The sequence below is a fragment of the Vibrio sp. T20 genome (genome assembly GCF_007858795.1).
In the GTDB taxonomy this organism is placed as follows: domain Bacteria; phylum Pseudomonadota; class Gammaproteobacteria; order Enterobacterales; family Vibrionaceae; genus Vibrio; species Vibrio satsumensis.
Window position 1 is genome coordinate 1 of sequence record NZ_VFEB01000093.1, and the last position, 57671, is coordinate 57671.

At 43.1% G+C, this 57671-nt stretch carries 54 protein-coding genes, 2 tRNA genes and 2 pseudogenes; 25 read left to right on the plus strand and 33 right to left on the minus strand.

Annotation, left to right across the window (positions count from 1 at the left end):
- Positions 1-407 (plus strand): annotated as a pseudogene (locus FTW16_RS11620) (hypothetical protein); the annotation flags it as partial.
- Positions 408-451: 44 nt separating this feature from the next.
- Here the strand turns inward: FTW16_RS11620 and FTW16_RS11625 are convergent.
- A complete protein-coding gene (locus tag FTW16_RS11625; RefSeq protein WP_146491193.1) occupies positions 452-1087 on the minus strand; it encodes an inovirus Gp2 family protein in 636 nt (211 codons plus the stop codon).
- Between the two features lie 1227 nt (positions 1088-2314).
- Between FTW16_RS11625 and FTW16_RS11630 the strand changes: the two genes are divergently transcribed.
- Positions 2315-3211, plus strand: a complete 897-nt coding sequence (locus FTW16_RS11630) for a hypothetical protein (protein WP_146491194.1) — start codon at positions 2315-2317, stop codon at positions 3209-3211.
- A gap of 41 nt (positions 3212-3252) precedes the next feature.
- On the opposite strand, the gene FTW16_RS11635 is transcribed toward FTW16_RS11630, so the two are convergent.
- A complete protein-coding gene (locus FTW16_RS11635) occupies positions 3253-4179 on the minus strand; it encodes a LysR substrate-binding domain-containing protein (protein WP_065584204.1) in 927 nt (308 codons plus the stop codon).
- A gap of 112 nt (positions 4180-4291) precedes the next feature.
- Here FTW16_RS11635 and FTW16_RS11640 point away from each other — a divergent pair, with 112 nt between their 5' ends.
- Genes FTW16_RS11640 through FTW16_RS11670 form a run of 7 tightly spaced genes read left to right on the plus strand, consistent with a single transcriptional unit; the run spans position 4292 to position 10352 of the window.
- Complete coding sequence (locus FTW16_RS11640; RefSeq protein ID WP_146491195.1) at positions 4292-4780, plus strand: TRAP transporter small permease; 489 nt, start codon at positions 4292-4294, stop codon at positions 4778-4780.
- The gene (locus tag FTW16_RS11645; RefSeq protein WP_017065559.1) at positions 4777-6075 is read left to right on the plus strand and encodes a TRAP transporter large permease; all 1299 of its coding nucleotides are present in this window, start codon (positions 4777-4779) and stop codon (positions 6073-6075) included. Before FTW16_RS11640 ends, FTW16_RS11645 begins: the two co-directional genes overlap by 4 nt.
- 13 nt (positions 6076-6088) lie before the next feature.
- Positions 6089-7114 carry a TRAP transporter substrate-binding protein DctP gene (gene dctP / locus FTW16_RS11650; protein WP_054541262.1) on the plus strand — a complete coding sequence of 342 codons (1026 nt, stop codon included), beginning with the start codon at positions 6089-6091 and terminating at the stop codon, positions 7112-7114.
- A gap of 57 nt (positions 7115-7171) precedes the next feature.
- The gene (locus FTW16_RS11655) at positions 7172-8269 is read left to right on the plus strand and encodes an NAD(P)/FAD-dependent oxidoreductase (protein ID WP_065584205.1); all 1098 of its coding nucleotides are present in this window, start codon (positions 7172-7174) and stop codon (positions 8267-8269) included.
- Complete coding sequence (locus tag FTW16_RS11660; RefSeq protein ID WP_113795645.1) at positions 8253-8549, plus strand: (2Fe-2S)-binding protein; 297 nt, start codon at positions 8253-8255, stop codon at positions 8547-8549. The genes FTW16_RS11655 and FTW16_RS11660 overlap by 17 nt, the downstream gene beginning before the upstream one ends.
- Positions 8550-8560: 11 nt before the next feature.
- On the plus strand, positions 8561-10021 hold the full coding sequence (locus FTW16_RS11665; protein WP_146491196.1) for an NAD(P)/FAD-dependent oxidoreductase: 1461 nt from the start codon (positions 8561-8563) through the stop codon (positions 10019-10021).
- Positions 9993-10352: a RidA family protein gene (locus tag FTW16_RS11670; RefSeq protein WP_146491197.1), complete on the plus strand. Its 360-nt coding sequence runs from the start codon at positions 9993-9995 to the stop codon at positions 10350-10352. Before FTW16_RS11665 ends, FTW16_RS11670 begins: the two co-directional genes overlap by 29 nt.
- 108 nt (positions 10353-10460) lie before the next feature.
- Here the strand turns inward: FTW16_RS11670 and FTW16_RS11675 are convergent, their stop codons facing one another.
- The 5 genes from FTW16_RS11675 to FTW16_RS11695 all read right to left on the minus strand — a co-directional run bounded on the left by FTW16_RS11675 (position 10461) and on the right by FTW16_RS11695 (position 16618).
- The gene (locus FTW16_RS11675; protein WP_146491198.1) at positions 10461-12095 is read right to left on the minus strand and encodes an FGGY-family carbohydrate kinase; all 1635 of its coding nucleotides are present in this window, start codon (positions 12093-12095) and stop codon (positions 10461-10463) included.
- A gap of 11 nt (positions 12096-12106) precedes the next feature.
- Complete coding sequence (locus FTW16_RS11680) at positions 12107-13066, minus strand: ABC transporter permease (protein ID WP_132970281.1); 960 nt, start codon at positions 13064-13066, stop codon at positions 12107-12109.
- Positions 13066-14064, minus strand: coding sequence for an ABC transporter permease (locus tag FTW16_RS11685; RefSeq protein WP_146491199.1), 999 nt, complete (start codon positions 14062-14064; stop codon positions 13066-13068). The genes FTW16_RS11680 and FTW16_RS11685 overlap by 1 nt, the downstream gene beginning before the upstream one ends.
- Positions 14057-15550, minus strand: coding sequence for a sugar ABC transporter ATP-binding protein (locus tag FTW16_RS11690; protein ID WP_146491200.1), 1494 nt, complete (start codon positions 15548-15550; stop codon positions 14057-14059). The genes FTW16_RS11685 and FTW16_RS11690 overlap by 8 nt, the downstream gene beginning before the upstream one ends.
- Positions 15551-15643: 93 nt before the next feature.
- Positions 15644-16618: an autoinducer 2 ABC transporter substrate-binding protein gene (locus tag FTW16_RS11695; protein WP_102300090.1), complete on the minus strand. Its 975-nt coding sequence runs from the start codon at positions 16616-16618 to the stop codon at positions 15644-15646.
- A 725-nt stretch (positions 16619-17343) separates the two neighbouring features.
- Here FTW16_RS11695 and FTW16_RS11700 point away from each other — a divergent pair.
- From FTW16_RS11700 to FTW16_RS11710, 3 genes are all read left to right on the plus strand, one after another.
- Positions 17344-18279: a LysR family transcriptional regulator gene (locus tag FTW16_RS11700; RefSeq protein WP_123301319.1), complete on the plus strand. Its 936-nt coding sequence runs from the start codon at positions 17344-17346 to the stop codon at positions 18277-18279.
- Between the two features lie 192 nt (positions 18280-18471).
- Entirely contained in the window at positions 18472-19581 is a 1110-nt protein-coding gene (locus tag FTW16_RS11705) for an NAD/NADP octopine/nopaline dehydrogenase family protein (RefSeq protein ID WP_132941366.1), read from the plus strand.
- 73 nt (positions 19582-19654) lie between these two features.
- On the plus strand, positions 19655-21061 hold the full coding sequence (locus tag FTW16_RS11710; protein WP_048611918.1) for a YfcC family protein: 1407 nt from the start codon (positions 19655-19657) through the stop codon (positions 21059-21061).
- Positions 21062-21492: 431 nt separating this feature from the next.
- Here the strand turns inward: FTW16_RS11710 and FTW16_RS11715 are convergent, their stop codons facing one another.
- The 4 genes from FTW16_RS11715 to FTW16_RS11730 all read right to left on the minus strand — a co-directional run bounded on the left by FTW16_RS11715 (position 21493) and on the right by FTW16_RS11730 (position 23975).
- On the minus strand, positions 21493-22734 hold the full coding sequence (locus tag FTW16_RS11715) for an integrase domain-containing protein (protein ID WP_123301321.1): 1242 nt from the start codon (positions 22732-22734) through the stop codon (positions 21493-21495).
- A gap of 186 nt (positions 22735-22920) precedes the next feature.
- Positions 22921-22997 (minus strand) — tRNA-Val (locus FTW16_RS11720).
- A 70-nt stretch (positions 22998-23067) separates the two neighbouring features.
- Positions 23068-23144, minus strand: a tRNA-Val gene (locus FTW16_RS11725).
- A 168-nt stretch (positions 23145-23312) separates the two neighbouring features.
- On the minus strand, positions 23313-23975 hold the full coding sequence (locus tag FTW16_RS11730; RefSeq protein WP_048658548.1) for a DUF2726 domain-containing protein: 663 nt from the start codon (positions 23973-23975) through the stop codon (positions 23313-23315).
- A 273-nt stretch (positions 23976-24248) separates the two neighbouring features.
- Here FTW16_RS11730 and FTW16_RS11735 point away from each other — a divergent pair, with 273 nt between their 5' ends.
- Positions 24249-24434, plus strand: a complete 186-nt coding sequence (locus tag FTW16_RS11735) for a hypothetical protein (RefSeq protein WP_048658547.1) — start codon at positions 24249-24251, stop codon at positions 24432-24434.
- A 129-nt stretch (positions 24435-24563) separates the two neighbouring features.
- Here the strand turns inward: FTW16_RS11735 and FTW16_RS11740 are convergent, their stop codons facing one another.
- Positions 24564-26522, minus strand: a complete 1959-nt coding sequence (locus FTW16_RS11740) for a GGDEF domain-containing protein (RefSeq protein WP_146491201.1) — start codon at positions 26520-26522, stop codon at positions 24564-24566.
- A gap of 258 nt (positions 26523-26780) precedes the next feature.
- Here FTW16_RS11740 and FTW16_RS11745 point away from each other — a divergent pair, with 258 nt between their 5' ends.
- A complete protein-coding gene (locus tag FTW16_RS11745; protein ID WP_146491202.1) occupies positions 26781-27887 on the plus strand; it encodes a M20/M25/M40 family metallo-hydrolase in 1107 nt (368 codons plus the stop codon).
- 105 nt (positions 27888-27992) lie between these two features.
- On the opposite strand, the gene FTW16_RS11750 is transcribed toward FTW16_RS11745, so the two are convergent.
- Both FTW16_RS11750 and FTW16_RS11755 read right to left on the minus strand, forming a co-directional pair.
- Positions 27993-28415: a DUF3859 domain-containing protein gene (locus FTW16_RS11750; RefSeq protein ID WP_048611912.1), complete on the minus strand. Its 423-nt coding sequence runs from the start codon at positions 28413-28415 to the stop codon at positions 27993-27995.
- Between the two features lie 121 nt (positions 28416-28536).
- Positions 28537-28905 (minus strand): ATP-binding protein, encoded by a 369-nt coding sequence (locus tag FTW16_RS11755; RefSeq protein ID WP_146491203.1) that lies wholly within the window; start codon positions 28903-28905, stop codon positions 28537-28539.
- Between the two features lie 275 nt (positions 28906-29180).
- On the opposite strand from FTW16_RS11755, the gene metA reads away from it, so the two are divergent.
- A complete protein-coding gene (metA, locus tag FTW16_RS11760; RefSeq protein WP_060981869.1) occupies positions 29181-30122 on the plus strand; it encodes a homoserine O-succinyltransferase in 942 nt (313 codons plus the stop codon).
- Between the two features lie 168 nt (positions 30123-30290).
- The gene (gene pilW / locus FTW16_RS11765) at positions 30291-31058 is read left to right on the plus strand and encodes a type IV pilus biogenesis/stability protein PilW (protein ID WP_146491204.1); all 768 of its coding nucleotides are present in this window, start codon (positions 30291-30293) and stop codon (positions 31056-31058) included.
- Between the two features lie 89 nt (positions 31059-31147).
- Here pilW and rlmF read toward each other — a convergent pair whose 3' ends face one another.
- Both rlmF and FTW16_RS11775 read right to left on the minus strand, forming a co-directional pair.
- Positions 31148-32449 (minus strand): 23S rRNA (adenine(1618)-N(6))-methyltransferase RlmF, encoded by a 1302-nt coding sequence (gene rlmF, locus FTW16_RS11770; RefSeq protein ID WP_146491205.1) that lies wholly within the window; start codon positions 32447-32449, stop codon positions 31148-31150.
- A gap of 4 nt (positions 32450-32453) precedes the next feature.
- Entirely contained in the window at positions 32454-32951 is a 498-nt protein-coding gene (locus tag FTW16_RS11775) for a YgjP-like metallopeptidase domain-containing protein (protein WP_004734935.1), read from the minus strand.
- A 153-nt stretch (positions 32952-33104) separates the two neighbouring features.
- On the opposite strand from FTW16_RS11775, the gene FTW16_RS11780 reads away from it, so the two are divergent.
- A complete protein-coding gene (locus FTW16_RS11780; RefSeq protein WP_016786183.1) occupies positions 33105-33341 on the plus strand; it encodes a glutaredoxin family protein in 237 nt (78 codons plus the stop codon).
- 89 nt (positions 33342-33430) lie between these two features.
- Here the strand turns inward: FTW16_RS11780 and FTW16_RS11785 are convergent, their stop codons facing one another.
- Complete coding sequence (locus FTW16_RS11785) at positions 33431-34303, minus strand: LysR family transcriptional regulator (protein ID WP_146491206.1); 873 nt, start codon at positions 34301-34303, stop codon at positions 33431-33433.
- 110 nt (positions 34304-34413) lie between these two features.
- On the opposite strand from FTW16_RS11785, the gene FTW16_RS11790 reads away from it, so the two are divergent.
- Together FTW16_RS11790 and FTW16_RS11795 are read left to right on the plus strand one after the other, a co-directional pair.
- Positions 34414-35613: an MFS transporter gene (locus tag FTW16_RS11790; protein ID WP_146491207.1), complete on the plus strand. Its 1200-nt coding sequence runs from the start codon at positions 34414-34416 to the stop codon at positions 35611-35613.
- An 85-nt stretch (positions 35614-35698) separates the two neighbouring features.
- Positions 35699-36265: a DUF1415 domain-containing protein gene (locus tag FTW16_RS11795; RefSeq protein WP_146491208.1), complete on the plus strand. Its 567-nt coding sequence runs from the start codon at positions 35699-35701 to the stop codon at positions 36263-36265.
- Between the two features lie 16 nt (positions 36266-36281).
- On the opposite strand, the gene FTW16_RS11800 is transcribed toward FTW16_RS11795, so the two are convergent.
- Positions 36282-37352, minus strand: a complete 1071-nt coding sequence (locus tag FTW16_RS11800) for a diguanylate cyclase (protein WP_146491209.1) — start codon at positions 37350-37352, stop codon at positions 36282-36284.
- Positions 37353-37565: 213 nt separating this feature from the next.
- Here FTW16_RS11800 and FTW16_RS11805 point away from each other — a divergent pair, with 213 nt between their 5' ends.
- Complete coding sequence (locus tag FTW16_RS11805) at positions 37566-38141, plus strand: nucleoside triphosphate pyrophosphohydrolase family protein (RefSeq protein WP_017059167.1); 576 nt, start codon at positions 37566-37568, stop codon at positions 38139-38141.
- A 135-nt stretch (positions 38142-38276) separates the two neighbouring features.
- Here the strand turns inward: FTW16_RS11805 and FTW16_RS11810 are convergent, their stop codons facing one another.
- The 5 genes from FTW16_RS11810 to gntH form a co-directional block, all read right to left on the minus strand.
- Positions 38277-38765, minus strand: coding sequence for a GNAT family N-acetyltransferase (locus tag FTW16_RS11810; RefSeq protein ID WP_146491210.1), 489 nt, complete (start codon positions 38763-38765; stop codon positions 38277-38279).
- A 310-nt stretch (positions 38766-39075) separates the two neighbouring features.
- On the minus strand, positions 39076-39255 hold the full coding sequence (locus FTW16_RS11815; RefSeq protein ID WP_017095358.1) for a hypothetical protein: 180 nt from the start codon (positions 39253-39255) through the stop codon (positions 39076-39078).
- A 170-nt stretch (positions 39256-39425) separates the two neighbouring features.
- A complete protein-coding gene (locus FTW16_RS11820) occupies positions 39426-39935 on the minus strand; it encodes a hypothetical protein (RefSeq protein ID WP_019824100.1) in 510 nt (169 codons plus the stop codon).
- A 178-nt stretch (positions 39936-40113) separates the two neighbouring features.
- Complete coding sequence (locus tag FTW16_RS11825; RefSeq protein WP_146491211.1) at positions 40114-40629, minus strand: hypothetical protein; 516 nt, start codon at positions 40627-40629, stop codon at positions 40114-40116.
- A gap of 123 nt (positions 40630-40752) precedes the next feature.
- Positions 40753-42378 carry a guanitoxin biosynthesis MBL fold metallo-hydrolase GntH gene (gene gntH / locus FTW16_RS11830; RefSeq protein ID WP_146491212.1) on the minus strand — a complete coding sequence of 542 codons (1626 nt, stop codon included), beginning with the start codon at positions 42376-42378 and terminating at the stop codon, positions 40753-40755.
- Positions 42379-42571: 193 nt separating this feature from the next.
- On the opposite strand from gntH, the gene FTW16_RS11835 reads away from it, so the two are divergent.
- From FTW16_RS11835 to FTW16_RS24745, 3 genes and pseudogenes are all read left to right on the plus strand, one after another.
- Complete coding sequence (locus tag FTW16_RS11835; protein ID WP_017070907.1) at positions 42572-43411, plus strand: LysR family transcriptional regulator; 840 nt, start codon at positions 42572-42574, stop codon at positions 43409-43411.
- 98 nt (positions 43412-43509) lie between these two features.
- A complete protein-coding gene (locus FTW16_RS11840; protein WP_146491213.1) occupies positions 43510-44229 on the plus strand; it encodes a hypothetical protein in 720 nt (239 codons plus the stop codon).
- A 59-nt stretch (positions 44230-44288) separates the two neighbouring features.
- Positions 44289-44522: pseudogene (locus FTW16_RS24745) on the plus strand (hypothetical protein).
- A gap of 257 nt (positions 44523-44779) precedes the next feature.
- Here the strand turns inward: FTW16_RS24745 and FTW16_RS11850 are convergent.
- The 10 genes from FTW16_RS11850 to cobT all read right to left on the minus strand — a co-directional run bounded on the left by FTW16_RS11850 (position 44780) and on the right by cobT (position 55267).
- Positions 44780-46228 (minus strand): lytic polysaccharide monooxygenase, encoded by a 1449-nt coding sequence (locus tag FTW16_RS11850; protein WP_146491320.1) that lies wholly within the window; start codon positions 46226-46228, stop codon positions 44780-44782.
- Positions 46229-46603: 375 nt separating this feature from the next.
- Positions 46604-46963 (minus strand): DUF6559 family protein, encoded by a 360-nt coding sequence (locus FTW16_RS11855; protein WP_019824088.1) that lies wholly within the window; start codon positions 46961-46963, stop codon positions 46604-46606.
- Positions 46964-47055: 92 nt separating this feature from the next.
- Entirely contained in the window at positions 47056-47814 is a 759-nt protein-coding gene (gene btuD / locus FTW16_RS11860) for a vitamin B12 ABC transporter ATP-binding protein BtuD (protein WP_146491214.1), read from the minus strand.
- The gene (btuC, locus tag FTW16_RS11865; protein ID WP_019824084.1) at positions 47801-48796 is read right to left on the minus strand and encodes a vitamin B12 ABC transporter permease BtuC; all 996 of its coding nucleotides are present in this window, start codon (positions 48794-48796) and stop codon (positions 47801-47803) included. The genes btuD and btuC overlap by 14 nt, the downstream gene beginning before the upstream one ends.
- Before the next feature lie 135 nt (positions 48797-48931).
- Positions 48932-49960 carry a succinylglutamate desuccinylase gene (locus tag FTW16_RS11870; RefSeq protein WP_146491215.1) on the minus strand — a complete coding sequence of 343 codons (1029 nt, stop codon included), beginning with the start codon at positions 49958-49960 and terminating at the stop codon, positions 48932-48934.
- 278 nt (positions 49961-50238) lie between these two features.
- Positions 50239-52035 carry a M3 family oligoendopeptidase gene (locus FTW16_RS11875; protein ID WP_146491216.1) on the minus strand — a complete coding sequence of 599 codons (1797 nt, stop codon included), beginning with the start codon at positions 52033-52035 and terminating at the stop codon, positions 50239-50241.
- Positions 52036-52175: 140 nt separating this feature from the next.
- Entirely contained in the window at positions 52176-52793 is a 618-nt protein-coding gene (locus FTW16_RS11880; RefSeq protein WP_146491217.1) for a histidine phosphatase family protein, read from the minus strand.
- A 9-nt stretch (positions 52794-52802) separates the two neighbouring features.
- Positions 52803-53405, minus strand: coding sequence for a bifunctional adenosylcobinamide kinase/adenosylcobinamide-phosphate guanylyltransferase (gene cobU, locus FTW16_RS11885; RefSeq protein WP_146491218.1), 603 nt, complete (start codon positions 53403-53405; stop codon positions 52803-52805).
- Positions 53406-53414: 9 nt separating this feature from the next.
- Positions 53415-54221 carry an adenosylcobinamide-GDP ribazoletransferase gene (locus FTW16_RS11890; RefSeq protein WP_146491219.1) on the minus strand — a complete coding sequence of 269 codons (807 nt, stop codon included), beginning with the start codon at positions 54219-54221 and terminating at the stop codon, positions 53415-53417.
- The gene (gene cobT / locus FTW16_RS11895) at positions 54221-55267 is read right to left on the minus strand and encodes a nicotinate-nucleotide--dimethylbenzimidazole phosphoribosyltransferase (RefSeq protein ID WP_146491220.1); all 1047 of its coding nucleotides are present in this window, start codon (positions 55265-55267) and stop codon (positions 54221-54223) included. Before cobT ends, FTW16_RS11890 begins: the two co-directional genes overlap by 1 nt.
- Before the next feature lie 933 nt (positions 55268-56200).
- Between cobT and FTW16_RS11900 the strand changes: the two genes are divergently transcribed.
- On the plus strand, positions 56201-56686 hold the full coding sequence (locus FTW16_RS11900) for a Tfp pilus assembly protein FimT/FimU (RefSeq protein WP_146491221.1): 486 nt from the start codon (positions 56201-56203) through the stop codon (positions 56684-56686).
- A 227-nt stretch (positions 56687-56913) separates the two neighbouring features.
- A complete protein-coding gene (locus FTW16_RS11905) occupies positions 56914-57609 on the plus strand; it encodes an NAD-dependent epimerase/dehydratase family protein (protein ID WP_146491222.1) in 696 nt (231 codons plus the stop codon).
- The last annotated feature ends 62 nt before the right edge of the window (positions 57610-57671 follow it).

Consider the following 57671-nt stretch of genomic DNA (forward strand, 5'->3'; position numbering starts at 1 on the left):
TGCATTCAGATTGCTCTGTGTATCAGTTCGATGACATAACCAAAACCATCACACAACTCGAACCCTCTAAAGCGCATAGTGGCCACGTAGCCAATGCAGGCCAAACCTCACTGTACTGCATGTACTCAAGTGCCGATGATAATAGTGCACTGCCTAGCTTCATGCGTTTTGATATCAGTAAGGCTGAACTTAACCAACCCGCTACAACGACAACCGATGCTTCTAGTGGTACTAAACTCGATGCCAATGAACGAATGGCCGTTGTCAGCGACAACGAGCTGATGTTTTATCAATATCCAAGTGGGACCTTTACCGAGTACTACATCAACTTTGACGCTGGTACTACAATGGAAAAAGAAGTGAGTTCAATAACGGCTATTAAGATGCAAACCGTCACTCAAAATTAATTGTTTAGAAGGATTAATGAGGGCGATGTTCTGCCCTCTTTTTTTTAAATTCGCGAGCACCCAAAACTTCGTGATCTATCGCCGTAGTGCTTGGTCTCGACCTTAGCTAAGTAGCTGACTCGTTTAAACAAGCTATCCACCTGTTGGTCGAATTTACCTGAGTTTTTATCTAACCAATAGGTAGGGCTGTCTGGGAAATGGACTAAGGTATCACCTTCATTGGCTTTGATATCTAACGCTCGACACCACGCCTTCTTTATCATGTCTGATAAATTGCCTTTTTGATCAAACCTTCCAAGAGAATGGTACACGTCTTTGTTCAATAACAAGACAAGGTGGTAATGGTGACTCAATGACGTGCTTCTTTCTTTACACCAAGCATATCGAACCTTACAACTACGAGCAGTCTGACCTCTCCTTTTTTTTCGACTGAGATCAGCTTGAATCTGAGCATCCAGCGAAGCAATAAAGTTCTTGATGACTCCAGTGTCATCGAACAATAAAGACTTAGCTAAACGTAGGTCTACTCTAATGGCTGTCGTACGAGGGTGTTGTGTGACGGCTTTATCAATCGTGTCATACAGCTTATCAAGGTAGCTTAGAACTAAACCACCTTTTGGCTTTAAGATTGGCAATCCATTGAATGTATCATTGGTCGTTGTTTTAAGTTTTTTCATCATTATACCTTTGGGGTGAGTGTCTCTGGTATAGGATGATTGGGAGTGGTTATTTAATGAGGTGAGTATGTTTGTTGAATTGTGTTTGGTAAGGGTAAGTTGATGAATGGTATATATGTAATATTACCATACCGCAATAACGAGATATTAACAGGCCCCGGTCGAACCATTCCATTCTGGTTTTAACCCAAAACAGATGATGTCAACGTTACAGCTCGATCAATTCCGGGTAATAAACTCGAAATTCCAGCATTTGAAGTTACTCTGAAATTAAGTACCAAATGGTCATGTATTAACCTTCACCAAAATAGATATAGGCATGTTCCTTTATAAATATATTCTCACAATCCAAATCAAGTAAACGTCCGCTTCGAAGAGTTGGACTATCATGAAATTTAGAGCTGATGATACTTAGGTCATAAAGGTGTCATCAAAAAAAATAGCACTGAAATCCAACAGGAAGATGACATAGCCGTGATAGTATGATTTTTTCCAATATATATATTATTCGATATCTTACCTTCATTTATCACCTCTTACTTTACGCCTTAAATTCGATTATATGTGAGCATCCAAAGAAGCAAAAAACCTTTTAAAAACTTTTTCTTTCTCCGGACATTTTTGTTGGATTTCGCAAATCAACACTTATAGCCATAAGGATTTCAATGACCTCTATTCGCATGATCCACAGTTATCAGATATACGCAGTAAGTCATCAACAGCAAGCTCATACTTATGGGTTAACATATTCACCAGTGAGCATGTCTTCATAAGATTACTTGATAATTCGTACTCTTCATTTATATATAATCCTTTCGTCTGATATGGAATATGAGAATAATGTAATTAGTTAGTCTAACTTAGAATTACTTATCAACGATTGATAGCACAGCTTAAATGATAAAAATACTATATTACTATAACAAAAAGAGTGATTTAAACTGATGTGTTTCTTATTACATATATCAAACGATTGACTAAAAACGACATTAGGTACTCTTAAAACCTCACACTCTAAACGCTCATACATAGATCCAAGTTAATCAAACTCCGAAGTTATACAGAGTAACGGAAATGGTTCAAAGCCTTAAAAACCAATAGAAGATAGAGATTTGCTTCCAAATTTTAGGTAAATAGTCAGAAAATCGTCAAAATTCTTAATAAAAATCACATCAAAAAACCACCTAAAACCTACTATGGACAATCATAAAAACTACTAAGTAGGTTAGTATGTCAGCATATAGCACGCACTCATTTGAGAAAAAGTTAACTCAGTATTTGAAGGGTAAGGATTTGACATCCCTCAAAGTTATTGTTTCATCGGTTAGGAAAGAAAATAGACTTAATATTAGCAATGGAGATATCGAACGAAATAAAAAAGGGTTGGAAGAATTTATATCGAGAAGGTTTTTATCTGATAAAGGCCTTCTTTATTCAACTTATGAGGTTGCCATTGAATACTTTGATGAAATATTAAAAAACAGTTTCAGTGATAATGACTTTTCATTTTTAGATTCAAACGATCAGTCAATATTAATGTGCGTATACAGCCACTTAATAAATGACACTACATTAAATTTTAACTACGGGCTAAGACCAATCACTTCAACATCCGAAATAAAAGACCAAGTGATCTATTATTTCATTGAAAGCACAGAAAGTATGACCAATAAAAAGAAGTATTTGGAAATGCTTCATTCGCACTATATTCAATCAACTAAGATATTTAATTTCAAATGGCTCGATGCCAAAGATATGGAACAAGCCTCTTGGTCTATTAAATACCTAACCGATAGCATATTTATAAGTAAGGCCTTAAATGAAATACCTGATATTGTATTTCAAAAAAATGAATTCACAATCACTATTCCTGGTTTATTTCATTCAATTTATGGTATAGATGCAGAAAAAACATTGTTTTTTATTAAAATGAAAAAAGCCTGGGATCAGGTTAAATATAGAAAGAAAATAAAATCAAAAAATAAGACCACTTTAAATCTCGTGATTAGCCAGGAGTCTAAAGAGAATTTAAAATCAATATCTGAATTTTATGAGCTGAACTTAAATGAAACATTTGAACGCATTATTTCAGAAGAGGCTAGAATGATAAAAGACATACCCACCTAAATAAGCATCCAGTATATCTATGGTCGTAAACAGATATCTCCCTAGAAATCATTTATATCAGACACAAATGCATCTACTGCTTGTCGGATATTTAAAGCAAAGACCTCAGCAAGCTTTGACATTGGTTTGTGAGCAGGTGTCAGTATTGCGTGATCATAAGCTATAGCTGGAGCAAAGGGGCGAAATACAACGTTCCCTTGATTTCCTTTATATAGTTTGTAACTAGCTGCACTGATGGGGTCACAGATACAAGCACATAGCTGTTGTTCGACAAACTCAAAACCAGAGATGTAGTTCTGTAGCTCAAATCTAGGTCGATAAGTGACGTTATGTTCTTCAAATAACAGTCTTGTGTGTTCACTTGCTGAATGACGGGTAAACAGCGCTGCTAGTGGAACATTATCTAAGTCTTTTGGAGTAATGAGCGGTTTACTCGCTAAAGGGTGATCCTTGTGTAATGCACACACTCCCTCAAGCTGTATAGGTTCTACATGAAATGAATCTCTGTCCTTAGGTAGCTCTGAATAACCTATATCGTACTGCTGAGATGCAATCCAGTCTTGAACAATAGTAGAACTTCGCATCATCATGGATACTTCTACTTCAGGTCTGTCCTTTACATATTCGGCAATAACGTGCGGCATAAAAAATAATGCTGCAGCAGGCATACAAGCAATACGTAACTTCCCTCTAGTGAGGTTTTTCACTTCTGCCATTAACTGCGTTGAACGCGTTAAACGCTCTAAAATCGCATCAGTTTCTTCTAGCAAAAAATATGCTTCAGGGTTGGGGATTAAACGCCCCTTTTGTCGTTCAAAAAGTGTCAACCCTAGCTCCTTCTCAAGACCTACGATCATAGAGCTCACTGCAGGTTGAGTTCGGCATAAAGTTTTTGCAGCCACAGTCACCGATCCCGAACGCATTACAGCACGGAACGTTTCTAATTGTTTTATCGAAAGATTGCTCATAACACCCTATAAGTAAAATTTATGACTTTAGAGTAATTTTAAATTTGTTTTTATTGATTGTCACCAATAAAATAACCAAATAATTACAAATACAACAATAAGGAAACATACAGTGGAGCAAAAATTTCGATACTTGCTCACGGCCTTAATTGCATCAGTAGCTCTAATGCAATTTGTTCAGGTCGTGACACGATATATTTTTGAGGTCCCAATTATGGGACTCGAAGAATCAATGGTCATTCCTACAATCTGGCTATATATGCTTGGGGCAGTTAATGCTTCAAGAGAAAACTCTCAGATACGAGCAAATGTCTTAGAAATTTTCATCAAAAGTGAACGCGGGCACACAATTTTGGCACTAGTAGGCGAAATTATAAGTTTTATTATTTCGAGCTGGCTTACTTACTGGGCATGGGATTATGTCAAGTACGCTTGGCGCGTATGGAAAGAAAGCCCCACTCTCTATATCCCTACTTTTTATCATGAATGTTCCGTATTCATCGGACTTCTTCTGATCACACTTTTTATTGCCATACATATCGTAAAGCTGGTTAACCAACTTAGAACTCCATCGTCTTTCGTAAATAAGGTGAAACAATGATTGAAGTCGCTCTATTAGCCGTCTCAGTTTTAGTCATACTACTGACTCTCGGCGTTCCCCTTCCATTTTGTTTCGGCGGTGCACTGATGGTCATGAGTTTTGCCGGTGACATGTCGATGAAAGGCAACATGATGTGGGGCGCTGGGCAATTAATGAACCCCGTTTTGCTGGCTATTCCCCTATTTGTATTGGCAGGAACCATAATGAGTAGAAGTGGAATCGCTGCTAGTCTATTAGGTTTTGTGAACGTATTTGTCGGTCATATACGCGGTGGTCTAGGTATCGTAGCTTCTGTTAGTTGCGCGATTATCGGTGCCATTTCTGGAAGCGGATTAACTGGTATTGCGGCTATCGGGCCACTTCTTATCCCCGAGATGGAAAAACGAGGCTACCCGCGAGCTTATGCAACAGCACTCATTGCTAACTCGTCAATATTAGGTCTACTCATTCCGCCAAGCGTGACAATGATTGTTTATGGTTGGGTTACTGATACATCAATTCTGGCTTGTTTCCTCGCGACACTTGGTCCTGGATTGTTGGTTACGTTCAACTTTGCCGCAATCAATATGTTTATGGCTCGTAAGTTCCCACTTGTTTTAGATGACAAGCTGAGCTTACCAGAGATGTTTAAGAAAGCTTCTAGCCAAACATTTAACGCGGTGCCTGCTTTATTGATGCCAGTAATTATCCTTGGTGGTATTTATGGCGGCATTATGACTCCAACAGAAGCTGCGGCAGTTGCTGTTATCTATGCTGTTCCAGTCGGCTTTATGATCTATAAAGGATTGAGTTGGAAGACATTATTAGAATCCGGGAAAGAGTCTGCAACAGCGGTTGGATCTATCATGTTTATGATTTTATTCAGTCTAATTCTTAGCCAAATGTTTGTTGTAGAAGGAATCCCCCAACAATTAGTTGAAGCTATCTTCAATATTACTGATGACAAATTTTTATTACTAATTTTTATTAATCTGTTGTTGTTTGTCGTTGGTATGGTCGTGAACGATTTGACTGCAATCATTCTTATAGCGCCTTTGCTTTTGCCACTAATGACGGCAATTGGCATCAGCCCAATTCAATTTGCTGCAATCATGGGAGTCAATACCGCGATGGGCGGAGTGACCCCACCATATGCGTCAATCCTATACCTTGGTGCTCGCATTGGTAACGTAAAATTCTCTGAAGTTGTTGGGCCGGCAATGCTACTCATTTTATTTGGGTATCTACCTGTCGTAATTCTTACGTCTTTTTGGTCAGAATTATCTCTGTACCTCCCTACTATGTTTGGTTATTAAAAGGAAATTAACAATGTTAAAAACAAGTAAGTTAAAACCATTAAAAACAATAAAAAATGTCACTATGTTGGCATCACTTATGGCCGCCGCCCTAAGTACTTTCCCTGCACATGCTACAACGCTAAAAATCAGTCATGTACGCCCACAAGGTACCGTAGTTGATAATGACATCAAGCAGTTAAGCAACGATCTAAAAGCCTCGACAGATGGCGACCTTAAACTAAGAGTCTATGCTGCTAACGCTTTAGGTGATTACACGTTAGTACAGGAACGAATTTCAATTGGTGCAATTGATATGGCATTGCAACCAGCCTCCACATCTACCGACCGTAGAATGCAAATTGGTTTATTACCTTTCTTAGCAAACGATTGGCAAGAAGCTCAAAATATCTACGGTTCGAATGCACCAGTACGCGAAGCAATGGAAGAGCTATTTGCTAAACAAGATATAACATTGCTCGCAGCCTACCCTGTTTACTTTGGAGGAATTTCGTTAAACCGTAATGCAGTTGGTGCTGGTGATCCCGATATAACCAAAGGTATTAAGCTTCGTGTACCACCGATCAAGAGTTTCCAGTTATTAGCAGATAACGTCGGCTATATTGGTTCACCCCTGCCTTTTTCAGAAGCTTTTACGGCAGTACAAACTGGTGTAGTTGATGGTGTTATTGGTTCTGGAGCTGAAGGCTATTACGCTTCATTCCGTGATGTAACAAAAACCTATATTCCTCTCAATACCCACTTCGAAATCTGGTACCTGATGATCAATTCTGAGCGCTTAGAAGATCTCGATGAAGCAGAGAGAGCAGCTCTCAAAACAGCCGCAGCTCAATTTGAAAACCGTCGTTGGGGCGCTGCACAACTAGACCAGAAAGCCAATGAACAAAAACTGGTAGAAGCTGGTGCAACAATCATAGAAATGACTCCAAGTCAGTTGAGCAAAACAGCTAACAAAGTACGCGCTACAGTATGGCCTCAAATTATTGACGATATCGGTTCTGATTGGAGCCAGCCAATCTTAGACAAAGCGCTTAATTAAGAAACACCAACCAAAGGGGGCACCCCTGCCCCCTCAACGAAAGCATAAGAGAATGTTATGAAACCGGAATATATTGTTGTCGGTGGCGGAATTGTGGGTTGCGCACTAGCTTATGGCCTTCTTAAAGCGGGTCATCAGGTAACAGTACTGGATGGCGGCGACCTCGATCATCGTGCATCTCGTGGCAATTTTGGCTTGGTTTGGTTGTCGAGTAAAGGGCTCGACGCACCTCACTATGCAGCATGGACTCGCCGATCTGTAAAGTTATGGAAAGAGCTCGCAGAAGAATTAGAAAACGTTACCGGACATAGGCTTAACCTAGTGCAAGAAGGGGGATACGATTTCCACTTCTGTGAAGAAGAATTAATGGCTAAAGCTAAGCAGTATGAGCACCTACGTAAGCAATTGAATAGCGACCATCCATATGAAATTTGGGATCGCAAACGCCTAATACAGGAGGAGCCCGAAATTGGCCCTGACGTCGTCGGTGCAATTTACGGAGCAGAAGATGGTCATGTCAATCCATTGAAGTTACTCAATGCGTATACTGCAGCGATCCGAAAGCTCGGTGCTAATTTAATTACTGGAACGAATGTGTCTGATATTAACCAAGATAAGTCGGGAACGTTTCAAGTCACATTAGAAGATGGGAGGATTTATTCTAGCGACAAAGTTGTTTTGTCTGCAGGTTTAGGAGCAGCTCAATTAGGCCCAAAACTCAACTTCAAAGCATTAGTCTCTCCTCAAAAAGGACAAGTTTTAATCACTGAAAAGCTCCCCAAAAAGATGAAGCGCCCCTCCGGTATTATTCGCCAGGTAGATGAAGGTGGTATCCAGATAGGAGACTCTAAGGAAAATGCTGGATTTGACAACAATGACACCATCGAAACTACAGCTGCTATAGCTGAGCGAGCGATTGCTGTTTATCCATTTTTAGAGCACACCAGGCTAATTCGAAGTTGGGGTGCGACTCGGATCGTTTCACCTGATGGCCTACCAATATATCAACAATCAAAAACACATCCAGGAGCTTACCTAGTGAGTTGCCACAGCGGTATTACACTAGCCGCAGTCCATAGTTATTTGTTACCGCATTGGCTTGAGCAATCTACTAACGCACCAGATTTGGAGGTATTCAGTGAAGACAGATTCTAGATTCCAACGACTTGCCTCGGATAAAGAGAAAGCATCAATTCAGTTTGAATGGGAAGGTCAATATTACATGGCGTATGACGGAGATACCATAGCTGCAGCATTGCTAGCAGCAACGGTAGATCATACTCGTACAACGCCTCAATCCGGCTCACCAAGAGCACCGTTTTGTATGATGGGTAGTTGCTTTGAGTGCCGCGTTGAAGTCGATGGAGAACCTAACGTTCAAGCTTGCATGAATTTGATTAAAGACGGCATGAAAATTCGCCGACAAACAATGTAATAGGAGGTTTCATGCTGGAACAATCAAACATGAATTTTGATGTGTGTGTGATCGGAGCTGGGCCTGCAGGAATGGCTGCGGCAGTTCAATGCGCTATTGCGGGAGCAAATGTCATGGTTATCGACGAGCAAGCTCAACCAGGAGGTCAAATTTATAGAGCCATACAAGAATCAGGTCACCCACACGGACATATCTTCGGGCCAGATTATTTAAGAGGTGCCGAACTCGTTAAAACTTTTAACCAAGCTAACATCTCTTATTTCTCTGGCGCTACGTTATGGCGAATTGATTCGGACAACGCGGTTTATTGGAGTCGCGATGGGAAAGCTCAAAAAGCGACCGCGAAGAAAATCATCATAGCAACGGGGGCAATTGAGAGACCATTCCCATTCTCAGGTTGGACACTACCAGGGGTGATGACAGCTGGGGCTTGCCAAATCATGATGAAAACATCAGGCATTGTCCCTAAAGATGCAATCTTGGTTGGAACAGGTCCCCTTCTCTACCTACTCGCCGTACAGATGAGCGATGCCGGCGCTACACCGAAGGCCATTGTCGATACTCAGCAAAGCGCAAGTTACTTTAAAGCAGCCGGATATTGGTTGAATGCATGGCAAGGACGCAATTATATAGCCAAAGGCTTAAAGCTCCTTTCCAAGATTCATAAGCTTGGGATCAAGCGCTATACATCTTCTACTCACATTGAAGCACTAGGTAGCCAACGTTTAGAAGGTTTAACCTTTCAAAGCTCAGGAAGAACCGTCGAACTTAAAGGTGAAACTGTCTTAGCACATATTGGAGTGATTCCTAACGTCCAACTCACTCGCGCTATGGGGTTGGAACATGTTTGGGATTCATTACAAGTTTGCTGGAAGCCTAAGTTAGACAGTAACAACATGAGTTCACGTTACGGTGTCTTTGTTGCTGGCGACAGCGGGGGCATTGGAGGAGCACTCGTTGCAGAATTACAAGGGGATCTCGTCGCACAAAATACTCTGCAAGAGCTTGAGCTTAACGGTAATCTCATAACTAAAAATAACGATAACCCCATAAAAGCAATAATAAACAAAGAGCTATCAGTACGACCGTTTCTTGATGCGCTGTATACCCCACCTAAGCAAGCCCTCAGCCCCAGCGACCAAACGATCGTTTGTCGGTGTGAAGAAGTAACAGCAAAACAAATCCGCGATCACGTAGATCAGGGAGCCTGTGGGATTAATCAAATAAAAACGTTCACTCGTTGTGGCATGGGCCCGTGTCAAGGACGCCATTGCGGCTCAACGGTGGCCCATATTATTAGTGACAAAGTCGGCATTTCAATGGAAAAAGTAGGCTACTACCGACTACGCAACCCTATTAAACCATTGAAACTTGGAGAGCTAGCAAGTCTCACCCCCGCAAAGAGTTCATTTATTAAAAAATATAACAAAGGAAATACTAAATATGAGCAAGGTACAGAGACTGCATACTAATCAACGTATGAGCAAAATTGTGACCCATAACGACACAATATATTTATGTGGTCAGGTCGGAGTCCGTGGTACAAGCGTTACAGAGCAAACTAGAGAAGCGCTTACAAGAGTAGAAAGCCTTCTTGTTGAAGCAGAAAGTGATTGTCAGCATGTTTTACAGGTCACAGTATGGCTAGCTGATATGAGCGATTTCAATGAAATGAATACAGTATGGGATGAATGGTTTGATGAAGGGTTCGCACCTGCGCGTGCTTGTGGTGAAGCGAAACTCGCTAGCCCTGAACTCATGGTCGAGCTACTTGTGACTGCAGCACGCAAAACCAATATTTAAAATTTGTAGCGATTATCCACCGGTGAAGTCCATGTGTTAACGGTCTAGTTATTGAACTAGACCGTTAACAGATCCATAAATTACATTTTGAAATATATGAGGGCTTGTCTAAAACTCTCCCATTAAGCGTTTGTACTCCACGTCATGTTCATACATCTTGTGGAATACTTTATATTTCACGTCATAGAACCGCTTAATCTTTTCAGTTTGAGGCATTACGCTCTTACTGATGCGACTCATGGCATTCATAGCGTCTGGGATATCACTGTAGAAGTCAGCGGCGACAGAGCCGAGCATTGCAGACCCCAGCAATACGGCTTCGCTTTCTTCAGGCAACAAAATCATACAGCCAGTGGCGTTAGCATGCTCCTGTAAGAAGACACTATTCTTAGTACCACCACCGCAAGCCATAATGGTATCAATCTCGTACCCAGATTCGTTCATCACTTCAATGATATGACGTGTACCTAAAGCAATACCTTGTAACGTTGCGAGATATTGCATCGCCATATCATCAATGGTTTTCGACATTTTAAGGCCAGTAATAGTGCCAGTTAAATGAGGATTAGCACGTGGCGAACGGTTGCCATGGAAGTAAGGCAACACATGGATATCTTTCGTCAAAAAAGCTATATCTTCTTTGCTACCAGCAAGTTCTAACAAACGGTTATTAAGCAATTGATAAATGGTTTGACCCAATTTATCAGCCTGCTCTTTAGCTCTGCCATAGATTGGATGTGAAGTAATAATGTGGTCAATCAAAGCACCCGTTGCTGATTGTCCACCCTCATTAAGCCAGTAACCAGGTATCATTGCACCGTAGTATGCCCCCCAAACCCCATCTATAAAACGTGCCGTTTTTGATGCCGCCATATGGCAAGAAGAGGTTCCACCAATCAAAGCCAAGCGTTTATTGAAATCCGCTTTTTCACCCGTCATCCCCGCAGCACCTAATACTCCTATACCACCAGCATGTGCATCGATGATTGAGGTACCAACGGCTGTTCCAGCTACCAGACCCAGATCATCCGCCGCATGAACCGTTAGGCCATCCCCGACAGGCTGACCCATTGGTAAAATACGATCGCCAATTGATTGCGCGTTATCTTCAAGTAAGTCTTCTAAACCTATCAGTTCAAAGAAACTCTTATCCCACTTACTTTCGTGACCAAGGTAAGTCCATTTACATACAGTTGAACAAAGCGATCGACTAGCATCAAAGGTAGCTTTCCAAGTCAGGAAATCTGGTAAGTCAAAGAAATAGCCTGCTTTAGACCATGTATTGGGCATATTTTGTTTTAGCCATAATAGCTTTGGTGTTTGCATTTCTGGCGAAATACGGTTGCCAACATATGCCAACACTGGGTGTTCAGTAGTGTTGATGCGTTCTGCTTGCGTGATAGCACGGTGATCCATCCACATCACAATATTTTGTTCACTACGACCTGTTGGGCTAACTGTTAAAGGTTCGCCTTTGTTGTCCAATACAACAAGCGAGCATGTAGCATCAAAACCAATGCCTTTTACTTGAATAGGATCGATATTCGCTTGTGAAACGGCGTCTTTTACTGCCAAACACACACACTGCCAAATGTTTTCTGAAGATTGCTCAACGAAGTCTGCTTGTGGCTTAAACATTTGGGTATCGCGCTTCGCTTCACCGACTTTACGCCCAAGAGCATCGAATACGCCTGCTCGTGCACTACCACTGCCTACGTCAACACCGATAAAATAAATACTCATATCCTTCCCCGTTAAGCCTTATTTTTTTGTAAGAAGATAAATAGGATCAAGATGCCGCCCCACAGCGCCATAGTGAGATAACTGCTCACTCCCAGTAAATTAAGACCACTTTCTAACGTTTGCAGTACGATCAGTGCTAAGCCAATACCAATAATGCGTCCAAAACCACCATCTGGATTGATGCCACCGAGCACTGAAGCCAAAATCGCAATTAATAGATAAGACTCTCCATAACCAGCTTTAGCTGAGTTGAATTTTGCCATCATTACAATTGCGGCCGCCCAACATAGAATTGAAGAGAGCGCATATACATACAATGTGGCTTTTTGAGTATTGATGCCTGAGAATCGTGTGGCTTTCTCGTTAGAGCCCATCATGTAAATCGTGCGGCCAAGACTGGTATGCTCAAGTAAACCCCACAAACCCATCGCAAAACCGACAAACAAGATAAGTGGCATAGGGATGCCCATTAACGAGCCATTACCTAGAACCAATAATGCTTCAGGGAATCCTGAGATTACGCTGCCACCTGAGATAAGGACATTAAGGCCATTGATCAACGTCATCATGCCCAAAGTAGCAAGAATTGGAGAGACTCCAACGTAAGCGATTAATGCTCCGTTAAGAAGGCCAATTACTACTGCTGTAATCAGACCGCCCGCCAGTGCTAATACCAACATCGCAGAGCTATCTGGTGCTTGGGTTATGATGCTCGCCATAACTAAGCCACATGCATTTGTAGTAGCGATGATCGATAGGTTAATACCACCAGTCAACATACATACGGCCATTGCCAGTGCCAGCAAACCCAATAGCGGCATTTGCGATGACATCGATTGTAAGTTGCCAATTGAGAAAAATGCTTGACCGCTGGTAAAGCCCATCACAGCCAAAATACCAACTAAAATAACCAACAAGTAACGAATGTTCTTATCCGTTGGCAGCTTTAAACTATTTAGAACCTGTTCCATTATGCCCCCTGCGCTGCTTGTTTTTTCTCATTAATCGCGGTCATGCTGATACTGCAAACAATAATCAAACCCGTAACAACGGTGTGCCAGTAAGAAGGCACGCTCAATAGTGTTAAACCGTTTTTCACTACCGCTAACAAAATCACACCTAAAATCACACCGAATAAGGTTCCTTTGCCTCCCGTCATACTCGTTCCACCAAGTACTACTGCCGCAAGCACAGTAAGCTCAAAACCCATTAAAGAGTTTGGTGCCACCGATTGAGTAATTTGTGTTTGAACTACTGACGCAATACCCGCTAGCGCCCCCATGTACCCATATACAAACAAATTGATGCCAAAAAGGTTTATACCGATACGGCTCGCGGCATCAGCATTACCACCCACAGCGTATATTTGACGGCCTAAACGCGTTTTAGACATTAAGAAAGATGTTAGCGAAATCATGGCAATCAAAGTCAGAATTGGCAGTGACAAGCCATAGTCATAACCATCGCTTCCAGTGAAGCTAAATAACTCAACACCATCCATAAACCAATCAGGGAAACCATATAGCCACTCGCCATTGCTAAAATAAATCAGTAGGCCGAAGAACAGGTTCAACGTGGAAATGGTTATGATGATCGCCGGTACTTTAAGCTTATAAACCAATGTTGCGTTAATCATACCCAGTAGCACACCAACCAATGCGGCAATACCAAAGGCAATCATAAAGTTACCACCAATACTTAGAATGTATGTGGCCGCAACATATTGGGCAATTGCTGCCGTGGCGGGAAATGAAATATCAATCCCACCAGCAATAAGTACTACAAATAGACCACAAGCCATGATGCCAAGTAACGCCGAGCTTACTGACATATCGAAGATATTACCTAACGTAAGAAAATCTTCTGATGTCGCTGTCAGTACCGCCACAATCAGTACGATCATAACGGAGAGATAGAATTCGTGACGCTTGCTAAACGAAGCCAATTGGCGCTTAAATTGATTATGCATTGACGGCCTCCATGATTTGTTGCTCTGAGCAATTAGTCGGTTGGAAGTCATGGGTAAAACGTCCTTCTTTCATCACAATCACTCGGTGACTGTTGTAAAACACTTCAGGGATTTCATCACTCACCATAATGATCGCCATACCACTTGCTGCAAGGTCTTTGGCAATGTTGTAGATGGCTTCTTTGTTAGCGACATCAACACCGACGGTCGGTGAGTCAAGAATCAGAACTTCGGGCTCTGCCGCGATCCACTTGGCAATCGATATGCGCTGCGCGTTACCACCAGAAAGGCTAGTAACAGGCAATTTTGGATCTGCGACTTTGATTGATAGTGATGAGATAAGCTTTGACACTAGCTTGTTGGCTTTAAGATGGTCCAGTACACCCGATGGCTTTTGTAGACGCTTTAGTACCGAAGCAGTAATGTTGTCTTGAATCGACTGGTCCATGACTAATCCAGTTGACATGCGGTCTTCTGATACATAACCAATCCCTTGCGCGATCGCATCACGATTGGAGCTAAACGACGTCAGTTGGCCATTAATTAGGATTTCGCCGCTGTCAGGCTTATTCATCCCAAATAATGCCATGCAAAGCTCGGTACGACCCGCTCCAAGTAATCCAGTAATGGAGACGATTTCACCTGCACGAACCGACAATGACACATCGTGATATTGACCTTGTTTAGTCAGGTTTTTTACTTCTAGCTTCACATCACCTTGTTGTTGATATGGCGCTAAAGGCGAAAATTCAAAACGTTGACCTGTCATTAAAAATGCCAACTCGTCGCTATCCACTTCATCGGCTTGATAGGTACCAATGGTACGGCCATCACGGATAACGGTAATGCGATCAGAGATCTCCATCACTTCGTCGAGCTTGTGGCTAACAAATACAACGGTAACACCTTTCGATTTTAGGTCTGCAACAACTTCGATCAGGTGATTAACCTCAGTACGAGTTAACGAAGCGGTTGGCTCATCCATGATCATTAGCTTGGCGTCAGACGCCATCGCTCGACAAATTGCAACCAATTGACACTCTGCAATCGAAAGTTGCTCTACACGCTTATCCAATGGTAGCTTCACGCCGACTTTCGCCATTGCTTTAATCGCAATCTCTTCGATACGCTTTTGCTGAACTAATCCCTTTGTCCACTCAACATGATCTTGAATAGCTATGTTTTCTGCGACGGTAAGGTTAGGGAAAAGCGACAAGTCTTGATAAATAACTTGAATGCCATGTTCAATTGATTGTTGCGGATTTAAGCGTGGATAATTTTTACCTTCAAGTAGAATTTCAGCACCTTTTTCCGGCGCATGGACACCCGAAATCACTTTGAACAATGTGCTTTTACCACAGCCATTCTTTCCAGCTAAACAGTGTACTTCGCCTTGGTTGAAGGTTAGGTTAATACCATCCAAGGCTTTCACAGAGCCAAAATGTTTTGACACCTTTTTGAGGGTAATGAAAGGAGTAACAGACATATGAATTTCCATAAATCATGGGGTAGAATTGCACTACCCCGAAGTTATTGCTTGTTATCGGTAAAACATTAACGAACTTGTCAAAGTTAACGCCTAGAAGCCAAGTTGACGTGCGTTTGTTTTATCAACTTCAAGGATCTTATTAAATTTCACTACACGTTTTTCAGTATCGATTTCAGCATCACCCAAACCTTTAACGTTTACTCCATCTGTTACTGCTTTGCCATCAAGCATTTGTTTTGCAACAGCAACCATCGCATAGCCAGCATCGGCAGGGTTCCACAAGTATCCTTTATCAATCTCGCCGCGCATCAAGTAAGGTGCAGCTTGGCTTGGCATTAAGATGCCTACAACACTGATCTTATCTTTAGCTCGTTTCTTCTTAATCGCTTCCCCAGCACCAATGCCACCTAGAGAACCATAAGAAACAATACCTGCCATATCAGGGTGAGCCTTCATCAAGTCGTTGGTCGCTGCGTATGATTGATCGATACTTTCAGCAACAGGCATGCGGCTGGTCACTTCATACATTTCTGGGTAAGTTTGCTTTTGGTAATCTATTGCTAAATTTGCCCAGTTATTATGTAACGGCACAGTAAGTGAACCTACGTAAACAGCATATCCACCTTTCTCACCCATATTTTTTGCAAGCTCATCCATCGTCACTTTCGCATAGGATTGATTATCAATAGTTTCGATATCCCAATCAGCTCCGTGCCCGTCCGGAGATTCGTGAGTTAAAACGATAATGCCCTTCTCACGTGCCTTCTTGAATACTGGCTCAAGAACCGTTACATCATTTGGCACAACCGTAATTGCATCGACACCTTTAGCAATCAAGTCTTCAATAATTTTTACTTGTTGTGCTGGATCTGGTGTAGAAGGACCAAGTTGGCGTGCGTTAACACCAAAGTCAGTTGCTGCTTGTTCAATACCTTTGTTCATTTGGTTAAACCAAGGAATACCAGATACTTTAACGACGTTTACAATTTCATAGTCTTTAGCGTGTACACCTGCAGCAGCAAGAGCAAGAGTTAGTGCAGCAGCTTTTAGTAATACCTTTTTCATGTCCATCAATCCTTTTTTATTATGTGTAGGGTTCAATAAAATTGACGAATACATGCTATCTCATAGTTCAATACAAAAATTACCATGCACAACCAAACCGTGACACAGACACAGTAACGTTAATTTTGACGATCGATAAAGTTAATTAATGGTTAAAATGACACGCCGAGGTATTTAAAGAACGGAAAAAGACGAATGAAATAACAATTTACCAACAGAAGCATAACAAGATATATTCATATTTTAGCCTGGAGAATGTTAGGTGGAGAATCAGATTTTAGTGGCTAATATTAATGAGTGTTTTATTGGTAAAAACCAGACAATGGTCACTACGTATGAGGCGGAAATTCAATATTTCTTGTATGGAGAGATAACTATTACGGGAACAATGTTATTGATAATTGATAAATACGCTTAGGGGGTGTAATTAAATAACGAATGCAACTACTCCTACTTTCTCTGCTAGCTTCAGTGCTTCTGCTTTAAATTAAGGGGAACGTTTAATTGTAGTTTTCTTGGTTGTCATTGTTCACCTCTTTCGCGATTGTACTCACTTAACTCGATGTCCAAAAAGTGCCGGGGCGGATCACTGTCTAAAACGACTTTTAGTTGAGCTTTATTCACTTTAAACTTGCCAAGAAATTGTTGATTACTCATTGCAGCTCAAGGTATTCCACTAGAGCTTCTGGTAATTTCATCGATTCCTGTATCCAGAGCTGTATGTAATGAAGCTAACCCAACTCAATGCTTTTAAAGCCATTGTTGAATGTCAAACCGTCACTGCCGCGGCAGAGCGCTTATCGCTTAGTCAATCCGCTGTCAGTCGACTATTAGCCAGTTTAGAACAAAGAATTGGCTTTCAACTTTTTACTCGTAAACGAAATCGCTTGGAGCTTAGTAATGAGGGAGAAGCCTTCTATATTGAAGTCTCCAAAGTCTTTGATGCTGTATCAAGTCTCGATCACGCTGCGCATTCAATTCGCTCGCGCCATTTCGGGACACTGAATATTGCTGCGATGCCTCTTCTCTCAAACGCCTTTTTGCCCAGAATCTTGGCGGTCTTTTTAAAGCAAGCGCCTAAAGTCAAAGTCGGATTTAAAACATATCGTTCCGAAGAGGTGATTCAGCGGGTTCAAAGTCAAACAACAGACATTGGCTTTGCGTTTATTGATGATCACCTCGCGGGTGTAAAAGCACAAAAAGTAGAATGCGAATGCGTCTGTCTTATCCCCTCCGATTCGCCACTGGCCAAACGCTCGGTCATAGACATCTACGATATCGCGGGTCAAGTGCTCATCCGCCACGAAAAGGATATTACTCAGAGAAGAGTCGATGCATTGTTACGTCGCTATGACCTATCAACGATTGAGCAAATCGAAGTCTCACTGGCAAGCACCGCTGCAACCTTAGTTCGAGAAGGCGTCGGGATCGCGATCACTGATCCATTTACCGCTTACATGGAAAGCGAGCACCCAAAGGTCGTAATGAAACCACTAGTATTCGGCCTGCCGTTTGAATTTGATATTCTCTACCCTTCGTTAAAGCCCATTCACCGAAATGCGGAACAGTTCATTGAGCAATTCATGTTACAAGCTGACGCGATGAATATTCAGCTCAAAATCGGGCCAATGCGAAACCTCAATGAATATGATTCTGAGTAAGTTCACAGTTACAGAGATGCCAGACTACTTTGGTGAAATCAATTTATACTAATAAAGTCAATGCCTTGAGATAACACTATTCGCTCATCATTCCTTTTTTGCATACTAGTCTCCAGCTTAATCATTGGCGACGAATATGCCTTCTTCCTTAAGCTCTCAACCAGAAAAACAAAAATCAATAAGGAAGAAATTATGAAAACGCGCGTCTCTGTGATTGGCTCCGGTAATGCTGGATTAACAGCTGCCTATCACTTTACCCTACAAGGTGCTGATGTCTGCCTCTATGGCTCGCCAGGTTTTGACCATCCTCTGGCAGACATAGAACAACGAGGAGGGATCTGTGCACTTGAAAGCTTTAATGACGTTGAACTGACTTACAGTGGCTTTCAGGTGTGTGACAAAATCAGCCGCGATCTGGCAGAGACAGTCTCATATGCCAACTTGCTCGTCTTACCGGTTCCATCATTTGCGCAAGAGCCACTCTTTACTCAAATGCTGCCTCATTTACGTGATGGCCAAATTATCATGCTTATGCCAGGGAATTATGGCTCATTAGCGCTAAATCGAATTAAAAATGAACAAGGGTTTGCCCATTTAGATATCACTTTTGTTGACGCAATCTCGATTCCCTGGGCAACTCGAATTGTTGGGCCTGCAGAGATCGCTATTTTAGGCATGAAAGAGCACCTTCCTGTCGCCGCTTATCCTGCAAATCGAACGGAAGAGGCTATTGCAGCCTTACAAACTGTGATGCCATTACCTCTAACAAGGCTTAGTAATGTCATTGAAGCCGGATTAGAAAACATCAACTTTGGCGGACATCCATTACTAACAACACTCAATATTGGCTTACTAGAAAACTTCGATGGCCAATTCAATTACTACAAAGATTGCTGCTCAGTTTCAACAGCAAAAGCGGCAGCAGTAATGGAGTCAGAACGTCAATCCATAGGCAAAGCGCTAGGATTACAACTGTTGCCTGAGCTTCAAGCAATGAATGCCCTTTACGGTATGAAATGTGAAAGTGTTTATGAGGTTAACCGCACTTCAGAAACCCACGGCAAACTGAACAGCGCACCCAACTCAGCCAGCAACCGATACATCACGGAAGATGCCGCTTACCTTCTCGTCCCTTGTTACGAGCTCGGTAAACTGGTCGGTATTGACACACCTATGGTGACATCTTGTCTGCACATCGACAATGCGTATAACGAGACCAATTATTTCGAATCTGGAAGAACATTAAAAAAAATGGGACTTGGCGATATGTCCGCTCAACAAATCATGGAATTCGTTAGCTAACGTGAAGGAACAGCTTTTGGGCTAAATCCGACCAATGGGGCTTCGGCCCCATAAGAAATAAAAGGACATCGTAATGACAAAATTTAAATTCCCTTCTGCCTACACAATTTTGATGATACTGACCGTACTAATGGCCATTTTAACTTGGGTTATCCCGGCCGGTCAGTACCAGATGGAAACCAATGAAACACTAGGCCGTATGGTGCCAATGGTTGGTACGTATCAAACCGTTGATTCAAACCCTCAAGGTATCGTCGATATTTTAATGGCACCAATTCAAGGCTTCTATGACCCAGGTAGCTACGTGGCGCGTGCAGTGGACGTCGCCCTATTTGTATTGGTTATCGGTGGATTTTTGGCTGTAGTAACCCAAACCGGCGCGATTGATGCTGGCATCGCCGGAACCATGAAACGCCTATCAGGTCGCGAGAAATGGATGATCCCTATACTAATGGGGTTGTTTGCGCTGGGTGGTACCGTTTACGGCATGGCGGAAGAAACTATTCCTTTTTACGCTCTGCTGATACCTGTAATGATCGCAGCAGGCTACGACAGTATCGTTGGCGTTGCTATTATCATGGTTGGTGCTGGTATTGGCTGTTTAGGCTCTACTATTAACCCTTTTGCAACTGTCATTGCCTCTAACGCAGCTGAAATCAATTTTATGGAGGGCTTTGCTCTGCGTGCCGTGATCCTTGTTCTTGGTTGGATCGTTTGTGTTATCTATGTCATGCGCTATGCAGAGAAAGTGAAAAATAACCCTGAGCTTTCAATCGTCGCTCACCAGAAAGAGTCAAACTTAGAATATTTCCTGCACAGTAAAAAGCAAGAAACACCAGAACTAAACAACACACGTAAAGCGGTACTGGCTATCTTCGGTTTAACTTTCGCCGTTATGATGTGGGGCGTATCCGCAGCAGGATGGTGGATGGCTGAACTCTCCGCTCTATTTCTTGGCTCAAGCATTCTTGTTGGCTTCGTTGGCCGGATGTCAGAAGTTGAAATTACCGACAGTTTTGTAAACGGAGCGCGCGATCTTCTGGGAGTGGCCCTGATCATCGCTATTGCTCGTGGCCTTGTGGTCGTCATGGATAACGGCAACATAACCCACACCATTTTGCATTACGCGGAAGGCTTATTAGGTGGGTTAAACGAAATCGCATTCATCAATGCTATCTACTGGGTCGAAGCCGTGATGTGTTTGGTCGTTCCCTCTTCTTCAGGGCTTGCGGTACTCTCAATGCCAGTTCTTGCCCCACTCGCGGATTTTGCTGGTGTTGGCCGTGAACTGGTTGTCACTGCCTACCAATCTGCCTCTGGTTTACCAAACCTTGTGACACCGACATCGGGCGTGGTGATGGGCGGTCTAGCCATTGGGCGAGTCGCTTACTCATCTTGGCTAAAATTCATTGGTCCATTGCTTGGCGTACTTTGTACCATGGTCATGATTCTTCTAAGTATTGGCGTTGTGATCAGCTAATCGGGCTGAAGTATACACCCACCAGCAACGTCAATTAGCTGTAGATTAAAGTTCATCTCGGGGCTGGCTATCCTATCCCCTTTAGAGGTGAACTTTGTTTATTCAGCATTAATGAATAGTGACAAAATTGCATATTGAGTTGCTGATAGATTGATTTAACGCAGTCTTAAGAAAGAGAAACGGCGCTAAGGTGCTCTGCTCCCTCCAGTAGAACTGGACACTTCACTAAGCAATTTTCCGATACCAAAAGTTATTCGAATTTTTCTAATTTAAGTGATGAATGTAAGAATATTTTGTCCAGTTTCGAGTCACGATGCCAACGGAATGTGTGTACGACTTTATCGTGACTTGTCAGCAAAGCTGTCAGAACGAGTATGAGCTAGTACAGTTAAAGTATGTAAGTTATACGTTGCTTTTGCACTCCCATACAACTAACCCACAACCTTAAGGCTCTTTTTACCACTCATCGACAAGCTTCCCGTTGCAGCCCCTTCAATATGATCACTCCACCACGCCATGAGAACTTTACGACGCTCAAGGTAATCAGTACGGTTGTATGCGCTTCTTACCTTATCTCTATCTACATGAGAAAGTGCAGCTTCAATAATGTCTGGGTCAAAGTTCTGTTCATTTAGAGTGGTACTAGCTAATGCGCGTAAACCGTGAGAAGTTTGCCTGCCCTTCATGCCCATTCTTACTAATGCTTTATTTGCTGTCTCTTTGTTGATGTGATTTTTGTTACTTTTGTCTGCAGGGAAAAGGTATTCACTATCACCAGTGATGAAATCAATAGTTTCTAATAGATCTAGAGTTTGTTTTGTTAAAGGGACAGTATGTACTCTCCCCTTTTTCATTCTTTCAGCAGGAATAACCCAAAGCATCTTTTCTTTATCAATTTCATCCCAACGTGCCCCGGCCGTTTCAGTTGGTCTTGTCATGGTATGAAGTTGCCATTCTAGCAAGCAGCGAGTGATAGGTTTAATTGACGCGTAGTTGATTGTTTTGAGGAGCTCAGGAAGTTCATCAGGAGTTAACGAAGCTTGATTGGTCACCTTAGCTGTTTCAAAGGCTTTACCAATGCCTGCAAGCTTGTTGTGCTCAATCACACCGGTATTTACTGCAAAGGTCATTATCTCATTGAGGTTGCGACACAAGCGCCCTACTGTTTCTAATTTACCTTGGTTCGCAATGGGTTTAATTGTTTTGATCGCTTGAGGGGCTGTTATATCACCAAGGGGAAACTTACCTAGGTCAGGTAAGAGGTACTTCTCAATGCGTTGCTTCAATTTCTTAGCCGTTTGCTCTTTGACGCTTGTTTTCTTAACTTCAATCCAGTCATCAAATACTGCTTGCAATGTGTTTGATAGCTCGAGCTGCTTTGTTCTAAGCGTATTATCACGATGCTCTTTTGGATCAATACCGTCTGCAAGAAGCTCTCTTGCCTCAATCGCTTTAGTTCTTGCTTTGGCTAGGGAGATATCAGGGTACTTACCTAAGGCTAGGTTCAAGCGCTTTCGTGAAATGGGGTGATAATATGAAAAACGCCATAGTTTTGTTCCTATGGGCTTAATCTTCAATGATAATCCATCACCGTCACCTAAATTATATTCTTTCTCTTTAGGCTTTGCTTGTTTGATTTGAGTAGCCGTTAAAGGCTGTACCTTTTTCGCCATCGTAACCCCCTGAAGTAACCTCGAAATTGCTTAGATCTTAAAAGACTACTTCAGAGATTACTTTAAACGGTGGATTTTACAACACATCACGGGATCTCTTGGGACCAAGAAATGGTTAAGAGTCTGATAAAACAAGGAATTATAGACACAAAAAAGCCCACGCTAGGTGGGCTTTCTTTTTGAATTTGGTGCCCGCTACTGGACTCGAACCAGTGACACCTTGCATGTCATGCAAGTACTCTAACCAACTGAGCTAAGCGGGCGATGTTCTAATTTCTTACTGCTACCATTGTGACAAATTCAATAGTTATACAATAAAAACTAAAGAAGGAATGGTGCGTCCGAGTGAACTCGAATCACCGACCCCCGCCATGTCAAGGCGGTACTCTAACCAACTGAGCTACGGACGCATTCCTTTAGAACGAGGAAGATATTAACGACTGATTTATTGCGGCGCAAGTAGAAATTACACTTGAATCAACCGTTTGCTCTTATTCGCACCAATACGTTGAATTTTTAGACGTGAAACGCAAATAAAGTTGAGTTACATCACACTAAGTATTGAGTGTTACTTTACGTTATTCCTCATCTACATCGAACACGACGTTGTAATTCTCGGTATACGTACAGTTAGGCTGGCGGCTACAAGTGAAGAATCGTCGGCCTTTGTAATCGCCTTGGCTTGCCAGTTTAATAATCATCGGGCTGCCACACTTTTTACAGAATCGAACTTCTTTGGATGGCTCGATCAAATCAATGTGCGCTGCCAGTAACCTCTTCAAACGGCTCACTTGATAGCTGTGTTTAATAGATGCACCAATCAGTGGCAAGCCTGCTGATTTACAAACGTGAATCAGTAGCTTTTCGCGGTCGACTTTCCCTTTATTGAGCTCTTTACCGTTATCGAGTTCGATGATCACACGGGGTTCTAACGTTCGTGGGTCGCAGACGACAAAATCAAAGTAACTACGTGAGATCTTGTTGTTGGCGATAAACCAATTCTTCTTGTTATTCGTCTTAGCTGGAACAAGCACGTTCGACATGCTGACTTTAGCAAACACTTCCCCATGGTTACCCACAGCAGATTTTAGCGCATTATAGAATGTCGCCTGTTGCGCCGACATCAACGCCCCTTTCTTCTGGTAAGCATGGTCTTTGGTGTCATCGTGTTTCACTACATACTTTTGAATAAAGTAAAAGAACACTACCAGAACAATCACAACGATAAAGATATTAGTCATTTTCCAACACAATTAAGTCTGTATAGGGATTAAGAGAGTGGCTAGCGTATGTAGAAATACACCACCTGGCAAGCAAAAGAGCGAGAGTTACCAACCAAAATCACGACCTTTGAGCGCTGTAATCACCGAGAGCTCGCTCCCGCGCTAGACACATCTCTCCTATTTTGATGATCAAATCATCAATTACACTCTAGATTGATTTAGATCAATTTACTTGAATTTGTGATCAACTAGTCTAAAAAACGTTAGGCAAATGTTAATAAGGAAGTTGATATGGAACTTAAACAAGACCCAAGATGTTATACCGACGTATGTGTTGATGGCAAATGGTTCCACTATGACCACTGCGGAACTCGAGCTTACATGTTAAAAGGTGGCGCTTCCGCTGTGATTGAACTAGCAAGAGAACCTTCTACAGAAGGCGAACTGGTTGAAATGCTTCAAGGTGTCGCTAAATAATTCACCAAATCAAAGTCTGAATTAAGCGAATAAGAGTAGATAGCTGTATTATTTCAGATAAGCACTCTTATCGCTTAGTTATGGAAGTTCAGGTTTCCTGATTACAGGGGATTAACCAAGTTTGGGTTCTCAAACGATAACGACTTTATTACGCCCTGACTGCTTAGCTTGATACAAAGCGTCGTCTGCCGATTTTAAGTGTTTCTTATAGGTACGACTATTTAACTGTTGTTCCGTTAGATGAGTCGTCGCACCAATCGATGTAGTTAATTCTAGTAAGCCAGAATGCGTTTCAATCGGTTGGTCAGCGATCGCTTGCCTTATCAGCTCAAGTTCTTTATCAGGTTCTTGATTCCCAGCAAGCAACAAAACAAACTCTTCCCCACCCCATCTTGCCACAACATCATTTGTTGATAATATTTTCTCCAAACGCTTAGCGACTTCCACCAGCACTTGGTCGCCGATATCATGCCCATAAGTGTCATTAACTTGTTTGAAGCGGTCCAAATCAAGAATAGCGAGCGTATACCCGAATGGCGACAAATGGTGTGGTATTGGCTGAGTTAACAGTTGTTCCAAGTAACGCCTATTGTATAAGCCTGTCAGTTCGCATCTTGTTGATTGCTTGAGTAACTCTTTGTTGGTCTTCTGGATGGAGCGCAACCTTATCAAAAGTAACGCGGCGCTGAACATCACCATGATACCCAACGCGACAACAATTCGATTTCGTAACTGCTGCTTATCTAAGGTCAGCTCACCCAACTCTTTCTCTGCATTTAGCAGTTCATTCTCTTTAGCTAATGATGCCGTAGCAAAATCTTGTTCGAGCAAGAAAATATCGCTCTGACGCTTGTCAAACAACAGTGCCTTGTTACCCTTGTAGTAGAGTTTGAAGTAGCGAAGTGCGTTCTCGCTGTCGCCTCTCGAGTCATAGTATTCTGCAAGTGTTCTTAAACCGAGAACCTTCCAACTTCGAGAGCCAACAATGTCGAACATTGCATACGACCGCTTAAGATCTGCAAAGACAAAATTGTCTCGATTCAGACCAATATTAGCTAAGGCTCTGTTTAAATAACACTGACCCAGTTGAAGTGTGTATCTGTCCACTCTCGGATATCTAAGGCACAGGTTTGCGACTTGCCGTGCTGACTCAAAGTTCTTTTCCGCCAACAACACATCACTCTCTGCTTTTAACAAGATGATTTTGTATCGCTCACTCACGTTATCGCCATTGAGTTTGGCAGCACTTTGATACGCCTCTCGGCCTTTCACTAACTCACCACTGCGCAGATAGGCAAAAGACTCATTCACATGCAACACACCTATGGTAGACGCTTCAAGTAATCCGCTCTTATAATAGAGTCTTTTGGCTTTTTGAATCAGCTCAAGTGCTTTAGGCCAATCTTCCAAATAGATATAAAGCAGTGCCATGTTAGACACTAACTTGCTGTTGTAGATGTGATGAGGGTACTTCTTGCCCAGATCTAAGCCTTTATGGAAAAAGTATTGAGCTTCAGGAAAGTCATTGCGGATATTGTTGATGACACCAGCCGTGTTATAGGCCTTAATCAACAACTCTTCATAGTGGAGCGATTCTGCGATATCTATCGCTGCTCTGATTTGGATTTCAGACTCCGCTAAATCACCCTTACTGATGTATTCGATCGCCAACTCAACTAGAGATTGGGCCTTTAGCCAACCCATATGTTCGTGTTGTGCGAGTGCTTTAATCTGTCTGACGTATTCGGAAACCGCTTCGGTATCCAGTTTGTGTTGGGCGAGGTTCGACAAAATCATCAATTCGTAAGCACGATAGATGGCTTTATCTTGGTTTGGGAACTTGACTTGCAGAGCTTCGAGTTGTTTGGAAGCTAGATTAGGATCACCACGGGATATATCGAGAATATCAATCAATGCAGATCCATATTGAGAGAGTAATAACTCTTTCTCTGGACTATAAACACTCGGGTTTGCAGGGCGAATATGCTTTAAATCGTCGTCATAAGTTGGATAGAGCAAATACAGCCCAAGCACAACACTCATCAGAATGACGAGAAGGAATGAACCTAACACATTGTTTCTATTCATTTATCTGTGCCATTATTGATTGTATTCCAATTTCATCGACGTTTTACAAAGCGGCTAAACATTATACCCGACAGATATACAGATTAAAATCCTGTGCACTGGTAGATCTGAGTAGTGTTTTTCTCATTAAATAGAATAATCAGGTAACTTTCTTGATTTAACTCAGACAATCATCTATCACATTGGCGTTATAGTAATTTTCCTGTTCCTACCTCCGCGGCTTCTTTAGAACAAGCGGAAGCATAATGAGAATTAACAATGACCCAAATTAATGAACAACGTCTTGTAGAACATTTCTGCGATCTAGTGAAAATTGATAGTGAATCTCGTAACGAAAAAGCGATTGCTGAAGCTTTAGCTGAGCAACTCGGTGAACTAGGTTTTGAAGTTCACAAACTGGCGGTTCCTGAAGAAGTGTCTAATGGTTTCAACATTTACGCTCGTCTTGATGGCACTCTTCCAGGCAGCACAGTGTTCAGCTGCCACATGGACACTGTAACGCCAGGCATCGGCATTGAGCCAATCATCGAAGACGGCATCATTCGTTCAAAAGGCAACACAATTCTAGGTGGTGATGATAAGTCTGGTATTGCGGCTATCATGGAAGCAATTCGCGTAATCAAAGCTGAAGGCCAAGCACACAAAACCATTGAAATTGCATTCACAGTATTCGAAGAAGGTGGTCTATTTGGTTCTTTGAACTTCGATATGTCTTACATTCAATCTGAGCACGCTATTGTACTAGATACGGGCGGTCCGATCGGCACTATCGTAAATGCAGCACCTGGCCAACAGAAAATCGTTGCTAAGATTAAAGGTCGCCCTGCTCATGCTGGTCTAGCACCAGAAGAAGGCATCAGCGCGATTCAAGTGGCAGCAGACGCTATCACTAAGATGAACCTGCTTCGTATTGATGAAGAAACAACAGCAAACGTTGGTATTATTGAAGGCGGTCAAGCGACTAACATCGTAATGCCAGAGCTTAAAGTGGTTGCGGAAGCTCGTTCCCTAAACGGCGAAAAGCTAACAGCGCAAGTCGAACACATGATCTCGACATTCGAAGAGAGCGCAAAGCAGTTCGGCGCTGAAGTAGAAATCGAATCAACTCGTGCTTACGATGCATTCGTTATTGCAGACGATCACCCGCATATTCTTTCGATCAAATCAGCGTTCGAAAAGCTTGGCGTAACGGCAAACACCAAACGCACCGGTGGCGGTAGTGATGCAAACAACTTCAATGCGAAAGGTCTAACAACCGTTAACCTATCGACTGGTATGGCGAAAGTACACACCACTGAAGAGTACATCGCAGTGAAAGACATGGTTGCTATCACTGAGTTTGTTGTGGCTTACGTAACACAATAATCTTACTTGTGAGCTAGATGGAGACTACCATTTAGCTCATAACGAAAAGCCGAGTCCACATATGACTCGGCTTTTTTGTGTCTGTACTTAGTTGAAAGTTCGAACCTAGAAACCTCTACGCTTCCAGAACTGGCCTTCGTCTTTCGCTACTAAATCGAATGTCTTATCTGCGATGATGTTGCCTTTTAGCTCGACCGTCATACGCCATTTGCCTAGCTTGTTCGAGACAGGCGCCCAAATAGTGTCACCTAAGTAAAAATCCCAGTCGTTGTTGCCGACATACTCTTCGCCATCGAACGGTTCAAGTACCTCACCTTTATCAGTGGTGATGTTCGGGTGATAAATGCAGTAACGAATCTTCTCGCCTTTGGCTTTTTTTATATTCAAGATATAGCCAAACTCCACGTCGATTTCAGCATCAACGATGGTGGTGAACTCTTGGATTTTTGGGAGGTCTTTAGATTTTGAATCCCATGTAGAGTAGATACCATAAGAGGTCATGTCGACCACAACAGAGCGCTTTGCCATGTGTATTACCTAATAATTATGTATTACTTAATATTCATCATTTGTTGACGTCGACTCGTTAGCCAAGTTCTAATGAAACAAATGCTAGCTAAATGCTTGTTAGCAGAAAGTACAGACAGGGCTATTCTTGCCAATCTTTCGCCATTCGCTTGATCACTGAAGGTTCAATATTGTGAATAGTGCCATAGTTCTCTCGGCAAACTTCAATCACCAAGTCAGCGTTGTATTTAAGTGCAAGTTGACGATAAGCCTTCATTTCCCATTGTTTGATGAAGGTATTTGAGACCACGACATCAAGGCCTTGCTTTAGACCATTTTCAGCCGTGTTCTGACACCACTCATGTGCTTGTTGCAGCTGCCTAGGGTCAAAATGGTACTCACCTTGCTCATTCACATAATACATATCGGCTTCAACATGCAATGCATCGTAGGTTTTTGCTTTTGTTGATTTGCCAGAACCGGGCAACCCTCGAATGAGTATTAACTTCATTTGTCACTTTACAGGCTAATTCGAAACCATGAGTTTATCGTAAATAATAAAGAGTTTCTCTGATAACTGCCTTTACTCTGCGTCCGAAAACCAAGTCCTTACACTAGAGTCAGGTAATCACTGATTACTACGAGACTTCCCTCGAAGCCCGTGGATTGCTTCTGATAGAAAACACAAATAATTTACATCTATCCATTTTGCATATCGACAAGCGTATCAAACTACTATAGATTTAGATGTATAGACGTCTACATATCTAGCTTAGGGAGAAAGCTGTGCCTATTCGCATTCCAGACCAATTGCCAGCATCTGATGTTCTTCGTGAAGAAAACATCTTCGTTATGCCGTTATCAAGAGCATCGACACAGGAAATTCGTCCACTTCGAGTCTTGATCCTCAACCTAATGCCGAAAAAGATTGAAACTGAAACTCAATTTTTACGCCTACTATCAAACAGCCCATTGCAAGTGGACGTAGAGCTGCTGCGCATTGATGACCGGCCAAGTAAAAACACACCGACTGAACACCTTGATAACTTCTACCGCCAATTTGAAATGGTCAAAGGAAGAAACTTTGATGGATTGATCATCACTGGTGCGCCGCTTGGCTTGGTTCAATTTGAAGATGTTATCTACTGGGATCATTTAAAAACCATCATGGAATGGGCAAACAAACACGTGACTTCAACTCTATACGTATGTTGGGCGGCTCAGGCTGGTTTGAAGTTATTGTATGATTTGCCTAAACGCACGCGTAAAGAGAAGCTATCTGGTGTTTATAACCACGAGATACATAACCCATACCACCCTATTTTACGTGGCTTCGACGATACATTCTTGGCACCGCACTCTCGCTATGCTGACTTCTCTCAGGAGTACTTAGCTGAGCATACCGACCTTGATGTTCTTGCGACTTCTGATGTTGCGGGTGTATATCTAGCGGCGACCAAAGATAAGCGAAACGTGTTTGTAACAGGTCACCCTGAATACGACTCCCATACACTTCACAATGAATACATTCGTGATTTAGGTGAAGGCATGGAGCCTGTTATACCGATCAACTACTACCCGAACAACAATCCAGACAACAAGCCTGTTGCAAGCTGGCGTAGTCATGGGCACTTGTTGTTCTCTAACTGGCTAAACTACTGCGTTTACCAACAAACGCCTTATGATTTGGATCATTTCAGCGAAGAAAATTTCACTAAAGACGATTAAGTTCTTTATTCCGATTCAAAAACACATAAAGCCGTGTTCAGTAGGTTGTTGATAAAACGACGAATTGGACGCGTTTTTTTATGGTGGTTGAGTCGCATTCCATAATAGATTTAACACTTCAATGGGTTTGATTTCATATGATGGGTTGGTGTTCATAAGGAGCTTCACATGCCTGCCAAGCTGTTATTCTCAAACCCCGTTTCGTTATTATCCCCCATTTCGCTATCAAGTGTAGTACTACTCGCCTCTGTTTCGTTAGCTGGTTGCGTCTCTGTTACTGAGGGGCCACCAAAAATTGAAAGTGACCCTATTGCGATGTCTGAATCTCGAATTGAGTTAGGTTTAGGCTATATGGGACAAGGCAATATGGTAAGAGCGCGTGAAAATCTTGAGCTCGCAATTAAACACGCACCTAGCTACTACCGTGCTCGGCTTTCAATGGCGCATTACTACGAACAAGTGGGCGAAGTAGACGAAGCGAGAACCACTTACCGCAAAGCGCTCAGTCTCGATTCAAGAAACGGCAATGTATTGAACAACTATGGTACATTCTTGTGTAAACAAGGCGAATACGAACAAGCCGATAAGTACTTTAATCGCGCTATCGACCAACCTTACTATTACTTGGTGTCTGCAAGTTATGAAAACGCCGCGTTTTGTGCTTTTAAGGCCGGCAATACAGACCAAGCGAAGTACTACTTCAGCAGAGCGATTGACCACGATCCAAATCGCGTAAAATCGATACTACAGTTATCAAAAATTGAAGTGAGTGACGCCGATTACAATGACGCTAGACTTCGTTTATTCAAATTCCACCAGCGTTATGGCTATCAAATTCCATCGCTTCAAATCTTGGTCGATCTCGAAAACAAAGCAGGTAACAGAGCTCTAGAACAGAAATATCAGAGTAAGTTAGATGAGTTACTTTCTGCTTAGCGTATATGCAAAACACAAAAAACGGGCTTGTTGCATTAACAACAAGCCCGTTCGTAATTTCAGCTTAATATCTTAACTAAGTGTAGCGGCTATTTGAGCGCAATCCACTCTTGTCTTTGCTCGTCGTCCATAAAGGTCCATGCGATAAAGCGACTTACCTTCTGGCCTTGCGACATCTCCACGACTTTTACTTGTTTAGCTCGTAGCTTACCAAGCTCTGAACGAACCATATCAACGTTATCTTTCTTAGAAATCAATGTCGTAAACCACAAGACTTGAGTAGCAAAAAGTTGACTCTCTCTTGCCATCTTCATAATGAAAGCGGCTTCGCCACCCGGGCACCAAAGCTCGGCTTTTTGACCACCAAAGTTTAAGGTTGGTTTATCTTGCTTAGTTGATTTATCTAACTTAACTGGCTTCTTGTTCGTTTCTGGCTTGAATGACTGACCTGCTTTCTTAGCACGGTTTGCCGCTAGATTATCCAGTTTACGTTGTGACCCCTTTTTCGCTTCTTCAAGAGAGCTGTGGAATGGAGGGTTACAAATAGTGACATCGTAACGTTCATTATCTTTAATCACGCCCTTAAAGATAGATTCAGAGTCCGCTTGTAGGCGAGCTCGGATCTTACCTTTTAGATTAGGGTTACTTTCCGCAATGAAGTTCGCTGTTTTGATAGAGACTGAGTCGACATCAGTCCCCGTGCAGCGCCACTTATACTCTGTCGCACCAATGATTGGGTAAATACAGTTTGCACCAACACCAATATCTAGCGCTTTCACAGACGCGTGGTTATAAGGTTCGCCTTGGCCATCGCTATTAAGGATGTCAGCTACTCTGTGAATGTAGTCTGCACGACCAGGAATTGGCGGACACAAGTAACCTGCAGGAATATCCCAATGTTTAACGCCATAGTGATGCGCCAACAAAGCTTTGTTGAGTAGCTTAACGGCTAATGGATCAGAGAAATTAATGGTGTCTTCACCCACTGGGTTCTTGATCAGATGCTCTTTTAGCTCGGGCAAGGCTGCAACCAACAACTCAAAGTCATAACGGCCAGTGTGCTGGTTTCTTGGGTGTAACCCACCTTGAGGTTTTTCAGCCGAACGTCTTTTCTGGGCTGCGTTCTTGTTAAAAGCCGTTTGATTGAAAGAACCCTTGTTCGATGATCCTTTATTTGAACCCGGTTTGCCTTTGCTATCTTTTGCAAAAGGTCGCTTTGCTTTGTTATTGCCCGCACCTTTCGGTGCACTATTCTTGCGGCTTTTATCAGATGTGTTCTTTGTAGAAATACGCTTGTCGCTACCTTCTTTATTTTTATTGTCTTTTGTTTTTACTGATGAAGTGCTGTTTTTCGACAGGCTTAGCGTCGTTCTATTTTGTGATTGGCTCATTGGGCTACTTCTTTAAATCTAAATACATCATGAATAAACGGGCATCCAACTCAAGTTGATGATATTCCGGCTCCATGTGACAGCATAGTTGGTAAAAGGCTTTGTCGTGCTCTTTCTCTTTGATATGCGCCAGTTCGTGTACCACCAGCATTCTCAGCAAAGGTTCTGGTGCATTTTTAAAAACACTGGCGATACGAATCTCATTCTTTGATTTGATCTTTCCACCATGATTCTTGGCAACGTAAGAATGCAGACCCAACGCATTGTTGATTAGGTGTATCTTACCGTCGTAAATCACTTTGCTGATCGGTGGTGTTTTTTTCATGTAGCGATTTTTTATCTCAATCGCATAGTCAAACAGGGCTTTCTCGCTTTTTATTTCATGATTCTTTGGGTAGCGAGCTTCAAACCACGGCACTAATTTTCCCGACTCAACAAGTTGCGTCACAGGATCAAGTATGTGCTTTGGATAGCCTTGAATATAGCGTAAAGAAGGATGCATGCTGAAAGACCGTACAAGTTACACCACGACAATACGTTGTGGTCTTGAAAATTGAGCCGCATAGTGTAACTGATCACACTTTGCTAATCACCTAGGATTCGTTACACTTTAGTGAGATTCACCAAGAGCTAGACTCAAGAAGAGATTGTAAAAATGAAACGTGTTGTATTGTACGTCGCAGACAAGTGCCCGCACTGTAAAGATGCCCAAAGGTATTTAGACTCTAAGAAAATTGTTTACCGCCTGACGAATGCAAAGATGCAGCGTGGTCGTAAAGAATTACAAGCGATGGGTGCTCGTTCTATCCCCGTGCTTAAGATCGGCGATCAAGTGATGGTCGGCTGGAATCAGAAGAACTTCGATAAGATGTATAACTCAAAGAACACTTAACGTGATTTAAGAGACTTATATTTCTACAAACAAAGCCCGAATGTCCAACCTAGGATGTTCGGGCTTTGTTTTGTCTATGACATTCTAAATCACACATACCGCTTAACGAAATCGATAAAGGTTCGGTCTGCTTTTGACAGATACCCTTCTTTTCTCCACGCCAAAGATAGGTTCAGCTTCACAGGGTCTTTAAATGGCACGCCTACTACGTCTTCCTCGTATTCTGTAACCAAACTGAGCAAAGCGGTGATGGCAAACTCTCGCTTCACGATAGAAAGAATCATCGGCAATAAATTGGTTTCGAACGCGATGGTCATATCGAGGTTGTACTTCTTGCAAGTAGCATTGATAAAATCACGGTGGAAGTAGCCTGATTTGAACATGATCAGCTCTTGAGCAAAAAACTCTTCAAAGGTGATGGATGGTTGCGTTGCCAGTGGGTGATCTTTGCCAACGACCGCTAGCATTTCTGAGCTTAACAGGTGGTCAGTTTCAAGATCATCAGGGACATTCTCATGGTTGATTACGCCGATATCGAGTTCGCCGTTTAACAACATTTCTCGAATCGATGCGGTGCCGGCATCAATCAAGGTCAACTTTAGGTTTGGGTATTGGCTTTTAAATGCCATCACAACTTGCGGGAAAAAATAACTCCCCATCATGCTTGGAGCGCCTAACCGCACCTCGCCTTTCTCCAACCCCTTTAACTCATTCATCGCAAGCTGCGCATCATCAAACTGCTGGGCGATTCGCTTTGCATGCTCAAACAGTACCTTTCCCTCTTCCGTTAAGGTGACGGATTTATCTCCACGACGAAACAGAATCAACTCAAGCATTTGTTCGAGTTTTTTTATGGAGATACTCAATGCGGGTTGAGCGATATGCAGCGCTTTGGCGGCCTGAGTGAAATTACCAAACTGCGCAACAGCCAGAAAATGTCGAAGTGGTTTTGATTCAAGCATGACGATATATTTAATATATAGAGGTTATATTTTTAATATATTTCTTTAATCACACTTGTACTGATAACTTGTTCACAAATAGCTTACTAACTCGTGCAGGCACAACGTAAATGTTTGATAAAGGCAGTCCTCAATACAAACGCATCACCCAATCATTAGCGATTGGCTCGTTTATCATTTTCTGTAACCTTTACCTCTTTCAGCCAATCTTGCCGCACATGGCGGAGCATTTCCAAGTATCTGAAACTCAAATCAACTGGCTGTTTGCTGCGACAACACTTGGGCTTTCCATCAGCTTGGTGCCTTGGGCAATCGCTTCTGAAACCTTCGGTCGAAAACCCATCATTCTGTTCAGCTTATTTGCTATCCCGCTAATTGGGCTGAGTATGGTGTTCACAACCACCCTACTGCAACTTGTTATTGCTAGAGCACTCATGGGGATTGCTGTTGCGGCATTCGCTGGTGTGGCGGTTGCCTATATGGTCGAGGAGTTATCACCCAAAGCATTCGCAGTCGCGATTGGTGGTTATATTGCGGCTAACTCACTAGGCGGTATCTTCGGGCGTGTATTGGGTGGCTTGATTACGGATTATTTCGATTGGCATGCGACAGTTTTGTTTTTCGTTGTCGGCTCTTTGCTTGGCGCACTCTATATTGCGTATAGCCTGCCTGACCAACAAAACTTCAAACCACAGAAAGGGCTGTTCTTTCACCATAACCGTTCTGTAATGATGCACTTAAGAAACCGTACCTTGTGGCTCGCGATGTTAGTTGGTGGGGCTAACTTTGCCCTGTTCGTAAACCTGTATTCAGTAATGGGCTTTAGGCTAGTATCAGCGCCTCACTCGGTGCCCGTTGGTTTAGCTTCACTGATATTCCTATGTTACTTGGCCGGAACGGTAAGCTCTAAGCTCTCCAACAAATGGACACTTCGTTTTGATCCCTTGAACGGAATATTGATGGGCGTGTGCATTAGCCTAATTGGAATGCTGGTTTCTGCCGTCGACAAAGTCCCGTTCATGTTAGCGGGCTTGTTATTGATTAGTGGCGGCGCGTTCTTTGCCCACACTCTAGCCTACTCTTGGGTGAGTCAAAAAGCGCCGAGCGCCAAAGCGACAGCAACGGCACTTTACTTAGTCCACTACTACATCGGCGGCAGTTTAGGTGGTTTCTTACTCTTATATTGCTGGCAACTGTTCGGTTGGAATGGCGTGATTGCAGGCGGCTCGATCTTCTATGTCGCGATATTTGCTTGGGTCTACCAGTTGAAACAGCTACAAGTATCGGCGTCCAAACTCGCACAAGCATAACTACGGCTGAGTTTGTAACTCAATTATTGCTTTTGATTAACGTCCGTTCTGATATCCTACGCAAAATTTCATTTCGGAACATGTTATGTCGAACACTCAAAGCACAGATCTTCAAACCATCCACGACCAAGTAAAACAGTGGTTAGATGATGTCGTTATTGGTCTAAACCTGTGTCCATTCGCAGCCAAGCCACAACGTAATAAACAGATTAAGATCTTTGTGAGTGAAGCGAATACGGAAGAAGCGTTGTTGGAAAACATCATGACGCATTTCGTAGAGTTAGATAACACGCCAGTCGCTGAGTTAGAAACAACGCTGGTTGTCGTGCCAAACATGCTGCAAGATTTCTTCGACTACAACATGTTCATTGATTGGATTGAAGCATTGATCAAGCAAGAAGATTGGGCAGGTGTTTACCAAGTGGCGACCTTCCACCCAGACTATTGCTTTGGTGGCGCGGATCCAGAAGACGATGAAAACCTAACGAACCGTTCTCCGTATCCGGTTTACCATTTGATTCGTGAAGCTAGCATGGAAAAGGTGTTGAATCACTACCCTAACCCTGAAGCGATTCCTGATACCAACATCGCGAGAGTTGAGTCTTTAACGCCGGAAGAACGTCGTAAGCTATTCCCTTACCTGTTCAGTTAATCTCTAACATGCTGGCTCATATTCCTGAGCGCTCTTGATGATATGGACGAGAAATAAACTGATCTCGTCCATTCTGTTTCGCAATGTACAGACATTCATCGGCAACTTTGATTAGCTTATCTAACGCCGACATCCTTTCCCCTTTGGTATCCCCTGTACTCAACTCAAAATGACACGCACCGATTGATATAGTGACAGGCTTTCTATCCAGTGTGATTTTCTTCATCTCTTGCAAAAGAATCATGAACTTATCTTCAACACAACTTGGTGTTTTATTTGGATACCAAAGAATGAATTCCTCACCACCAAAACGCGCCACAAACTCACCTTCTTGGGTATTATTGTTCAGTACGCTTGCCACTTTCTTTAATACAACATCACCCATTTGGTGACCATAAGTATCATTAACCTGTTTAAAGAAATCGATGTCTACAACTGCCAAGGTTCCCTTCCCTAAAGATCCTTTTAACTGCTCCACTTCTGCGTTCAACGTTTTGAACAAGCAACGTCTATTTGGCAAATATGTCAGAGGGTCATACAGTGCTTGGTACTCCAATTTCTCATTCAGTTCTTTTAGCTTTCGTTCTTGCTGTCTTCTAACCAGTTCCACTTCGATCCATGAAGCCATTAACCTCATAACGTCGATATCGAACTCTTTAAACTCACGGTGATAAGGGGCTGGGCTTGAGAAGTTTAAGGTGCCATAAAGCTCATCATTAACGAAGATCGGGATGCCAATGTAAGACTCTAAACCAAAAGATTGGTAGGCAGGGTGAGTCGCATACTTATCATGTTTACCGCAATGCTCAATGCAGATAGGACCAATCGATTTACAAGTAATTTCGCAATAGGTAGAACGATAATCGAAGGTATCTCCGCTATTGAGCTCAACCTCTTCAGGTGTTACGCAGTGTTCAACCAAATAAGTATTACCATCGACTTTGGATAAGATTCCAATATCTAGATTGAAGCGTTCAAGCCCCATGATAAGCAGCTGAACGATCTGGCTATCGAAGCCCTTTCGATAATCATTGGTGATTTGATACAAGCGTCGTATCACAATTTCACTTTCACTGGCTTGGTTCATAACCGGGATCCCACTGCTGCCGAGTTTAATGACAACATCAATATTTGGTATATTTAGAAGAGTAAAGGGTAATAAAACATAATAATCAATTGGTTTGTATGCAAAATACCTCATTGGTCCAATGAATAAAAGTCGACTTCTTCGACTTTGCGTTAGCACCCTATTCCCGCCTTTGTTAAAATGCCCCATTAACGAAACAGAATGGATAGGAATATGAACCTTTCTCAACTAAGCCAAGAAATCTACGATCACCTTTACCGCGACATTGAAGAGTTCCGCAGCACTTTTGATCTGCCTGTTGCTGCTCCTGAAACAATGGACGAAAAAGGCGATACGCTACACACCTCTCTAGCGATCGAAGAACTAACAGAACTTGCAGAAGCTGACTCTAAAATCGAACAAGCGGACGCTATTGTAGACAGCGTTTATGTTTTGATGGGACGTTTGGTTCACCTTGGTCAAGCTAAGGTAGAAGACAACCTAGCAATCAGCTACCTGATCGACCTACTGTTGAATGTTTCTAAAAACCGCTCAATCGATTTCCTACCTTGCTGGGATGAAGTGCACTCAAGCAACATGAGCAAAGTGTGCCGTAACGAAACAGAATACGCAGAAACTGAAGCTTTCTATGCTGAGCAGAACATCAAACTGATGGCGGTTCAAAAAGGCGAGTACATCATCGCGAAGTGCGCGGAAGATTTCGTATCTGAAGGCAAAACCGTTCGCCAAGGTAAAGTACTAAAATCAGTACATTACCGCCCAGCAAACCTTGAGCCTCTAACAGCTTAAGCCAGGTTAAGACTGGTTGTTTAATGCGACCAACGGACTAAAATAGCAAACGCCACGTTTAAATAACGTGGCGTTTTATTATCTATTAGGGAACTTTGGCTGTGTTAATTGTAGCCGTGTGTTAGAAGCCGAGCGCTATACCAGTCGCGCCATGTGGTAAGCCGCCACATATTCGCCATTTCTGAAAGCGAACCCTGCGGACTCTCCTTCAATCACGAAACCAAACTTCTTATACAGGCTGATCGCTCTTTCGTTATCGGTATATACCGTAAGCTCCAGTCGTTTGATGTTAATCCAGTTATCACACAAGTCGATTGCTGTTGCGAGCAGTTGGCTACCGACACCTTTGCCTAATGCATCGTCTTTAACACCCATACCAAATGAAGCAACATGACGCCTTCTCGGGTTTACACACACTTCCATTCCCAAGTTGCCAACAATCTCATCGTCAATCATCGCGACATACGAGTACACGTTGTCGGGGATATTAGAGATTCGTTTTTGCCAGCTTTCAAGAGACGGATTTGGGAGTTGCAGCGTACCGGTATAAGCATTAGTGCATTCGTAAACTTCTTTGATTCCCTTTGCATCTGACGGTTCAGACCGTCTCACTATAATACTCATCGCAACTCCTAATATTTCTTCGCTAAATATGAAACACATCCTTAATGTGCACCTAGACACACTATCAAATAGTAAATAATTAACAATAGGTTAGATGAAATTGTTTTTATTGGGGCTGATGTGGGGAATGTATGTGGATGATCTGAAGAAGTACATTTGAGGAATCAAGGTTAGTTAAACTGGAGGTAATTCGATATGGGCATCTCGGGTGTGCCCACACCGACAAATCTATGGTGTTAGTTAGCTTTGGTTCATCATGATCTAACGAATTCTGTTCTGGTTAATCATGAACTAGTTCATCTTGATCTAGTTAATCACGCTCACATTGAACTTGCATGACTTTAAGGTCTGTTGCATTTAGCTTCTCAGCTAGCGCTGCGCCTTCTTCATTACATTGCTCAAGAGTCGTAAATTGGGTGTTAACTTCCATTTCTGCTGTGCTGTCAGCGCCACCCATCATTAGGCTTAGAATCAGTGTTAGTTCGTACATAAAATAATCCTCTTTCGAGCTTTCAAAGCATCCATTCGAATAAGATAAAGTGACTAGAATCCGCCCTAATTCACTTGTTTCGTTTGAGATAATTCTAGTCATTCGCTCGATTCGAGTCTTACCATTTTGTGCCAAGAGGTAACAAAGTAAGTACGCTAATCTTATTGGGCTTAGTTGATACTGAGTAAACGACCTCGTTCGATATCTTGCTCAAGTACCTCTGGTGTCAAGTCGCCATGTCCATGGTGGTCATGATTATGGTGATGCCCATGATCGTGTCCGTGGGAATGACCTTGATGTTCATTTGCTCTTTGAACCAACTTATCTGAGTCCAAATAGGTGTCAGTTAAATCAGCACAATAATCTTCAGTCCATAAGCGACGAGCCTCTTCATCACTCATGATTTGCTCGGCTTTAGGGCCCAACTTGTCCATGTAGAACATCCCTAACTCCTCTCCTTCCACATTGGCGTGGTTGATAAGGTTCATGAAAGCAGGTTCTTGGTTTTCATCAGAGAGATAACCATTTTTGTAACACACGGTTAGGCCAATAATATCATCACCAAGTTTCTCTAGTGCAGGGTTGAAATGATTGTGACTGTGATTATGTTCGGCAGCCGCGACAAGCATTGGAGTAAGTAAAACACATGCGATAGCCAATAATTTAATAGTGTTATTCATGGATAGACCTTCTAAATTTGAGCGAACAATTTGATTAGTTGTTTGGCTTAACTTCTGGTGAGATGAGCGGATGGGAACATCAGGAATATTTCAGCCTGAGCCCCTCTTCATCTCACGACAAATAATCAATATGATTAGATAACGAGGCTCGATATAACGAGCGTTCTGGAGACAAGAATCACTTATCAACCACGATTCTTACTGGCGCGATGGTGTAAGCCATCTGCTTCATCTCCCACTCCCCCTTGGCTTCCAATGCAAGCGCTAATGCTTGTGCCTCTTCGCATACCTTCGCTGATTTTCCGTCAGCCCAGAATGAAGGACCCGAGGTGTATCCACACATAACAGAAAAAGCGTGTTGGCCATCCTTTATTGTGTATTCCGTCATAATGCCGCCACCTTCACCGTGCGTTATTTTTAGTGAGCCTTCATCGGCAACATGCATTGCATCGGAAGGGTTCGGTTTGACGTACGTTGTGTAGGTGCCGCCATCTGACATGTATTGGTTGTCGTACATGGTGTAGCCTTCTTTTTCTGAAGGTAAGGTCAGTTCGTAGTTAGGATCAATGTCCGCTAATCGTTCTGAGTTATTCGTCGCACCAGGTTGATAGTTGTGAGCATTTGATTGTCCGTTAGCGAAAACAGACCCTGCCACTAAAGAAAGGATAACGACCGCTAAAATTGATTTTTTCATAATGAACTCCAGATATTCTAAGCAAAGATGTTGCTAGCAATGATTTTTATGATTGTGTAAGAGAGTGAGCTGCTTCCTAAGTTTTTAGGATGTGAGGGCACATCAGCCCTCACTACAAATACCCTATGGGTTATCGGTTCCTGCTCCTTCACCAGGCTCAGTTGGACGACTTACCGACTTGCGCTCGAGGTTGTGGTGAGCACGCACTCTATCCATGTATTCTTGCTTGGTGTTCATACCTTGCTTCATTGCTTCTGGTACTTGTTCAGCTGGGATCACGATGTCACGGTCGACTGGCCATTCAGTTAACAGCTCTGGGTGGTAGCCTTCTGGGTAGTACAGTTTTGGATCCAACTCTAAATCACGAATCTCTTGCTCTTGTATGTCTTCACGGCTGTTTTTCGGCAGCGGGATTCTAAAGTCAGACCCATCGGCCATATCAAATTGTGGCGCTCGCGCATTCGGGAAATCAGGTAAAATACCTTCACGAACCCACGCATTATCTTTAGTCATGTTAACGACAATGCCATCTGGCGCACCGAAGTGGTAAGGCCCTTGCCAATGGTGGCGAACCTCTGCAACGGTTTCCTCATTAAGATATGGGTCGAATGTCATGTGCGTTGTCATGAACAAACGCGGTTGTACTTCATTCGCCACATAACCCGCCGCGTACGCTGGTGTATGGTGAGTATCAACGGTGTAACGTGCTAAGAATGGCGGCACACCTTGAATAATCGAAGACACACCAAACGTTTCGGTTTGCAGCTCAGTAATGAACAAGTCTGCGCCTTTTGCGTATTTCAAATCCAACTCGGTTGGGCGACCGTCTCCTGTCCAAACAAACGAAAGTACTCGACCGTCATCTTGAGTCCAATTTAAGCGATAGCCAGACGCGCCATCTTTTGCGTGACTGCGTCGCCAGTGAATCACTTCCACATTGTCTTGGTCATAGATAACGCCTCCGTCGTCGCGGAAATCAAACTCATGTACCACTATGTCGTTGCCTGATGGGAACACATCAAATGCATCGGTGTGCCAGTTCAACATTTGCTGCATGCCTTCAATCATATGACGAGTGCCATATTCTGGAGTCGCACCACTCGGACCATAAATGTTAAGCGGCTTTTCCCAGCGACCATTCCAACCACCAAATTGATACAGGTAAGGTAACGAGCCGTAATGGTCTACGTGTAAGTGAGTAATGAAGATATGGTCGAGTTCATTCATCGCGACACCCGCCGCTACGTAGTTCGCAATTGATCCTTCACCTAAATCAAAGACAAAGTTAGAGCCGTTACCCAATTCGACGTATATCGAGGTGTTTGCTTGCCCCGGGCGAATCATTGGTGATGTCCCCATGAACGTGACACGCATTTCATCCGGTTGAACTTCTTCAGTGCGTGGGAACCAGTTTGCGCCCGACACCATGTGATCGCCATAAGGTGCAATGCCCTCAAACATCAGGCCTTCTTTCCAACCTGAATTGGTTTCTTTGCGATAGTCACCATTGTTTACACCGCCCATTAACACAGAAAGCACTTCTTCTTCTGAAGAGTACAAGTTCCCCTTAGGTTGAGTGCTCAGATACTCTTCAAGGGTTTCACCCTCGTGATATTCAAATTTCTCGAGTTTTTGAATATCAGAGTTAGTCTGCTTGGTGTTGTATTGCATCATTGGGTCAGCAGCAAAAGCGGTTGTCGTGATGATCATTGCTGTAGAGATGATTGATAATTTTGCGAAAGTTCTCATAGTTTCACCTATCGGTCTGAGTATTTAGTAAATGAATGAAGTTCCTTCCTCACTCCGATGCAAACAAGTTTATTAATAAACAGAACCTTGATATATAGTGTAAACTTTACTTAAAACCTCCATTTCATTTATGAGTTAATAACGACTCCACCATGATTTGGATAAGTGGCAATAAGAATAGAGGGAACTGAATTTGGATCTTAATCTACTGACGACATTTTTGGCCGTTTACAAACACAGCTCTATCACCGTGGCATCAGAGCAGCTCGATATTTCTCAACCCGCGGTAAGTGCGGCTATTAAGAGACTCGAAGGTGTCGTGGGCAAGGCTTTATTTGTGAGAGAAGGACGAGGTATCGCGCCCACTGGAGCAGCGGTATCACTCGCTAATAAGATAGAAGACCCATTGAACATCATTGGAACGGTTGAGCAGCAAAAGAATGACCTTAAAGTCTATTGCACAGAGAGCTTGCTTCATTTCGTTAGCCAGGTTGAAGGCGTAAGCTTTACGGAAGCGCCGCTCGAAGAGGAAGAACTGTTTGATGCGCTTACTGCACAAAAAGTGGATATCGTCATTGATGTACTTTCGAGTAAGAAACACTCATTGATTGAAGAAACCATCGTCGATGAGGAACCCGTGTGTCTGACTCGAATCAACCACCCTCGAATTGGTGAGACACTAAGTAAAGAAGAGTATTTCCAAGAGGAGCATATTGCGCTCAAGATCAAACGTGCCAACATGAACACGGTCGAATTTTTATCCGAGAGCGATATCGAGCCGCGAAAAGTCAGGATTGAAACTAGTTCAATTTCAAGCATGCTGATTTTGGCAAGCACGACGGATTATATCGCCGCTTCTACTCGCTCTTTTGCAGAAATGCTTGCACCAGCGCTTGGCTTACGCGTTCACCCTATCCCCATCAAATTAAGACCGATAACGTTTCGAATGCTCTATCATCGCCGTTACGCTAACGACGAACAGCACATCAAAACCCGCGAAGCAATCAAATCGGCATTAAGAAAACATAAATGAAACTGAGGTTTTAACTAAAGTTAACCCTATTAATATAAATTTGGTTTCATCACATACTCTCCAGCAAGTTAATTCAATAGAACAACACTGGAGAATCCATGAACAAACTTAACCTTATTGCACTACCACTTACATTACTCAGCAGTGCCGCGTTTGCGACTTCGACTCAAGTTTACATCGAACAAAACGTTGCCTCTAATGCTGCTGATAACGGTGTCTATACCACCGAAGCTGGCGCATTAATCGACACCTCAGAAAATGGACAAGTTTATATAGGTTTTGATGACCAGGGTTGGTTGGCTGCGGGTTATGGCCACAACTTTCACATCAGCGAGTCCTTCACGTTCAACCTATACGGTGAACTCGGTAAATGGGACAACGGTGAAGAGTTATTAATCGAAGGTATTATCGATTATCAAGTGAACGATAATTTCAATGTATTCAGTGGATTGGGATATAACCAGTCAGGCCAAGTACTCGAGAATGTAAGCGACACCACGATTAATACCAATAAGTTCATCGCCGGTGCGGGATACTCACTCGCCGGTTGGGATTTAGCTTACCAATACACTCACGAAAACAGTGATGGATCCAATGGCGGGTTTACCCATGACGGTGACAATGTCTATTTTCATCAAGGTGACTACCGTACCAATGAACACGAAGTCGTTCTCTCTAAGAGTATCGACGACTGGACACCCTACGTGAAATACACTTATTTCAACACCAACGAAGGTGATCTTTACTTGAACGGCCAATCGATGGGCCCGATCGACAACGACAGCATCATCACACTTGGTTTGTCTTACGACTTCTAAACATCTCAGATTCAATTCTCATAGGCAGATGGATTTGCCCACCTTTTGAGGGCACTACTATGAAAATGACTCCTCAACGTAACAAAGTCATTAATATCGCTGCAGCGATCAGTATCGTTTAGTTTTCCGCGATTCCCACCTACGCTAGTGCTGATCACTTAGATGTCCATTATCTAGAATCGAGTTATCTAGAAACCAGATTTCTAGACTCCTCCTTCTTCGAATTCATGACACCAGATTTTGGTCAGGGGTATCTTAACGATGAGATTAAAGAAAACCCTACTCTGGAATAAATCGCCAACACATGACAAAACGTAAAAGACCAGAAACTCACGCTTCTGGTCTTCTTATATAGTTCTTATTTTCTATATAACTATCATCTTCTTATAGAGCTTTACTCAGTGATTAAGACTGCGTTTCTGAGTCACTTTTCTCTAGACTGATGACATTCAAAGCCACGAATGCAGACACTAAAAAAGACACCACACTCGCCAAAAAGTGTGGTGTCTTGGTTATTACTTTAAAACTAGTTAACTAACGTTAGTTAAGATTAGTTAGCTGGACGCCAAACGCCCCATTTGTCGTTTTCGTAGGTCGCCTTAGGATTTTCACCACCCTGAACCCACCATTGTGCTTTCCACGACTGGTTCGAGTAAGTCACTACCTCACCGCCAAGATAAGTTGCTGATGAATCCCAAGAGCCTGGGTCAGGTGTCGGATCAGGATCCGGCGTTGGATCTGGGTCTGGTGTTACACCACCGTCATCAGCAATCACTTCGAATGTGAAGGTTTCAACACTTTCGCTTTCAATTGAGCTCGCAATGAACGACAGAGTTTCGTTCGCTGTAATCGCAGTCGTATCTACAACAATTGAAGCCGTGCCGTTGTTTTGAATGCTAACTGCAGAACCTTGAGTCTGTGTTAGGTTTGCTGCTTCGCTCGTTGCAATCACAACTTTATCGCCAGCATTAACAACATTGTCACTCTTCACTAATTCGTAGATGTCACCTTTTAGTGGCTCTACACCACCTTCGCCACCATCAATCAGCGTTAACTGACCAGAAGCACGGCTATCTTTTGAGTTAAAGAAGTTACGTGAAGGATCGTTTTGGAAGTACATGTAGTGCTGCATTTCAGCATGCCAGTCGCCGATGAAGATCGCACCGTCTTTAAACTCTTCGTGCCAGCCGTTGATTTCAGAAGCTAGCAGACGAGCCCAGTCATTCACGTTGCTCGCATCAATAACGATGTCGAAGCTACGCGCTACTTCACCGTACTTGTTGATGATGTCGTACTTAACTGTGTCACCAATTTCTGGCGTGCCAAACTGGTCAGAAACAAACAGGTCGCCACGAACTAGATCAGGCTCAGGACCCGGCTCTGGCGGAGGGGTTGTACCGCCCGCGATAGTGATGTCTGAACAGTTGTAGAAGCCTTCACCTGCTGCATCGTCACGTTGCCAACGTACATATAGGATTGCATCGCCAGAACGATCTGAAGGTATGGTCACGTTGATACGGTATTTACCACCGCTAACAGGGACATTACCCACTTCTTGGATAAGATCTAAGTCACCCCACGCTAGGCCTTTGCTCAGGTCTGCGTTTGGCTTCGTTAGGTAGAACTCCCAGAATGAAGGGTTGTGTGGCGCAGTCGCGTTGAATACATATTCAAACGTGCCTGTGCTTAGCTCGGTGCGAGTCCAACCAGTATGAGGCGCACCCATACCGCGCTTTTGCGAATCATTGGCATAACACAATGTGCCATCAGGAATCGCCGCTTTCACAGCATTGATGTTGTTGAAATCTTGAATATTTTTCGCGTACTCGTTACGTTGAACGAACGGGTACGAGCCAGAAATATCTTTCGCTTGAGCACATGCAGCGTTTGGTGGTGTACCTGACCAAATCCCGCCTTGCTCGTAACACGTGTTCTGACGTGCGCTTGGAAATTCAGACCAACCATGAGCGTTTGCCACTGACGGCACACTCGATAGCATAGCCATACCTACTGCTACTTTTAGTATATTATTATTTATTGTTGTCACTTTCCCACTCTCTATTATTTTACCCTACACACAAGACCAACTGGTCAACAACCAATCAATATTGCAGTTCGAGGGTTTATAGTTTTTGTTTAAAGAACAACGAAAAATATATACGTCAATCTTATCAATAACAGCGGGTTTTATATTGATAGGAATCAGAGTCACACAACTCATAGAAATGCGTTGTCGATAGATGATGTTGCTTCGAATTATGAGATTTCAGTATTCTGTGTTGATTGAGGGAACATTATTCAAAATGAATAAAAAAGCGACTTTATGATTAAGCCGCTTTGGGGATATACAGGAAGTTAAATAGTGAGAAGAGCATTAATAGCGGCTATTCATGCCCATACGGTGTGACATGTCATCGTCCATGCGACCGCCCTTCCAGCCTCTGCCACCTAAAAGGTTTAGAACGTCGCGTGCGTTGTAGCCTTCACCACCAAAGAAATCGTTAGATACATCATTTCTCAACAATTGAATGGTGGATGCCAGCTCAGCATCGAGATCTTGTGGATCAGCAAACAACGCCAATGCAATTTGTTGTTGGCGCTTGCTCAGCTCTTTAGAACTCGTTTCGACTTGTCCGATCGAGAAGAAGTCACGGCTTCCGTAGCTCTTTACCATCTTTGCAGATAGCAGCTTAATCACCTTTTTGATTCTTCGTCTTTGGATGTATCTAAACATATTTGATCCCTTTACTAGCTCGTCTTTAACCCAATAATCAGCTGAACCAGATGACCTTTTTAGCAAATACTCTTTCTAGCCAAACGCCCTCTCTAACCAAACAGCAGATAGGTTTGATTATCGACTGAGATACTTTTGACTTCGGTATTGAACACCGATTCTAGTTGTTCAGGAGTAAGCACTTGATCAGCTGTGCCTGATGCTTGAAGTACGCCTTTATCGAGCAGCAACACCTGGTCCGCGTGTCTTAAGGTGCGATTCAGGTCGTGGTTGGCCATGATCACGGTAATACCCTTCTCCGCCACTCGTTCAATAAGCTTGTACAATAAGGCTTCTTGAGCAATATCCAGCGGAGCTGCGGGTTCATCGAGGATCAATAGCTTTGCGTAAGGATTAAGCGTCGGCCAAATTTGCAAGCACATTCCCGCCAAACGGACGCGTTGCCATTCACCACCAGACAGTGTCTGAATTGAGCGATGAAGTTTGTCTGTGATGTCCAACATCTGGCTTATCTCTTCCAAAGCTACGTTGATTTCAGTATCAAGACCATGCGACGAACTTGGCAGTGACAAAGCAAGGTATTGGAACACTTCTAAGTTGAAAGCAGGTCTTGCGCTTTGACACAAGTAAGCGCGATGCAGTGATAAATCTTGTAGAGACAGTTCCGACAAATCCTGCCCGTCGATCTTTATATCGCCTTTGTAACCATCATTAATGCCAGATATCGATTCGAGTAAGGTACTTTTACCGCTGCCATTCGGGCCGATAACGTGAGTCACTTGGCCCGGCTTGAGCTCAAATGATAGTGGTAATAAACGAGCGCCGACGCTCAGGCTCTTAATTTGAATCATGGTTTTTAATTAACATCCAAATAAAGATAGGCGCACCGATACTGGTGGTCATCACACCCAAAGGTAATTCTGCAGAATCAAGTAATGTACGCGCGCAAATATCAGCAAACACCAACAATGCAGCGCCAGCAACGGCAGATAAAGGAAGAAGGTATCGGTTATCGGTACCAATCGCTAAACGCAATAAGTGTGGCACAACCAAGCCAACAAAGCTGATTACGCCGCCTAATGCCACCGCGCAACCGACTAAAATAGACACAGCGAAGATTAAGCGCCAACGCAGTTTAGGCACGTTCACACCCAGTTGCGCAGCATGAGTCTCGCCAATCATCAACTTATCCAACTTGCTACCTTGCAGGCACAGCCAAATAATCACGGGAATCATGACTAACGTGAGCGAGTGTTGATACCAAGTGACGCCACCCAAGCTGCCCATCAGCCAGTACATCAATAAACGTAGACTGAGGTCATCACTAAAATAGAACGCCCATGTCACCATCGCGCCAGAAAGAATGCCTAACGCTACCCCCACCAGCAGTAATTTAGCCGTGGTGAGTCGCATCGTTTTTACCATGCTCACCAGAATCACGGTGAAACAGAGCGAACCTAAAACGGCGGCAATCATGAACAGTTCTGGAGTCGGAGCAAACGGCAAGAAGAACAGTACAATCACCATCGCCAAGCTTGCGCCACCAGAAATGCCAAGCACACCAGGTTCTGCTAATACGTTACCCAATAAGACTTGTAAGCTTGCGCCAGATACGGCTAACCCAGCCCCGATAGCAATCGCTGCTAATAATCGAGGTAAGCGTAAATCAATCAGTAGTTTTTGTTCTAACGTGGACAATGTGCCCAGAGGTGAAATGAAAAGATCGCCAACCATTAGGTAAATCGCACTCAGCGCGACAAGCAGTGCTGCCATCAAATAAATGGCTCGGGTCCATTTGCGCTGTTTTTGGTGAAGAAGTTGTTGGAAATCCATATCAAGCTACTTTGAAAATGTTCGCGTAACCTTACCTGTATCCCCAAATAAACTCAAGGCTCACACCGTAATGTGAACCTTGATATTTCAACCAGTTGAGAGGCTGTTTTGAACAAACGAAACAACGTCTAAGTATTAATCGTAAACCAACTGACCATGGTCGAATCGAGTTTCAACTTCGCACACCATTAAGGCAGCTCGTTGACCGATAGCAACGTTTCGATTCGGGAACACCACGGCTTCGTTTTCATTCTTCGCCATTAATGGCTTATCACCATCATGACCGAACACTTCACCGTGTTTGAACGCCGTAAAGTTCTCAACGGCATCAGAGAACATGAAATCAAAGTCATCGTGCAAACGAACTATGGTTCGGCTTACGCGATAAGTAATGGTTTTCTTTGGTAAATGCTCTGGTTCTATTTCAGCAATCAGATTGCGCATCGCCAAATCGAAAGCAGTAAGCTTATCAAGCTGGTTCTCACCAATTCTTGCTACCTGCCCTAACTCCATTGTCAGTGCTTGCGCTTCAAAGTTTTCAGCGCTGTACCAGCTGAAGGTGCTGGTTGGCGCATTCGACAACAACACAGCTTCAACGTGAGCACTGTTGATAAAATCGAACAAGGCCTTGCTACGTACTTCGTAGCGAACCTTAGGGCTCACGGCAAAAGAGTAATGCTTAGATAAACGGATTGCACAGTGCAGGTCTAAATGCCAGCGAGTGGCAGGTACCGTTTCTTTGTAAAACTCCGTAACCAAGTACTTTAGATTCTTCGCGATATCCACTTCTCGATTACTCTCGTGCTGCTTATCATCAAACAGACGATTCATATTCACATCAAGAAAACGAGTATGCGCGTTGGTCGCTTCAGGGTGTGCGATGATGAACAAACATCTTGCTGTCACCACTTGGAAGCCAGTTTCAATATCCTCAATGAGCTTATCAATCAGCTCCATTGGTGAGGTTTCGTCGCCATGAACACCGGTTGAAAAGATGATGTTCTTGGTTTCGGAATTATACTCCGCGGGAATCACTTCCAATACACCGCGTTGATGAAGCTTAATTTGAACACCGTTAGTCAGTACGGTCTGTCCTGCAACCACTTCTTGCTCAAGATCTAGGCTGTCAAAAAGAAATGATTGGCGAAAGAGGGTCTTCGTCATGCGCTACTCCTTAATTGCACGGCCGTATGTTAATAAATTGTACATAGAAATTGTGTTGCTAGGATCGCACTTATCAATAGAAACTCCGTTATCACTCACAAATACTACCCATATATTTTTATATTACCTGCTGACTTTACTAACCGACATCTGTTCCAAATAACTTTCTCTATTTAAAGCAACTTTTGGCTGTCTCAGCTTTTCTCAAGTCATGTCAGCAAGATAAGAGCCACGTAAGCTAACACAGCTCTTACCTGCCATGAACAGATTGAGATCAATTAATCTTCCTGATCGAGCAATCTTTCAAATTCATCGATTTGAACTTTGACCATGTCGATGCTTTGTTGCCAAAAATCAGCTTGAGTCAGGTCCATTCCTAAGTGCTTTTGAACGACTTCTTCCGCCATCATGCTGCCCGTATCACGAAGCAACGAAACGTAATCGCCGTAGAATTGCTCACCTTTCGCATCGCGCTGAGCGTAAACACCTTTACTGAACAGATAACCGAACAGGTATGGATAGTTATAAAAGCTCACTTGAGAGATGCTGAAGTGCAGCTTGCTCGCCCAGAAGTAAGGGTCAGCTTCTGTCATTGCCTCGCCGTACCACTCTTTCCAAGTGGTTTCCATCAGGTCACACAGCTGCTGAGCCGTGAGCTCGCCTTTTTCACGCTGCTCGTAGAAGGCTTTTTCAAATTCGAAGCGAACGGGAATATTCACCATTAATGCCAAAGAAGAAGAAAGCTCTTCCCACAGCATTTCAAGTTTCTCATTACGTGTTTGTGCTTGTTGTAACAAGTGGTCACGAACGATGTTTTCAGCGAAGATTGAAGCGGTTTCTGCTAGTGTCATTGGGTAGCGAGTTTGACACAACGGCATGTCTTTCATCACCCAGTTGTGGAACCCGTGGCCTAGCTCGTGCGCTAATGTCATTAAGTCTGAGCGGCTACCACTCCATGTCATGAACACAAGTGGCGTGCGTGTCGCGGCAAACTTAGTGCAGTACGCACCTAGACGTTTGTTGGCAGCTGGTGCGGCATCAATCCAACCGTTCTCAACCATTAATGCGACGAAATCAGCCATCTCTGGATTTACTTCAGCGAAGGCGATTTTAATCACTTCGATCGCTTCATCAAATGGATAAACCTTAGATTCGCTGTCACCGAGTGGTGGCATCGCTGCTAAATGGTTCCAAGGCTTCATTTCATCTAAGCCGTGAACTCTTGCCATTAATAGACCCGCTTTTTGCCCAACCTCACGATTAGCTTTAGCGACAGACATCATGGTGTCTAACGTTTCAGGCACAATGCGGCTGCCGTGTAGGCTTGGATCAAGGAAATGCACATCGCTAATTTTCGAGCGCTTTTTGTTTTCTGTCAGTCGCCACCCAGCCAATGCGTTTAGGATCGAAGCAAACGACTCTTGATGCGTCTTCATTGCGCCTTGAACGGCACGCCATGCCGGTTCTTGTTTGTCGAATTCGCTGCCATACAACAAGCTCGCCGCTTGAGAAAAGCCCAGAGCTTCCTCTTCACCGTCCAGCTTTAGCGACAGTTTCAAAGAACCAGTTAAGTTGTCGTACAAACGTCCCCACCCGTCACGGCCATCAACTTTCATCGCAGCTAACAACTGCTCTTCTGCCACACTGAGTCGGCTGCTTGCTAATTTACGTGAGCTCTCAATCGCAAAGCGTTGACCTGCTACGTCCGCACTCTCATGCTCTAATACTGCATCAATAAACTCTGGTTCTGCATGAATTAGTGTGTCTTCGTAAGGGCTAAATGCTTGAGACATTTCAGAGTTCAGTTTGGCAACTCGACCAAGCAGTGCTTTGGCTTCTGTGTGCGTTGCGTCTACCGATGCGTGGCAGGTAGCGAAGGTGTTGATCGTGCTTAGTAGCGTGCCAGCCGCTTCAGAAGTCTGAATCGCGTTTTGCATCGCTAGAATAATGTGACGCTTTTCAACGTGTAGGTTCAACAGCTCAATGCACTGCTGAATGAGTTCAATGTCCTGTTCGATTTTTGCATCATTAAGATCGCTATAAGCAATGCTTAGATCCCAACTTGGTGTTGTCATGACTAAATTCCTTTCACGTAGGTAGTAATACCAATCAGGTATAGCGGCTGTGAACGCCGCTTTATACTTCTATTTATATTTCTGTTTCTATTTACAGTTCTAATAGATTGTTAATTCTTAAAACTGTGTATTTTTAACACTCAGAGAACAGGCAGGCCTATCGCTTTGACGCTGATAAAGCTCTGTGCAAACTGAGTGACTTGAATATGGGTTATTGATGCATTCTCTATCGATAACTTCGAGTACAAGCTCGGATTTTTCCAATCAATATCAAGGCAATGCGCCAATAACATTCGAATAACGCCACCATGAGTAACCAACAATAGATTGTCACTTGAATTGTTCAAAAGTTGCGACCAAGCTTGAGTTACTCTGTCATGGAAGCTCTGTAAACTTTCCGCACCAGTCAGTTGATGATTTGCGGGATCTTGCCAGAAGGTGTCTAGCATCGCCCACTTGTCTTCAAGTTCATCAAATGCGACCCCGTCAACTTCACCAAAGTTCATTTCCTGGAAGTCTGGTGCAAAAGATAAAGGCACTGACATACGCTCTGCATACAAGCTCGCGAGATCACTGCATCGTCGTAATGGCGAGGTAATAACACCATCGAAAGCGACATCGTTCTGAGCCAACTCATCACAAATCCGCTGTTGAAGCTTTGGGTTAACCAACACGTCAGATAAACCATTCAGTGCCGCTTTCCCTTCAACCTTGCCATGTCTCAGTAAATAGATATTTTTGGTTGCTCCATTGACCATGAGTGCGACCTAGCCTTGAGTATCAAGCAAGTGATTAGATGGTTTTAAGTGCAGCGGCAATCCGGCAGCGACCAGTGTGACGCGTTCAACGACGCAAGCTAGCGCTTGGTTCATTCTCCCTGCATTGTCCACAAACAAGCGCGACACTTTACCCAATGGCACAACACCTAAACCGACTTCGTTAGAGACCATGATAATTTGCGCAGGGCTTTGCTCGACGCTTTGCACCAATAGTTCCACAACGGCTTCAACCTGTTCATTGGTTGTGTCATCGCCCAGTTCAAAGATGATGTTGTTCAGCCAGAGTGTTAGGCAGTCAATCAGTACTACATCATCTTGATTAAACGACTGCAGTTTCGTAGCCAATTCGACAGGCACTTCATGCTCAATCCACTGTTTACCGCGACGCTCTTTATGATGGGCGATTCGTTCTCGCATTTCGTCGTCCAAATAAGTGGCCGTCGCAATATAGTTGAGGCGTCCATTTGAACATGCTTCAAACGCACATAATGCTTGTTGCTCTGCAAAACTCGACTTGCCAGAACGAGCCCCGCCTAATATCAGATGGCTGTTTCGCTGCTTTGTTTGATTAGTTTGATTCGTGTTCGTCATAGGAAGCCGTTATAGAAAGCCATTGTAAAATGCAGTAATGAATACAAGGTAAGTCAGCAACTCAATCAACTGTTGAGCTGCCCCCAAGCAGTCGCCAGTAAAGCCACCAATGCGTGCGATTAACCACTTTTTGAAACCTGTTCTGAACAGATAGGCGACGACAGATAAAACCAAAGCGAATTCAAGACCAAACCATAGGCTAGGCAGAACACCAACAAGCAATAAAAAGACAAGCTCGCCCTTGGTTTGTTTGTTGGCCAGTGGCTTGCTTTTACTTGTGTCCAAATCGCTGACATAAAGCATGTCGTAAATTAGCGATGCAGCAATCGCGCGACTAAAGGTATAACTGGTAACGATAACCATAAACAGAGCAGTCATGGTGACCAGTTCATTCAAAAGAATCCACTTACCAAGCAAAGCCATGATAAGCGCAGACGCGCCATAAGTGCCGATACGGCTATCTTTCATAATGGTCAAGCGGCGTTCGAGCGTCATTCCACCACCAATGCCATCCGCCATATCGGTTAAGCCGTCTTCATGGAAAGCACCCGTCAGCATTAAGCTAAAACTCATCATCAAGAAGATCGCAATCGTACTCGGCAATACCGCATCAAGCAGTAAAAACAGACCACCACATAAGACACCAAGCAACAAACCGACCATTGAGAAATAACGACCCGAACGGTTCATTCGTTCCGATGAATAGGGTGTATTCTTCGGCATTGGCAACCGAGAAAAGAATCCCATTGCCAGCACAAACAACTCCCACTGATAAATAACTCGATCTTTCAATGACCTTTCTGGTGCATCATTCATTAAACAGTGACTCCAGCGCTCTCGAAGCTCGCCATGTTGTTGTAAAACTCTGCAGCCGCTCGAATGATAGGCATGGCTAGTGCAGCACCCGTGCCCTCGCCCAGTCTCAAGCCAAGATCGAGCAGTGGCTCTGCGTCCAGAAGCTCTAACAAGATTCTGTGTCCCGACTCTTCAGAGCGATGTGCAAAAATCATATAATCACGACAGTTCGGTTCAATTAAGGTCGCAACATAAGCTGCAACCGACACTATAAAGCCATCGACTAATACTGGCGTTTTGTTCTGGTAAGCACCAAGGAAACCACCGACCATTTGAACGATTTCATAGCCACCGACTTGTGCTAGTACCTCTTTAATATCTTTAACTTCTTTCGCAGCTAAACCTTTGCAACGAGCAACACCTTGCTCAACCACAGCCACTTTACGTGCAAGCTGTTCATTGTTGATGCCAGTGCCTAGACCAACACACTCATCTGCAGACCGATTCGCTAACGCACTTAAGATCGCAGATGCGCTGCTGGTATTTCCGATGCCCATTTCACCAAACATGATGATATTGGTGCCATTCGAAATGGTTCTAGAAATAAGTTCTGTACCCAGTTCAATCCCACGCTCAACCGTTTCGAGGCTCATTGCCGCTTCATTGGCAAAGTTATTGGTTCGCGTACCCAAACGCTGAGAAATCAACATGTCACTTTCTGACTCAACAGGCAACAGTATCCCAGTGTCGACAACCGTAATATCAATATTGTTCACCGCACAGAAACAATTGATCGCCGCGCCGCCGTTTAAGAAGTTCAACACCATCTGTTGTGTGACAGCACTAGGCGCAATGCTCACGCCTTCATCAGCAATACCATGATCTCCTGCAAATATGATGATACTTGGCTTCTTCAATTCGATATGTTCGACCGCTGATTCTTTGCCCTGGCTTTGAATCAATGCCAGTTGATGTGCGACCTTTTCTAATAAACCAAGTGCACCGAGTGGCTTGGTTTTTTGATCAATACGATGTTGGATCTGCGGCGAATATTTTGTATCTAACATAATTTTAGGGACACTTGATTTTGAGAACGCGTAGATTAATGGGCAATGAGTTTCGAGTACTCTTATTCTTCATGCGTAAATGGATAACTGTTAATTAGGGCGAATCACGGAGAACACGTTAGAAAGCGTGGCATATTCTCCACCAGCGACCGAGATAGAGGGTCAATCTGAGTGGGAGCGAGAGTATCAAGCTTGAGGTTCATAGCACGTCCTTGGTCTATGTGAATTACGACTCAGTTTACGTGTTAAGCAATGCTGTATCTATGCCTAATCAACCGAAATCGCAGAGAGTGTTCTTAATTTAATCAGTTCAAGAGCACTTTTTCTCAAATTGAGAATCAAAAAACACAACAGGGTTTCGTATCGAACACCACCAAAGCTAAAAATCAATAACTTATGTTTTGGCACCGTTTATGCTTTATTTAAAGTACTTGTTGATCTCTCCATTGATAAGTATCCATACAGTGAACACCCACACTATTAGCTACAAAATGCAACACCAAGCAACACAACCGGTTGAAAGCAACAAAGTTCAGAAAAGTGATTTAGGAGGTGTAATGATTCCGAATTCAAGCAAAAGAAAACCAAATAAATCAGGTAAGAAAACTAGCAAGAAGGTAAGGAAAATCCCACTCTCCTTTACCTAGTAAGCAACAAAGTAAATAACAAGCCCGTCGCCCAGCGGGCTTTGTTATCTCTACTGACATCACTTCCTATCTCTTTGTGCAAAACTCAATCGAACAGCTACCAAGTCCAACTAATTAGACATTTAGTACAAAACGAAACCACTAAATAAGTAAATCAAATTGCTTTGGTACACTTATCACTCAATGTAAATTATCCCTTACATTTTATGTACTTACATAAATCTCAGATCCATTTACATATTAAATCTTGTTGCTAATATTTCCCTGTCAGTTATTAAGGGTACTTATGGAAAACAAAGGCTTCACGTTAATTGAAATGGTGGTGGTTATCATCATTTTAGGCATTCTTTCGGTGACTGCGGCACCACGATTCTTAAGCCTGAATTCTGATGCGAGGATAGCCACCCTCGATGGATTCATTGGCGCTTTCAACGCAACCAATGAAATCGTTATGGGAAAAGCGACCATTGAAGGTTTAGAAAAAGAAAAACTGGCGAAGCTACCAGACCAAAATATCTGGATTCGATGGGGAGCCATTGCCCTCGATTCAGACAACGTCGAAAATGCAATGCAAACGGATGACTATCAACTCTTAAGCTATGGAAACCCTCAAACCCCTAGCCTGATTGTTTATACCGGAAAAGAACGAAACCTGAGAGAGCTAAAGGACTATAACTGTTTCGTGCAATTCACTCGTTCATACACTATTGTCGGAAGTGAGATCGTGAATATAGGTGACTTAACCACAAATAAGTTCTATCAGGGCTGCTAGTGTAACAATCCGAACTAATACTGGATATGTAAATCTCGACTGCAGTTACCTTCATTAGTTGCCCACAATCGTGGGCTTTTTAATCTCCCTTCTACTGTACAGACTCTTTTTGACTATCATTCGATGCTAATTTGCACACACCTTCACATTAACGACGATGAAATTACGTACATTCAAAAATAAGGTTTAAATTAAAACAATAACTTAGATAAGTGTTAGAGATAATTATGAGCATTTCAGGAGACAAAGCATCAGTCATTGTTGCAGGGGCAACAGGTCTGATAGGTTCACACGTTCTGGATTTGCTCATAGACGAGCCCGCGATCGAGCATATCTATGCTTTGTCCCGAAGAGCACTTGATTCTCACTTTAACTCCAGCAAACTCCACACGCTCATCCACAGTAACCTGCAAGTAACAAGTTGGGACGACACCAAAGCGACACCTAATCTCGGTATTATCTGCTTAGGAACGACTAAGAAAAAGGCAGGATCAAAAGAAGCGCTACGCAAAGTCGATGTAGAATTAGTTAGCCAAGTCGCGCAGTCAATGAAATTTCTTGGGGTTCAACGCGTCGCGGTCGTTTCTAGCTATGGCGCTTCACCAGATTCCTATTCACACTACCTGCGTTGCAAAGGGCAAATGGAGCAAAACTTAAAACGTATTGGCTTCAAGCAGCTTTTCATCGCACGTCCGGGGCCGCTGGTTGGTGAACGTGATGAACCAAGAGCCGATGAAAAACTCCTGCAAAGTGTCTTTCCTCTGCTGTCTCCATTTATGTTTGGTAAGTTCAAAAATCTACGCCCTATTCAGTCGGAAGACGTAGCCAAAGCAATGTTGTTCCGATTATTCGAAAATAATTTCCAAAATATAGAAATTTACTCGTCAAGTGACATGCTCAATTTATTGGCAAAATATCGCTAAAAAGCTCATCTATTCACCACAATGTTGGATATCCACTCATTCTATTCAGTGGATATTACCTA

What these genes read in the sequence shown, in the direction of transcription:
- FTW16_RS11625 (WP_146491193.1), bottom strand. Translation starts at nt 1,087, where the DNA reads ATGATGAAAAAACTTAAAACAACGACCAATGATACATTCAATGGATTG.
- FTW16_RS11630 (WP_146491194.1), top strand. Translation starts at nt 2,315, where the DNA reads ATGTCAGCATATAGCACGCACTCATTTGAGAAAAAGTTAACTCAGTAT.
- FTW16_RS11635 (WP_065584204.1), bottom strand. Translation starts at nt 4,179, where the DNA reads ATGAGCAATCTTTCGATAAAACAATTAGAAACGTTCCGTGCTGTAATG.
- FTW16_RS11645 (WP_017065559.1), top strand. Translation starts at nt 4,777, where the DNA reads ATGATTGAAGTCGCTCTATTAGCCGTCTCAGTTTTAGTCATACTACTG.
- dctP (WP_054541262.1), top strand. Translation starts at nt 6,089, where the DNA reads ATGTTAAAAACAAGTAAGTTAAAACCATTAAAAACAATAAAAAATGTC.
- FTW16_RS11655 (WP_065584205.1), top strand. Translation starts at nt 7,172, where the DNA reads ATGAAACCGGAATATATTGTTGTCGGTGGCGGAATTGTGGGTTGCGCA.
- FTW16_RS11665 (WP_146491196.1), top strand. Translation starts at nt 8,561, where the DNA reads ATGCTGGAACAATCAAACATGAATTTTGATGTGTGTGTGATCGGAGCT.
- FTW16_RS11670 (WP_146491197.1), top strand. Translation starts at nt 9,993, where the DNA reads ATGAGCAAGGTACAGAGACTGCATACTAATCAACGTATGAGCAAAATT.
- FTW16_RS11675 (WP_146491198.1), bottom strand. Translation starts at nt 12,095, where the DNA reads ATGAGTATTTATTTTATCGGTGTTGACGTAGGCAGTGGTAGTGCACGA.
- FTW16_RS11680 (WP_132970281.1), bottom strand. Translation starts at nt 13,066, where the DNA reads ATGGAACAGGTTCTAAATAGTTTAAAGCTGCCAACGGATAAGAACATT.
- FTW16_RS11685 (WP_146491199.1), bottom strand. Translation starts at nt 14,064, where the DNA reads ATGCATAATCAATTTAAGCGCCAATTGGCTTCGTTTAGCAAGCGTCAC.
- FTW16_RS11690 (WP_146491200.1), bottom strand. Translation starts at nt 15,550, where the DNA reads ATGTCTGTTACTCCTTTCATTACCCTCAAAAAGGTGTCAAAACATTTT.
- FTW16_RS11695 (WP_102300090.1), bottom strand. Translation starts at nt 16,618, where the DNA reads ATGAAAAAGGTATTACTAAAAGCTGCTGCACTAACTCTTGCTCTTGCT.
- FTW16_RS11700 (WP_123301319.1), top strand. Translation starts at nt 17,344, where the DNA reads ATGAAGCTAACCCAACTCAATGCTTTTAAAGCCATTGTTGAATGTCAA.
- FTW16_RS11705 (WP_132941366.1), top strand. Translation starts at nt 18,472, where the DNA reads ATGAAAACGCGCGTCTCTGTGATTGGCTCCGGTAATGCTGGATTAACA.
- FTW16_RS11710 (WP_048611918.1), top strand. Translation starts at nt 19,655, where the DNA reads ATGACAAAATTTAAATTCCCTTCTGCCTACACAATTTTGATGATACTG.
- FTW16_RS11715 (WP_123301321.1), bottom strand. Translation starts at nt 22,734, where the DNA reads ATGGCGAAAAAGGTACAGCCTTTAACGGCTACTCAAATCAAACAAGCA.
- FTW16_RS11730 (WP_048658548.1), bottom strand. Translation starts at nt 23,975, where the DNA reads ATGACTAATATCTTTATCGTTGTGATTGTTCTGGTAGTGTTCTTTTAC.
- FTW16_RS11735 (WP_048658547.1), top strand. Translation starts at nt 24,249, where the DNA reads ATGGAACTTAAACAAGACCCAAGATGTTATACCGACGTATGTGTTGAT.
- FTW16_RS11740 (WP_146491201.1), bottom strand. Translation starts at nt 26,522, where the DNA reads ATGAATAGAAACAATGTGTTAGGTTCATTCCTTCTCGTCATTCTGATG.
- FTW16_RS11745 (WP_146491202.1), top strand. Translation starts at nt 26,781, where the DNA reads ATGACCCAAATTAATGAACAACGTCTTGTAGAACATTTCTGCGATCTA.
- FTW16_RS11750 (WP_048611912.1), bottom strand. Translation starts at nt 28,415, where the DNA reads ATGGCAAAGCGCTCTGTTGTGGTCGACATGACCTCTTATGGTATCTAC.
- FTW16_RS11755 (WP_146491203.1), bottom strand. Translation starts at nt 28,905, where the DNA reads ATGAAGTTAATACTCATTCGAGGGTTGCCCGGTTCTGGCAAATCAACA.
- pilW (WP_146491204.1), top strand. Translation starts at nt 30,291, where the DNA reads ATGCCTGCCAAGCTGTTATTCTCAAACCCCGTTTCGTTATTATCCCCC.
- rlmF (WP_146491205.1), bottom strand. Translation starts at nt 32,449, where the DNA reads ATGAGCCAATCACAAAATAGAACGACGCTAAGCCTGTCGAAAAACAGC.
- FTW16_RS11775 (WP_004734935.1), bottom strand. Translation starts at nt 32,951, where the DNA reads ATGCATCCTTCTTTACGCTATATTCAAGGCTATCCAAAGCACATACTT.
- FTW16_RS11780 (WP_016786183.1), top strand. Translation starts at nt 33,105, where the DNA reads ATGAAACGTGTTGTATTGTACGTCGCAGACAAGTGCCCGCACTGTAAA.
- FTW16_RS11785 (WP_146491206.1), bottom strand. Translation starts at nt 34,303, where the DNA reads ATGCTTGAATCAAAACCACTTCGACATTTTCTGGCTGTTGCGCAGTTT.
- FTW16_RS11790 (WP_146491207.1), top strand. Translation starts at nt 34,414, where the DNA reads ATGTTTGATAAAGGCAGTCCTCAATACAAACGCATCACCCAATCATTA.
- FTW16_RS11795 (WP_146491208.1), top strand. Translation starts at nt 35,699, where the DNA reads ATGTCGAACACTCAAAGCACAGATCTTCAAACCATCCACGACCAAGTA.
- FTW16_RS11800 (WP_146491209.1), bottom strand. Translation starts at nt 37,352, where the DNA reads ATGAACCAAGCCAGTGAAAGTGAAATTGTGATACGACGCTTGTATCAA.
- FTW16_RS11805 (WP_017059167.1), top strand. Translation starts at nt 37,566, where the DNA reads ATGAACCTTTCTCAACTAAGCCAAGAAATCTACGATCACCTTTACCGC.
- FTW16_RS11810 (WP_146491210.1), bottom strand. Translation starts at nt 38,765, where the DNA reads ATGAGTATTATAGTGAGACGGTCTGAACCGTCAGATGCAAAGGGAATC.
- FTW16_RS11815 (WP_017095358.1), bottom strand. Translation starts at nt 39,255, where the DNA reads ATGTACGAACTAACACTGATTCTAAGCCTAATGATGGGTGGCGCTGAC.
- FTW16_RS11820 (WP_019824100.1), bottom strand. Translation starts at nt 39,935, where the DNA reads ATGAATAACACTATTAAATTATTGGCTATCGCATGTGTTTTACTTACT.
- FTW16_RS11825 (WP_146491211.1), bottom strand. Translation starts at nt 40,629, where the DNA reads ATGAAAAAATCAATTTTAGCGGTCGTTATCCTTTCTTTAGTGGCAGGG.
- gntH (WP_146491212.1), bottom strand. Translation starts at nt 42,378, where the DNA reads ATGAGAACTTTCGCAAAATTATCAATCATCTCTACAGCAATGATCATC.
- FTW16_RS11840 (WP_146491213.1), top strand. Translation starts at nt 43,510, where the DNA reads ATGAACAAACTTAACCTTATTGCACTACCACTTACATTACTCAGCAGT.
- FTW16_RS11850 (WP_146491320.1), bottom strand. Translation starts at nt 46,228, where the DNA reads ATGCTATCGAGTGTGCCGTCAGTGGCAAACGCTCATGGTTGGTCTGAA.
- FTW16_RS11855 (WP_019824088.1), bottom strand. Translation starts at nt 46,963, where the DNA reads ATGTTTAGATACATCCAAAGACGAAGAATCAAAAAGGTGATTAAGCTG.
- btuD (WP_146491214.1), bottom strand. Translation starts at nt 47,814, where the DNA reads ATGATTCAAATTAAGAGCCTGAGCGTCGGCGCTCGTTTATTACCACTA.
- btuC (WP_019824084.1), bottom strand. Translation starts at nt 48,796, where the DNA reads ATGGATTTCCAACAACTTCTTCACCAAAAACAGCGCAAATGGACCCGA.
- FTW16_RS11870 (WP_146491215.1), bottom strand. Translation starts at nt 49,960, where the DNA reads ATGACGAAGACCCTCTTTCGCCAATCATTTCTTTTTGACAGCCTAGAT.
- FTW16_RS11875 (WP_146491216.1), bottom strand. Translation starts at nt 52,035, where the DNA reads ATGACAACACCAAGTTGGGATCTAAGCATTGCTTATAGCGATCTTAAT.
- FTW16_RS11880 (WP_146491217.1), bottom strand. Translation starts at nt 52,793, where the DNA reads ATGGTCAATGGAGCAACCAAAAATATCTATTTACTGAGACATGGCAAG.
- cobU (WP_146491218.1), bottom strand. Translation starts at nt 53,405, where the DNA reads ATGACGAACACGAATCAAACTAATCAAACAAAGCAGCGAAACAGCCAT.
- FTW16_RS11890 (WP_146491219.1), bottom strand. Translation starts at nt 54,221, where the DNA reads ATGAATGATGCACCAGAAAGGTCATTGAAAGATCGAGTTATTTATCAG.
- cobT (WP_146491220.1), bottom strand. Translation starts at nt 55,267, where the DNA reads ATGTTAGATACAAAATATTCGCCGCAGATCCAACATCGTATTGATCAA.
- FTW16_RS11900 (WP_146491221.1), top strand. Translation starts at nt 56,201, where the DNA reads ATGGAAAACAAAGGCTTCACGTTAATTGAAATGGTGGTGGTTATCATC.
- FTW16_RS11905 (WP_146491222.1), top strand. Translation starts at nt 56,914, where the DNA reads ATGAGCATTTCAGGAGACAAAGCATCAGTCATTGTTGCAGGGGCAACA.